The organism is Prosthecobacter sp. (genome assembly GCF_044227185.1).
GTDB lineage: Bacteria > Verrucomicrobiota > Verrucomicrobiia > Verrucomicrobiales > Verrucomicrobiaceae > Prosthecobacter.
Genome location: NZ_JBGAFO010000007.1, coordinates 1 through 56,731, shown reverse-complemented (window position 1 = coordinate 56,731; position 56,731 = coordinate 1). Strand labels below are relative to the sequence as shown.

The window sequence follows — 56,731 nt, the reverse complement described above, 5'->3', positions numbered from 1 at the left end:
GCCAGGCTGCTTGCCTGCTGGTCGGAGCCCGTGGAGAGCGGTTCCGGCCAGGTGCTGGGCGCGTTTGCCTGCTACCGGCGCGAGCCTTTTTCACCGGACCAGGGAGAGCTGCAGATGATCACCGCGGCAGCCCGGCTGGCGGCCCTGGCCATTGAAGGGGAAAAGCGCCGGCAGGAGCTGCAGGTCAGCGAGGAGCGCTACGCGCGCGCCATGCGTGCCACCACCGACGGCCTCTGGGAGTGGAACATTGTGACAGGGGAGACCTACCTCTCGCCGCGCTGGAAGGAAATGCTGGGTTTCGCCGAGGGAGACCATCTGGGCAGGGATCAGGAGTCCTTCCTTTCCCGCCTGCACCCGGATGACTGGCCGAGAGTAAAGACCGCGCGTGCGGCGCATTTCGAGAAGCGTGTCCCATATCAGGTGGAGCTCCGTCTCCGCACCAAGAGCGGCGAATACCGCTGGTTCCTCACCCGCGGCGAGGCCGACTGGAATGAATCCGGAGAGCCGGTGCGCATGACCGGCACCATCTCTGACATTTCCGACCGCAAGCAGGCGGAGCAGGCGCTGCAGGCCAGCGAGCAGCGCTTCCGCGCGGTGTTTGAGCAGGCCGCCGTCGGCGTGGCGGAGATGGAGACGTCCACGGGGCGTTTCCTCAGCGTGAATCAGCGCATCTGCGAGATCAACCAGCGCTCCCGTCAGGAGATGCTGCGGATGACCTTTAAGGACGTGACGCTTCCGGAGGACCTGCCGAATTCCCTGCGCCTCATGGAAGAGCTGAAGGCCGGCAAAATCCGCAGCTACAATCTGGAAAAACGCAACGTGCTCCATGACGGCTCCTTGAAGTGGGTCAACCTGACCGTCGCACCCATGTGGCTGCCCGGTGAGCCGCCCCTGCGCCATGTCGCCGTGGTCGAGGACATCACGGAGCGCAAACGCGTGGAGCAGGCCCTGCAGGAAAGCGAGCAGCGCTTCCGCGCCATCTTCGAACAGGCCGCCGTGGGTGTCGCGGTGATCGACACCCCCACCGGCCGCTATCTCAGCGTCAACCAGCGCATGTGCGAGATCAACCGGCGCAGCCGTGAGGAAATGCTGCGCCTCACCTTCATCGATGTGACCTGTCCTGACGATCTCCAGGATGAGTTGAATCAAATGGAGGAGCTCAAAGCCGGGCGCATCTCCAGTTTCAGGAGAGAAATGCGCAACATGGATCCTGCCGGGGAGCTGACCTGGATCAATCTGACCGTTTCACCCATGTGGCGGCCCGGCGAGCCGCCGCTGCGTCACATCGCGGTGGTGGAGGACATCACCGAACGCAAGCAGGCCGAGCTCAACTATCTCCGCGAGCTGGCCTACAATGAAGCTCTGGTGAGCCACACCTCCGCGTTCATTGTGGTGCTGGATTTGAACGGCCGTTTCGTCCATGCCAATGCCTCGTTCAACACCACCATGGGCTACACCAAAAAGCAGGTGATCGGCAAGACCCCCTGGGAGATCGGCCTCATGGATGCGGCGGAGACCGCGCGCTCCAGGGAGCGCTTCGCCCGCCTGCTGCGTGGAGAGACAAACCCACCCTCCGACTCGCGCCTCCGCACGAAAAGCGGCGAGTGGCGCAGCGTCGAGCTCCGCAGCACCGTCACCCGCAAGCCGGACGGCAGCCTCGACCGCATCGTGGTCACCGGGACAGACATGACCGAGCGCAACCGTCTCCAGCAGGAGGTGCTCCGTGTGGTCGAGCAGGAGCAGGCGCGCGTGGGGCATGACCTGCACGATGGCGTGGGCCAGACCATGACCGGCATTGTGTCGCTTCTGGAAGCCCTGGAGGGGGATCTGACGGGTGAGCCCAGGCAGCAGGCCCAGCGCATTCATGAGCTGCTGCGTCAGTCCGTCTCCGAGGTGCGCCGCATGTCCCATGGGCTTTCCCCCACCGGCGTGAAATACCGCGGCCTCGTCGGCGCCCTGCAGCTTCTGGCCGAAACGGTGCGCACCAATTTTCGCACCCCATGCCTCTGCGAGGTGGATCCCGCCATCGTCATTCATAGCAACGACATCGAGGCCCACCTCTTCCGCATCGCCCAGGAGGCGGTGAACAACGCCCTGCGCCACGGCAAGCCGTCCCAGGTGAAGCTCTCCCTGCAGCAGGTCAGCCCGAATGAATGCGAGCTGGTCATCGAGGACGACGGCGCAGGCCTGAAAAAATCCAAAGGCAGCCTGCACAACGGCATCGGCGTGCGAGTGATGGATTACCGCGCCAATCTCATCGGCGCGCGCCTGTCCATCAAGCCCAAGCCCCGTCGCGGTGTCATTGTCACCTGCCGCTTCCCCTACGATCCGGCCACGAAGAAGCGCAAGCGCTGAGGCTTATTCACGCGTGATGAATTCATCCATGTTCAGGATGATCCGCGTCGTGGCCGTCCACGCCGCAGTTTCGAGCTCGGGCGCACCAGGGGCGGCAGTGCTGCCAGCCGCGGCCTTCACGTCTTCGGCCGGGCCGTTTTGGTATGCATAGCGTGCTTCTTCGAGCAGCTTGCGCAGCGCCGCGAGTTCATCGGCTGCCGGCTCCCGTGAAACGCAGAGGCGGAATGCGCGGATGAGGCGTGCCGTGTCATCGTGGAGTGCGGCGTCGCTCAAAACACGTCTGGCCAGCGCCTGCGCGGCTTCGGCAAAGGCCTCGGCATTCAGGGTCGTCAGCGCCTGCAGCGGTGTGTTGGACACCGTGCGTTTGACGTTGGTCAGATTCGCATCGGGGCAGTCAAAGGTGGTCAGGTCGGGATGCGGGGCCGTGCGCTTGAAGAAGGTGTACATGCCGCGGCGGTAGCGCTCCTCTCCCTTGCTGGTGGCCCATTTGAAATTCCCTGCGTAGCTCAGCGCATCGATGCCGTCGGGAATCGGCGGAAAGGCGCTCGGCCCGCCGACTTTCGCGGAGAGCAGGCCACCGGCGGCTAGGTAGAGGTCACGCACGATCTCGCCATCCACGCGCAGCCGGTTTTGCCGCCACAGCAGGGTGTTCTTGGGGTCCAGCTCCATCACGTGCGCCGGCAGGTCGGCGGGAATCGCGCTGCTCTGGCGGTAGGTGGCGGACATCATGATCGTCTTGAGCATCTTCTTCCGGCTCCAGCCTCGTTTCATGAATTCATCGGCCAGCCAGTCCAGCAGTTCGGGGTGCGTAGGCGGCTCTCCCCGCACGCCAAAGTCCGCCACCGTGCGCACCAGCCCCGCGCCAAACAAACGGTCCCACAGGTGGTTCACGCTGACGCGTGGCGTGAGCGGATTGTTTTTGCTGACCAGCCAGCGCGCCAGATCGAGCCGCGTGCCGCCCTTCAGCGGTGGCAGTGTCGCCAGTGCCGCGGGCATCACTTCATCCGCGGGCTGGAGGAAGTCGCCACGATGCAGAAGATGCGTCTTGCGTGGGTTGTGCACGCGCTGGCCGATCACCCGCACATCCATCAGCGGCGGCTTGGGCAGCTTGGCCTCGGCATCACGCAGGGCGCGGTCGGCTGCCACGACCTCGGCATCCACCTTGGACATCCAGTCCCACAAGGGCTGGATCACCACGGGGTTGCGCCGCTTGGGTTCCTCACTCAGGATTTTGCGCACCGCTTCGGGCGCGATGCTTTCCAGCGTCTCCTCACCCGCCGCCAGCACGCGGAAGCAGCCGATGGTATGTCCCGGCTGCTTGTAGTTCTGGTCGAGCTGCAGGACCAGCGACTCCCCCGGCTTCAGCTCCACGGGGGCGCTGAGCTGCACGGTGAGCGTGTGTTTCTTGCCCGTGGCGCCAGAAACGGCCCAGCCGGTTTGCTCATCGGCATCCAGGGTCTTGTCGGCGGTGAAGGTCTTCTGTTCAAAGTCCGCCTGCGCGGAGTGCAGAAGGAGTTCATGCGAAATCTTGCCGTGTTTCAGCGTGGCGCTGAGGTGGGTGAGCACAAAGTTTCCGCCCTGATTGAAGCCCGGGCCCTTGCCCGGCAGTGAATCATCCGGCAGCACCTCAATCTGCAGCGCGGTGATGGGTCCGGCATGGTTGCTGATCTCCAGTGTGTAGCTGTCCGTTTTGGGAGCCTTGTTTTGCGCCAGGAATGCACCGTCCGCCCTGGGCTGCAGCTTGGCTGAAACGGCCTTCGCATTCATGTCGGCCAGCGGCTCAAACTTCTGCACCGCCTTTGCGGCGGCCGCTTTTGCGAGCCGCTGCTGCACGCCTTTCTCCCATTCAGGCAGTTTCTCCGGCAGCTCGGCTTTGGCGGCGTCCAGAGCCTTGCGCAGCGGCAGCAGCTTCTCCACCGCGCGGCCGTTTTTCTTCTCATACTCCTCCCACGCGGTCGGAGAGGTGGCCACCTGGCGGTTCACCTCGTCACCGTTGTTGAAGAAGGCAAAGAGCTGGTAGTACTCCTTCTGCGTGATCTGGTCGTACTTGTGCGTGTGGCAGCGCGCGCAGCCCACCGTCAGCCCCAGCCACACGGTGCCCAGCGTCTCGGTGCGGTCCATGCAGGCCTCGATGCGGAACTGCTCCTGGTCCGTGCCGCCTTCCGTGTTGGTCAGCGTCTGGCGGTTGAAGGCCGTGGCCACGATCTGCTCCGGTGTGGCATCCGGCAGCAGGTCGCCGGCCAGTTGCTGGATCGTGAACTGGTCAAACGGCATGTCATCGTTGATGGCACGGATCACCCAGTCGCGGAAGCGCCAGGCGTCGGGGCGCGGCCGGTCTTTTTCATAGCCGTCGCTGTCCGCATAGCGCGCCATGTCCAGCCAGTGGCGGCCCCAGCGCTCACCAAAGCGCTCGGAGGCCAGCGCGCGGTCCAGCATGGCTTCATAGGCTTTCGGTGATGCATCTTTCACAAACGCATCCACCTCCTCCAGCGTGGGCGGCAGGCCCAGCAGGTCATAGTGCACCCGGCGGATCAGCGTCACGCGGTCCGCCTCCGGCGAGAACGGCAGCCCCTTGGCCGTGAGCTTGGCGCGGATGAATTCATCGATGCCGCCGCCCTTCGGGCGCACCACTGGCTTGTAGGCCCAGTGCGCTTCAAACTTGGCCCCCTCCGCGATCCACTGCCGCAGCACTTCGATGTCATGGGATTTCAGCGGATGCTTCGCCCGGTGCTTCGGCGGCGGCATCTGCTCCTCGGGATCGTTCGAGGTGAGGCGGGCGATCAGTTCGCTCTCCTCCGGCTTCCCAGGGATGATGCCATGCGCCCCGCTTTTCAGCGTCTTGAGCGCCAGTTCACGGCTGGTCAGCACCAGCCCGCCCTTGGAGTCGTCGGGGCCGTGGCATTCCAGACAGTGCTCCGCAAAGAGGGGCTGCACGTCGCGGATGAAATCAGCAGGCGCGGCATGCAGGGACGCCGCGGTGAACAGGATGAGGCTGGTACGCAAAACAGGCACGCAGTCTAAACGCCGCGTGCCTGCCGGGTGTTGCTTGGGAGAGTTCGTCGGGATCAGTGCTTCAGCAGCCACTCCGTCGTGCGCGGGTTGAAGTCGCCCAGGCATTCCCAGTGGAAGGCATGGCCCGCATTGTCATACAGGTGCAGGTCCGCTCCGGGAATGGCGGCCGCCACCTCCTTGCTCATCCACTGCGGGGTGAAGGTGTCGTCCTTGCCGCCGATCACCAGCGTGGGGCACTTCACATTCTTGAGTTCGTTCAGCGTGTTGTGGGTCATGGCCGCGGCGCTCTGTGCTTCCGTGGCATGCACCGGCTGCGGGGCCGGATTCACGGCGGCGTCCTTGAGACCCTGCTGCATGTTGTTCCAGCAGTCATCGTTGTCGAACCACGGCTTGGTGAAGATCAGCATCTGGATCCACTGCATGAAGTCCTCCGGACGCATGCAGGCCTTCGCCTTGATCAGGTGCTGCCAGGTGTAGAGGCCGAAGCGGTCCTGCCGCGCCCAGGTGCACATCAGGATCATGCTTTTCACCTTCTCCGGGTGCCTCAGCGCCAGTTGCTGCGCAATCACGGAGCCCAGCGAGCAGCCCACCACGCGCGCCTGCTTGATGCCCAGCTTGTCCATCAGCCCGGCGTAGTCGTCCGCCATCATCGCCGTGGTGTAGGGTCCGGCGGGCTTGTCCGTCTCGCCCACGCCGCGGTTGTCTCCCAGGATGCAGCGGAAATGCTTTTCCCAGGCCTGCGCATGCGCGTCCCACACGCCGCCGGGTGCCGTCACACCCATGATGCAGACCAGCGGTTCGCCGCTGCCGCGTTCTTGGTAAAACATCTTGATTCCGTTGGTTTCGACGTGGGGCATAGGAGTGAGGTTCTCGGTTGGGTGGTTCGCTGTTCGCAGGCCGGGCCGCGAATCGCAGACTGTGAACAGAGATCGCTGAAAGCAACAAGCAAAAATCACCTGCCTCCGCGCGAACTTTGCGCGTAGTTTAGTCAAGCCATGCCTGATGCTTCAGCCGACACCCCTCAAACCGCCGCTCCTCCCTGGGAAGCAAAGGCCCCCGTCACGCGCCGCGGTTTGGTGCGAAAGGCGCTCTTCTGGGCGGTGGCTGCCGCACTGGTGCTCGCCGTCGTTTATGCCATGCAGCCGCGACCGGTGGAGGTCGAGACCGGCGCGGTGCATCAGGGCCCCCTGACCGTGTATGTGTCCGAGGAGGGCAAGACCCGCATCCGCAACCGCTACATGGTCGCCGCTCCAGTGGCGGGCAGCATGCAGCGCGTGGTTTTGAAACCGGGAGACGAAGTGAAGGCCGGCGAGACCGTGCTCACCCGCATCGAGCCCGCGCTCTCCCCCCTGCTGGACGCACGCGCGCGCTCCGAGGCCCAGGCTCGTGTCGATGCGGCCCTGGCCGCCCGCAGCCGCGCCAGTGAAAACATCGAGATGGCCCGCACCAGCCTCAAGTACGCCCAGGCCAACTGGGACCGGATCAAAAACAACACCGAGAAAGGCGTCATCAGCGACACCGACCGCGACACCTTTCAGCGCGAGGCCGAGATGAAAACACGCGAGGTGAAGTCCGCCGAGTTTGCGCTGCAGGTGGCGGATTTCGAACTCGCCCAGGCCCGCGCCGCATTGCAGCAGATCGACAAGCCCGCTCCTGGCGGAGCCTCCATCGAAGTCCGCGCCCCGGTCAGCGGCGTGGTGCTGCGGGTCCAGCAGGAGAGCTCCACCATTGTCACCCCGGGCACAGCCATTGTGGAGATCGGAGACCCCTCGGATCTCGAGATCGAGGCGGAAATCCTCTCCCGCGATGCCGTGACCATCAAGCCCGGGGACGCGGTCACCGTGGAGCAGTGGGGTGGCGACGCGCCCGCGAAAGCCCGCGTCCGCCGCGTGGAGCCCGCGGCGTTTACCAAAGTGTCCGCGCTCGGCGTCGAAGAACAGCGCGTGCTGGTGCTGAGCGACCTCGTGGACCAGACGCCCGCTCTCAAGGCCCTGGGAGACCGCTACCGCGTGGAGGTGCGCGTGGCCATTTGGCACAGCGATGACACGCTGCTCGTCCCGGCCGGCGCCTTGTTCCGCGAAGGCAGCGAGTGGAAGACCTTCCTCTACGACTCAGGAAAAGCCAGGTCCGTGGTGGTCAAAGCCGGACGTACCGACGGCAAGTTCACCCAGGTCCTGAGCGGCCTGAAAAACGGCGACGAGGTCCTGATGCATCCCCCCGACACCGTACGAGACGGCAGCCAGGTGGTGAAGCGCGCTGAGGCGAAACAATAAAAAAGGCGGCCTCTTCCGAGGCCGCCGCAACTCCATCATCAAGATGGAAACTTACACCACCCAGCCCGCACGGTAGTCGCGGGTCAGCCACTTGGCGTCGCCACCGCTGGTGTACTCGTGCTTCTCGGGGTTCCACTTCATCGAGCCGCCGTGGTAGTAGGCCTGGCTCATCAGGTGGCAGGAGATCGCCGTGCTCGCGCCGATGGCCACGTCGCAGATCGGCTTCTCGCGGGTCTTGATGGAGTTGAGCCAGTCTTCGTGGTGGTTCTTGGAGTTGTACAGCTTCACCTTGGCATCAGCCAGATATTCGCGCTCGGTCAGCACCACTTCACGGTCCAGGGAGGTGCCCTTGTCCGCCTCCTTGTCCCAGAACTTGTGAATCGTCTTGCCGCCGAGCACCAGCTCAAACTTGCCGCGGTTCACATGCACCTCGCCGTTGGAGCCGTAGAAGGAGACACCGCGGCCCTTGCCGTTGTGCAGCAGCGGAATGCCGCTGGCGTAGATGAGCTTGGCGCCGTCGGTGGCGTCCGCGTAGTTCGCCGGTGCAATGATCTCCACCGGGCCGTGCTCGTCTTCACCCAGGCCCCACTGCGCGATGTCGATGTGGTGTGCGCCCCAGTCGGTGATCATGCCGCCGCCAAATTCGCGCGTCATGCGCCATGCGGGGAAGTGGTTGTGCACACCGCGCGGGCTCAGCACGCTGCTGTAGGGCACCAGCGGCGCCGGGCCGCACCACATATCCCAGTCCAGGCCTGGCTCCATGGGCTCTTCCGGATTGGCATTGGGCTTGGCAGGAGCGCCGAAGGCCGTTTCCACGTGGTCGATCTTGCCGATGATGCCGTTGCGCACCAGTTCGCAGGCCACGCGGAATTCCTTGCTGGAGCGCTGCTGGGAGCCGGTCTGCAGGATGCGCTTGTTGCTGCGCACCGCGTCGATCAGCGTGAGGGCTTCGTGGATGTTGTGCGTGAGCGGCTTCTCACAATAGACGTCCTTGCCCGCCTTCAGTGCGGCGATGGCGATGAAGGCATGCCAGTGGTCAGGCGTGGCGATCACCACGGCGTCAATGTCTTTGCGCTCCAGCAGCTTGCGGAAGTCGCCGTAGGCTTCGCAGCCCTTGAAGCCGGCGTCCTTGTCCTTGGCATACCGTTCCTCCACGGTCTTCTTCGCGTTTTCGCGGCGGTTGGTGTCCACGTCGCACACGGCCACCACCTGCACCTCTTTCCGGCCCAGGAAGCTGTTAAGATGGCCGCTGTTCATTTTGCCCACGCCGATAAAGCCCAGCGTCAGGCGCTCGCTCGGGGCGGTGTCCGCGCTCCAGACGCGTGAGGGGAGGATGAAGGGCGCGGCCACCGAGGCGGCGGCCACTGTGACGAACTGACGGCGTGAAGATGCGGTTTGCATGGTTGATATGGGGTGGAAATTGGAGGGTGGAACAGTACTGCCGGTTTGCCAAGTCTCTTGCACTCCGTATCGCCATGGGTATTCGGCAGCATGGAATTCTCAAAACAGCGCCTCGGCCAGCTCATCGTCGTTTCCGGGCCCTCCGGCACCGGCAAGACCACGCTGGCACGGAAAGTGTGCGACCGGGGCGAGGCGGTCTTCTCCGTCTCCTGCACCACCCGCGCTCCCCGTCCCGGCGAGGTGGACGGCAAAGACTACTTTTTCCTGACCGAGGAGGACTTCCTGGCCCGCGTGGAGCGTGGGGAGCTCTTTGAGCACGCCCGCGTGCACGGCCGCCTCTACGGCACGCTGAAACACTACGTCTATGAAAACCTCGAACGCGGCATGGATGTCATCATGGACATTGACGTCCAGGGCGCCATGCAGGTCCGCGCCTGTGAGGACGAACTGGTGAAGCGCTGCCTCCTGGAAATCTTCGTCCTGCCGCCCAGCCTCGAGGAACTCCGCCGCCGCCTCTCCGGCCGCGCTACGGAGGACGCCGCCGCCTTTGAGCTCCGCATGCAAAACGCCGCCGCCGAGATGGAGCACTGGCGCAGGTACGACTACGTCCTCGTCAGCGGCGCCCGTGAGGACGACGCCCGCCGCTTCGACGCCATCCTGGCAGCCGGACGCATGCGCACCAGTCTGATGTGATCAGGAGGCCATGCCCGCGTCGCGGAGGGCAGGAAACTGGGCCCGCCAACCGCGCACCACGGCCGGGTCGATCTGAGCGCTCACCACTCGCTCCTGTTCCGCCGCGTCCGCGATCACGACGCCATGCGGGTCCACCACCAGGCTGCGCCCGGTGTATGTAAATTCAGGATCGCTCCCGCAGCGGTTCACCCCGATGGCATACGCCAGGTTTTCAATCGCCCGCGCCTGCAGCAGCGTGATCCAGTGCTGTATCCGTTTCGCCGGCCATGCGGCGATGTAGATCAGCACTTCAGCGCCGGCGCTCACCGCCCTGCGCGTCAGCTCGGGAAAACGCAGGTCGTAGCAGATCAGTGGAGCGATGCGCAGCCCCTGCCATTCAAACAGGCTCACCTCCGTGCCCGCCCGGTGTACCTCGCACTCTCCCCCCATGCTGAAGGGATGGTTCTTCGTGTAGCGTGCCAGGACGGTGCCGTCTGGCGCCAGTGCCAGCGCCTGGTTCATCCCACGGCCATCGGCTCCTTTCGTCACCACACCACCAATGACGCAGCTTTGGTGCTGCGCGGCCATCTCGCGCAGAAACTCCTCGGTGGCTCCCTGCTCAGGCTCGGCGGTCACGGCCAGATTCATGCTGAAGCCGGTGGAAAAAGTCTCCGGCAGAATGATGAGCGATCCCGGCTGCGGCTTCGCGTTCGCGATCAATTGCCGTGCCTTCGCATGATTCGCGGGCCGGTCTTCCCAGATCGAGTCTATTTGTACAAGGTGGATGTTCATAAATGTTCGCGGCGCGCACCCGGGCGCAGGCGGTCGGTGGATTCAGAATTGCTCCGTGCGCGGACGCCGATGAAGCAGCTCGCGGAAAGGATGGTTACGCCGCAGACAATGGCAAAGGTGTCGAACGACATCACCTTGATCATCGCAAACGCCAGGGAAGGGGCGATCAGGCCGCGCACCCCGGTGAGAAAGGTGTGCACGCTCATGTACTCGGCCACGGCGTGCTTGTCCGCCAGCTTGGTGACCCACAGCGCCCACGTCACGTTCCCCCCCGCGTTGGCCATGCCCCACAAGGCCATGCCAAAGGTCCACCAGAAAAGATTGTGACCCAGGAAAAAACACAGGATGCCCGCTGCAAAAAAAACATTCAGCACCGCCCGCACCGTGAAGAGATGAAAACGGTCATACACCAGCCCCCACGGATAGGAAAACACCACGCGCGCCAGCACCGGCACCACTCCCGTGATCCAGGCCACATTGAACTCGCTCAGGTTGATGCCGTGGCTCGGGTTGGCCAGATACTCCACGAACAGGCAGGCCGCCGCCAGGTTGCCAATGCCCATCATCATCCAGGAGATGAGCAGCGTGCGGAAATCACGGTCCTCCCGCACCCAGCGCATGGAGCTCCACAGGCTCGTGCTGGAATTTTCAGGCGCCTCCCACGCGGTCACCGGCAGACCATAGGTCCAGAAGCCTGAAATGAAGCCGCTGGCGGCAAAGGCCCACAGCAGCCACACATAGTTTCCGATGTCCCATCCGAGCAGCTTCCCGCCCAAAAAACCAAAGCACACCGCCGCGGCCGCCCGCGTGACTCCCGTGAACGCATAGAGCTTGCCGCGCTTGTCAGCGGGGTAGTTGATGCGGTAGATCTGCGTCATCAGCGGGATCTGCATCGTCAGGCAGAACAGGCCCAGGCTCAGTCCTCCGATGTAAAGCACCGCGCTGCCGGGAAACGCCGCTGACACCGCCATGCAGCCGCCGCCAAGAAGCTGCACCTTGGCCGCCGTGCGTGCGATGGTGCTTTTCGCCCGCAGCAGCAGCGGCACCACAAACAGGCTCGCGACCATGCCCCCGCTCGTCGCGCTCAGAAAGACGGACTTCGCCACGTCTCCCAGGTGAAACACCCGCACCGCGATGAGCATGCCAAAGGTCGCGGTCAGGTTGTCGATGACGCCGGACGGAATCGAGCGCCACAGTTCGTTGCGCAGGGTCCGGGAGGTGATGGCATCGGCTTCGTCCACCCGCGCTATTCGCATGAACAAAGATGCGCGTCCAGCACGGAGGCGGGACGCGCATCAAACGCGGAATCAATTCAGCGGGAGCCGGAAAATTCCGTTCCCGTGGATCAGGCGACTTTCTTCGCCTTCTTCGTTGCAGGAGCTTTGGCGGCAGGAGCGGCCTTGGCGGCAGGCTCCTTCACAGCCGGCTTCTTCACCAGCTTGGGTTCGGGCATCGGGACGACGGTCAGCCATTCCTGGTAGTGGACCCAGTTGTCGCTCCCTTCATCACGCAGGTAGTCGGCGGTGGAGAGGAGTCCACGCTTCTGGAAATCGATGATTTCCTTTTTGGCAAAGGGGCCAAATTCAACGTAGGAGCGGCTGAGATAGACGAGGTCTTTCATGGGGTAGGTTTGTATTGGGTTGTAGGTTTTAGGGGAGAGTGGCCGTAGCATCACATTGGCTGTGGAACAAGCAGCAATCTTGCCACAGTTCCACAATAAGTGGCCGCGCTTCGGAAAGAGGGAGATTTTTGTCTTTATGAAGGCATGTCCGCTTGCGGCCCTCCACAGAGGCCTCTAGTTTATATGACAATTAATGATTATTTGTCTCGAATCGTCCATCCTCGGCGGCTACCTCTCCAATGAAGTTCCTGGTTTGGTGACTGGCGTGCTGCATCTCGCTGGGCAAAACCAGCCCGTGCGCGTGGAACTGGTGGGCAATTTCCTGCGCGACATCGCCGGCTGCCGCGTGGATTTTCACAATCCGCTTCCAGACGCCAATGAACGCCATGTGGAGGCCATCGCCCCCATGCAGCACGGCTACAGCGGTCTCATGACCGCCTCCTCGCGCGTGGCCAAGCTCCCGCGCCGCAGATCGCAGTCGGGCGCCGTCATCACTTTGCCTGAACCTCCCGGCCTGAAAAACCTCCTGTTCTTCGAATGGTTCAATCAGGACCACCAGCGCATCCTCATCCAGTCCTGGCACCTGCAGCTCCGTGTGTCGCCACCACGCTGGCAGTTGACCAAGGATGAGGAGGCCGCCCTGCTGCGGCAAAACCGCGCCCGGCGCAAACACTTCCTCCTGGGGGCCAGCCGCAACGCCAGGTCCGCCGACGCTTTGCACAGCCCCGGCTTTGATGACCCCTTCCAGCCCGCCAGGCCGGGCGGCGATCCCTTCGGTGCGGTCAAACATGACTCCGCTCCCCGCCCGCCTCATAAATCACCGGCCAAGGCGCAGGAAAGCGCCAGCCTGGACCCCGTCGCGCGTTCCGCGGCGCTGGCAAAGGAACTGCGGCGCTTTCAGAGCCTCCTTGTCTTTAATGAGGAGGTCCGTACCCGTCCCGCCGTCCTGCGCCTGCTTTCCACAGTGGCGGACCTGGCCGCGCATCTCATCCACGTGCTCCGTCAGTTTGCCGGCGCGGAGAAAGACCAGTGGCAGTTTCTGGTGGTCGATCTCGAACAGAGCCTGCCTCTCTTTGCCGCCGCACTCAATGCCACGGACAAGCTCGTGCAGCAGCACCCCAGCGGCGCGGACATGGAGTGGCTCGCGGGTGTACAGGCCAGCCTTTTGAATATCGAGCTGCGCATGCGGGAGCTCCTGGGACTGCTGCGCTGACCTGTGACAGGAGGGTTGATCCCCGCGTGGCTTCGGTTTAGCATGCGGGATGCGTCTTTCCCACTATGCCCTGGCACTCACCATCATTCTCCTAGCCATCACCGGTTATCTGGCGTGGGAGGCCCAGGAGGAGGCCAAGGGCGCGCGCAAGGAACTGGAGCTCGTGCGCAAGCAGCAGGCGGCCCACGAAGCCGCCATGCCGCTGAAGCCCAGCACCGTGGCGGAGCTGCCGCCCCCGCCTGTCTCAGCCCTCCCTGCTGTGCCGCCCATGTCTGGCAGCGGCCTCATGCCCGGCGCCCCCGCCATGCCCTCGCCGCCCGCCGCCGCAGCCCCCCTGACCGAATTGCAAAAGCAGATCATTGGCATGCCGGCCATTGCCAAGGTGATCGAGTCGCACAACGACCAGGGTTTTGCCGTGATCGATGCCGGCAAAAACAAGGGCCTCACCCCCGGCACGAAATTTGACGTGCGTCGTGGCAACGGCCTGGTGGGCCGCGTCACCGTGGGGGAGACCATCGAGGCGGCGGAAGCGGTGGTGGACATCGACACCACCGTCGTGCTGCCTGGCGTCCGCATCGAAGCGGGAGACGAGCTCATCACCCAGGTGCGGAAATAACGTCCCCCCCCCAATGCCGCGTGAACGTCTTGATCTCGCCTTGGTGAAGCTCGGCATCGTGCCTTCGCGGGAGCAGGCCAAACGGCTCATCATGGCGGGAGAGGTCAGCATTCTGGGCAGGCGCATCACCCAGCCCGGCTGGCTCGTCACAGAGCGCGAGCAGATCGTCGTGCGCGAGCGCCCCAGGTTCGTCAGCCGGGGTGGCTTGAAACTCGAAGGCGCCCTGAAGCACTTTAGCCTCGATGTGACGGGCATGACCGCGCTGGATGTGGGAGCCTCCACCGGCGGCTTCACCGACTGCCTCCTGCAGCACGGCGCCGCCAAAGTCTTCGCCTTCGATGTGGGCACCAATCAGCTCGCCTGGAAAATCCGCAGCGATCCCCGCGTCGTCTCCCGCGAGCAGTTCAATCTCCGCCACATGCGCCCGGAAGATGTGGGGCAGGAGGTGGACATTCTGGTGGCGGACCTTTCCTTCATTTCACTCACGCTCGTGCTGCCTGCGGTGCTGCAGGTGCTGCGGCCGGGCGGTCAGGCCCTCGTCCTCATCAAACCCCAGTTTGAGCTCTCCCGCGAAGAGGTGGGGAAGGGGGGCATTGTGCGTGAGCCAGAGCTTCACGCCAAGGCCTGTACGCGCATCGAGGAGTTTGTACGCTCGCAGCCCAGTCTCGAATGGCGGGGGCTTACCGAGTCCCCCATTCAGGGGACGGATGGGAATCGCGAGTTTCTCGCTTGGTTTGGCCGGACGGCTTAAATGAGCTCAGGAATTGAAAATGAGTGGCTCACGGGCCCTAAATTCTCAATAATGACACTCTTCTTCGAACGATTTACGGAAATTTGACAAAATGTAGTTGCAGCTTTGCAATAATTATCATAAAATACCATTATTGATACAAGCAGCCATGAAAACTCTTGCTCATTTCCCCACACAACGTCGCTCCGGGTTCAGCCTCTTTGAGGTTTTGATGTTCATCGCCATTCTCGGCGTGATGGTCGGCATCGCAGTGCCGATGATGAGCCAGGACGATGCGGTCTATGCCGCTCGCGACCGCCGCAATGCCCAGGAGCTCTGCTCCACCTGCATGATGGCGCAGGCCGCTGATGTGAATTTTGTGCAGGACGACAGCGTGATCGACACAGTGCGTGCCATCGTGCGCGGCGGCATGTCGGTTCGCGGTGCCATGCGCGGCCGCGTCTTTGTGGTGCCCGGCCTCAGTGAAGAGGACATCCAGGGCGCCTCGAAGTACCTTCGTGTGCAGGACGGCCAGCTCACCTACACCTCCACCGCGGATTCCCCTCCCGGAGACCAGCGGTTGTAATCCATCAGCGCGAAGCCGTCCGGCCTGAAGCCGGCAAGGGGCCGCCCCGGGCAGGCGGCAGGGTGCCCTGGATTTACCGCGCGTTTTACCTTGCCTGAGGGCGGCGTTTCCACCAGCATGCGGCCGCATGAATTCTGCTTTCTTCAAAAAGAACTGGTACTTTTTCACCCCGGCGGTCATCCTCATCATCCCGGCGCTGATGGTGATGTATTGCACCCTCAACTACGGCTACTCCATTCCTGACTCGATCAATGCGGTCTTTCATGTGGGCTCCACCGGCACCCGGTACTCCATCGGGTTCTCAGAACGCAAGTTCAAGGCCGTGCAGATCGGCATGGATGGCCGGACCGTCTTCAACACGATCAAAAACCCCATGGAAGGCAACGACCCCGGCGCCGATGTGGCCAACTGGCGCTACAGCCTTCCCACCAGCGGCGCGGGCTACTATCACGAGCGCACCATCGTTCTGGCAAAGGACAAAAATGGCATCCCCCGGGTCAAACAGCTCATCAGCCGTTTTCATGCGGTGAATTGATTCGCCCGCGAAAGTGGTGCATCTTTCCGCATGAATCATTTCACGTCATTTCTGTCCAGGGCATGGCTGCTTGCTCCGCTGCTGCTGCTGGCTGCGTGTGAAACCTCCTCGCACATCAAGGGCCTGCCCAAAGACCTGCCCGTCATCAATCTGCGCGGCTCGCCTGAAACGCCCGCCCACAGCATGGGGCATGCGGACTACCCCTTCGCGGACAATGGCGACTACAAAAGCGACTGGGCGGCCGAAGGCGGCCAGAGCCCCGGCATGGACTATTCCTCCTGGCGCTCCTCCCATGGCGGCTCCTCCTCTCGCGGCTCTTCCAAGAAAAAATCGTCCTCCAAGTCCTCCAAGACTTCGTCCAAATCCGGCAAGACCTCCCGCAAAGGAGGGTCTTACACCATCAAAAGCGGGGACAGCCTCGGGGCCATTGCACGCAGGAACGGCACCACGGTGGCGAAGCTCAAGGCCGCAAACGGCCTTTCTTCTGATTTCATCCGCGCAGGGAAAACGCTCAAAATTCCCTAGCCTGCGTGCCTCTCCGCTTTTCACGCATCGCGGCTCTCTGCCTGGCGCTGGTCGTGGGCGGCGTCGCGGGGGCGGCCTGGGCGGAACCCCTGCGGTTTTCCACCGTGGTGATCGATGCGGGGCACGGCGGCAGGGACGGCGGCTCCGTCTGGAACGGCTTGATCGAGAAAAAGCTCTGCCTGGACGTCGCCAAACGTGTTGAGGCGGGGCTGAAATCCAAAGGCGTCAAAACCGTCATGACCCGCCGCACCGACACCTTTGTGGAGCTCGCGCAGCGCGCGCGCATGGCCAACCGGGCGCCCTCGTCAGTCTTCGTCAGCATTCATTTCAATGGCAGCCGCCAGACCGCCCTCGCCGGCAGGGAGGTGTACTATCGCAGCCCGCGGGGCCAGTCCCTCGCCGCGGCCATCTCCCGCTTCTTCAAGAGCCGGGTCCCGGGCGGCACGCGCGGCATTTTCCGCGGCAACTACAAGGTGCTCCGCGAAACCCGCATGCCTGCCGTGCTCGTCGAATGCGGTTATCTCAGCAACAAGCGCGAAGCCTCCCGCTGCGCGGATGCCGCCCACCGCCAGAAGATCGCAGACGCCATCGTCAGCGGCCTGCTGGCCGCCCGGGCGAAGTGACCGGCGCGCAGCTTTCATTTCTTTTGAAAGTTTGCATGTGCGAGGCTTCCGCGTGCCATTTGACGAAGCCCCCGCCGTGGTGGATGGAATAAGACAGCTTTCCATGTCAGCCCCCGCCCTCAGCGCCAGCAATCCTGTTTTTCCGTTTCATCTCGTTCGGACCGACCTGGAGCGCGTGGAAGCCGCCATCCTCGATCAGGCGCGTGCCTTTGACCCCGGCGTGGAAGGCTACGTCAGCTACGTCTGCAAAACCTCGGGCAAGCGCATCCGTCCCGCCCTCGCCGTGCTCGCCGGCGGCGCCACCGGCGGCACCAATGACGGCCACACCCGCCTCTCCGTCATTCTTGAGCTCGTCCACATCGCCTCCCTGGTGCACGATGACATCATGGACGGCGCGGACATCCGCCGCGCGCAGCCCACGGCCGTCGCCAAATGGGGCAGCAGTCTCAGCGTGCTTCTTGGCGACAGCCTCTTCGCCTACGCGCTTGAGCTCGCCACGGAGTTTGAAGACACCCATGTCTGCCGCACCATCGCCCGTGCCTCGCGCGATGTCTGCACCGGCGAGATCCTCCAAACCCAGCGCCGCTTCGACTTTAATCTCTCCATCGCCGATTATCTCAAGATGATCGAGATGAAGACCGCCGCGCTTTTTGCCGCCGCCAGCGAGCTCGGCGCCCGTCTCAATCAGCAGCCCGACTCCGTGCAGGCCGCCTTGAAGGACTACGGCCTCAAGCTCGGCACCGCCTACCAGATCTACGACGACTGCCTCGACATTGTCGGCGACGAAAAAACCGTCGGCAAGACCCTCCGCACCGATCTCGCCCGCGGCAAGCTCACGCTCCCCGTCCTCTACCTCCTCGAAGGAGCCACCGACGCTCAGAAGCAGAAGCTCAACCGCATGCTGCTCAAAGGCGAGCCCATGGACACCACCATCCTCGCCGGCATCGCCGACTACGAGGGCGCCGTGGATCGCGCCGTCAAATTCGCGCAAAACATGCTGCTCGAAGCCCGCGCGGATCTGGTCTGCCTGAAGGACTCTTCCCACAAGCAGGCTCTCGAAGACATCGTCGGCTATCTCCACAGCCTGCTGGACCAGTGCCGGGCCATCCATTGATGCCTCAGCATCAATAATCGTCCTCGTCCTCGTTCTCCTACTCGTCCTCGATTCTTCAGCTCCGTTACGACCAGTAGCATTCGAGCCTCCTGACGGTCCCGCTCAGACGAAACCCGATTGCCCTGTTTTCATTACCGCGCTTTGATCAACCGCGAACCGAGAACCGAGAACCGCGAACAGAGAACCGAGAACAGCGAACCGAGAACAGCCTCATGAGCCGCATCCACGACATCCCGGAAAACGACCGCCCGCGTGAGCGCCTCCTCCGCCTCGGCCCGCAGGCGCTTTCAGATGCCGAGCTCCTCGCCCTCTTCATCAACACCGGAACCAAAGGCGAAAACGCCCTGCAGATCGGCCAGCGCATCCTGCGCGACTACAAATCCCTTCGTGACCTCTCCCGTCTCGAACCCGCCATTCTTCGCAAGATCAAAGCCCTCGGCCCCGCGAAAACGGCCCTGCTCGCCGCCGCCTTTGAACTCGGCCGCCGCTCCGCGCAGGAGCCCTCGCATGCCGAAGTCATCCTGGACCGCCCGCAGCGCATCTACGACTACATCGGTGCGGAGATGCAGGCCCTCGGCCACGAATCCGTCCGCATCATCCTGGTGAACACCAAGTTCGCCGTCATCCGCAGCGAGGAAGTTTTCCGCGGCAGCCTCAACCAGTGCGTCGCCGAACCGCGCGACCTCCTGCGGAAGGTCATCATCCACAACGCCTTCGGCTACATCCTCGTCCACAACCATCCCTCCGGTGATCCCGCCTCCAGCGAAGCCGACCGCAGCCTCACCCGTCGTCTCCGCGATGCCTCCTCCGCCATCGGCAGTCCCCTCCTGGACCACGTCATCATCGGCACCCCCTCACCCTCCCGCGAGCAGCCCTACTTCAGCTTCAAGGAGCACGGGATGCTGTAGCACAGTGGATGGATCCGCCTTGCACGGTTGATTTGATGTAACCTGCCGCCCGTACTCTCCAAGGAACAGGCATGACCCCCATCCCATCGCACCTCTGCCCGCAGTGCGGCACGTCCATCCCTGAGGAGTCCGCCCACGGACTGTGCCCGCGCTGCGTCTATGCCAGGGCGCTGGCTCCCACGGTTGAGGGGGCTTTCGTTTCCTATGTGCCGCCGGCTTTGGATTCCGTGCGTGCCGCCTTTCCCCACCTTGAGATCATTGCCCTCATTGGAAGTGGCGGCATGGGCGCCGTCTTCAAGGCCCGTCAGCCACAGCTCGACCGCTTTGTGGCGCTGAAAATTCTTCCCTCTGAGCTTGCCGGCCGGCCTGGTTTCTCCGAGCGGTTTCAGCGGGAGGCGCAGGCGCTCGCCCGCCTCAGCCATCCGCACATCGTCACCGTGCATGACTTTGGCCTGGCCGGAGATTTCTATTTCCTGCTCATGGAGTTCATCGATGGCGTGAACCTCCGCCAGCTCCTGCAGGCAAAGCGCCTCACGCCCCAGGAAGCGCTCAGCATCGTGCCGCCCGTCTGCGAGGCCCTGCAATGCGCGCACGATCACGGCATCGTCCATCGTGACATCAAGCCCGAGAACCTGCTCATCGACAAGGCGGGCACCGTGAAGATCGCCGACTTTGGCATCGCGAAGATCGTCAATGATGGCGCGGAGCTGTGCCGCGACTCTGATGCGGAAGCTTCTGAATCCACACACGGGAAGCACGCCGCAGCCAGCATGCCCTTGGGCACTCCTGACTATGCCGCCCCAGAGCAGGCCAGCGGAGCCGCCGATCACCGTGCGGACATCTACTCCCTCGGCGTCGTTCTCTACGAAATGCTCACCGGCGAGCGACCCACCGCCAGACTTGAAGCACCCTCGAAACGCGTGCAGGTGGACATCCGCATCGACGAGATCGTGCTGCGCGCCCTGGAAAAATCTCCCGAGCTGCGCTTCGCCACGGCTGCGGAGTTTCGCACGCAGGTGGAGAATCTGAATCATCAACCCGTGCGTGCCAGATACAGTTCTCGCCGCAGGGGCAGCCTGTGGCTGCTGAGCGGCGGCGTCTTCTTGGCGCTGCTCGCTTTACTGTTGTTCGTGCTCGCGTCTCTTGACCACAAGTCACCGCTCGGAACCAACGAACTCCTGATCCTTTTCGGTCTGAGCCTGGGAATTGCCTGGTGGATGCATCATCATCGAAACAAAGACATTTCGCCACCTCTTGAACCGCTCAATCACCCTCCAGTCACAGCAGCCTGGCCGCTGCCGGTGGCTGTCCTTGTTCTGCTGGGCGCTGGCGGAATTCTGATGGGTCTCGGAGTGTACGGTTCACAATATTGGGGCTGGACCGGTAAAAGTGGAGCCATGATCGCGGGGGCGGTCCTGCCGCTGGTGGCGGGAGGCATTTCCGGATGGCGCCTTCTCCGCGAAAGATCTTCCGGCGTTCTCGGTCCTGTTCCGAGAGCGGTATTCACCGTCGTAGCCAGCCTCGGGATCATTGCGCTCATGCGGCTTCCGATGACCTTTTGGCTCTATGTCGCCCAAAGAAAACTGGGCTCGTCCTTCACCACCGTCATGGCCATGCACGGGGCTTTTGCACAAGTCGCCTGGGTCTTGCAGGTGGGCGCGGCCTTCAGCCTCTACCTGTGGACGCAACGGCGCATGCACGGGGCCTCAACGAAGATGGCGGCGCGGGCTGCCATAGCATGCTTCATGCTCCTTCTCCTTCACGGCATCGCTCCCTGGATCGTGGTGGCCGCGGGGAAGATGACAGAGCTGCAAAAAGCGCCGATCCACCGCGCAACGACGCAGGCTGAAAAGAATAGCGGCGGCTCCTCCGGGGCAGCAAACGTCAAATCTTCGACTGCGGGCAATGACGCACCGCGTGACACTCCCCAGGAAAGCCGCGTGGCCCTCAAATACCTCGAAGCCACCGCCGCACTTGACCGGGTCAAAGCAGAACATCCCGAACTGGTGGCCGCTTTCAGGTACGTGGAGACGGGAAGCAATTCAATGGTGCTCGATGCCACCAAGCCCTCTGTCGAGCCTCTCCAGAAGTTCCTGGCAAAGATCGATCAGCGTCCCGAGGCGGTCGTGCTGTCAGGAATCATGACCGAGTCTCCGCCCCATTCACCCCCCGGCTCCGGCAAGGTCATTTCCACGCCCGTGGTTTATACACACCTGGGTAAGGCCGCGAGTTTCCGCACGCTGGCTAAAGACGGTCTGCAGATCGAGTTTTCCATCAAGGCAGGCAGGCAGACGAAAGTCGCGACGGAAGCCGGTGGTGCCTCCAAATTTAACCCGGCAGCGGAACGCGAAATGTTTGTGCTGGAAGGAACAGTCATGGAGTCGGCACGCGCTGCGTCTGAGGATGCCAGGAAGGTTTTTCTGCTGCCCACCCTGCACGTGCAGCAGGGTGGTCTGGCAACGTTCACCCATCGCCTGCAGGACGGTCGGGACGTGGAGCTGTCCCTCAGACTCTCTTATCAATCTCAGCCTCCGCTTTCGAAGGGGGCAAATGCTCCAGCTCCGCCACCTGTCAAACCACCAGCTGCACCACCGCCCAATGAGATCCCATTCAAAGGCGAACCCAAACTGCGCTACATCGCCTGGATGCCCGAGACTGAGGATGGCTGGCAGCTCTGCACGCCGGGCGGAGAGACGGTGAAGGTGCCGGGCGACATCCCGGTGGAAGACTGGGAGTGGTGGAAAGGTGGCCTGTTGAAAAACGGTGCGGCGGCCAAGATCAACGCCACGTCAGGCTGGCTGATGATGTTCTATTCGCATCCGGCCATTGATGAACGCAGCGAAATTCATTTGAGCCTCTTCACTCCGACGGGCGAGGAGATCAAAGTAAACCAACGCACTGCCTGCCCTCGGGAGCCGAAGGTGCTTCAAGCCGATGGATGGCTTGTCACAGGCTGCCGGGTGCCTTATGCCTCTGTGAAAGGACAGGTGAAGGCCCGCCTCACGCTCACGGCCGGTGCCTGGTGGAACGATGACATTGTGCCGGCTGGCAGGACCAACAACTCTGGCGGTGGCGAGTTCCTGACCAACTCTGGCGAAGACGCCAATCGTCAGGCCTTTGTGACCGTGATTACGCAGGATGAAGACAAATTTCCCCACAATCAATGGGAGGTGCTGGGCCGTCTGCATGATGGCTCGGATGTGCGCAACCAGGGCAGCACGGCGATGAATGTGCAGGACCAGTATGTGCATACCATCTTCTTCGCGCAGCCGCTCTCATCGTTTGCGGGATTCATCATGCGCAGCCGCGAAAGGAAAAAATTCACCAGCGACGGTGTACGGGTTCCCCCGGCTCTCGTGGCGGCTTCAGAGGCTGCTTCCAAGGCTGCTTTGCAGATGCGCTGGGTGCATGAAACTCCTTCAGCGGAGACGGAGCCCATGCTGTTCGCCGGAGGGGAGAAGAGCGAGACGCTCAACGTCGGGAAGGCTGTATTGCTTGATGAGTCCGCCCTGACGTTTGTGGAAGCCGCTCACTGGTCCGGGTGTCAGCGCATTGCTCTGCGGTTCACCGAGAGCGGCAGGCAGAGCTTTGCCCAGATGACGCGAGAAGGGAATGGGCGCAGGCTGGCAATTGTCATCGATGGCAAGGTTCGCGCGGCACCCATGATCTCGGCGGAAATCGGCGAGGATCTGGTGGAGATCGACAGCAATTTGACCTATGAGGAGGGCGATGATCTGGCCGCCAGGCTGAACACCGCCATGCCGAATCACGGTGCGCCGGCCGATGAGTCATCCAAGACGCTTTCCAGATCCCGGCTGCCGGCGCCACAGGTGGAGATCATCCAGCTCGAAGCGACCGCGGAGGAAATCGCCAGCGCCTTGCCCGCGACCCCGAAGCGGCCGGCGATCAAAGCGGGCGAGAAAAGTGTGGAGGCCATCAAGGAGGGGCGTGCACTTTTCACCGACGCGCTGAGGCAGGACGATGCGAACACCCTTCTGGCGGCGCTCAGAAACAAAGCTCGCTTCCATGTGGCGCTCTCCGACAGCCCGCTTTCTAACATCACAGTGCGAAATCCGGCCGACAGCCACATTCATCTGGGTTACGCCTTCAAGGGCGTGCCGACCAGGCTGACCGTGAGGGAGCATCAGGCCGCGATCATCGCGGTGCCTGATGCCTCCAGTCCGGCACAGGTGTGCTTTTACTTGCTGCGGCTTGAGTAACTCTGAGAAAAAGCAAGGCTTGTGGCAGCATCGGGCGCGAGTGCGCTCACCACTTGTTCGCCTGAATCACATCCTTCTCTCCTTTGAGATAGTTCACCAGATTCAACGTCGCCCGCATCGCCTGCCTCGGCACGCTCTCATACGTGCGGGAGCCGATGTGCGGCGTGATCAGCGCCTTGGGGTGCTTGAGCAGCGGATGGTCGGCGGGCGGCGGTTCTTCATCCAGCACATCCGTGGCGTAGCCACCCACCGTGCCGGCATCCAGAGCGGCGATGATGTCAGCCATGTGCACCAGCTCGGCACGCGAGGTGTTCACCACCAGCAGCTCAGGCTTTGCCAGCTTCAGCCGCTCGGCGTTGATCAGGTGCCGGGTGCTTTCGCTCAGGTTCGCGTGCAGGCTCAGCACATCCAGATGCGGCAGCATGGTTTCGATCTTCTCGTGCTGGGTGATGCTGAACTCATCCGCGAAGGCCTTGGGCCAGTACTGCGGCAGGTCCATGGCGTGGATCTTCATGCCAAAGGCCGCGGCCCGGCGCGCCACCTCCTGGCCGATGCGGCCCAGGCCCACGATACCGATGGTCTTGTTCCAGATTTCATGCCCCGTCACCCGCTTCCACTGGCCGTTGCGCACGGAATTGGCGGAATCCACCAGATTGCGCACCAGCGCCAGCAGCAGGCAGAAGGTATGCTCGGCCACGGTGGTGTGATTGACGCCAGGGGTGAAGAGGACAGGGAGCTTCTTCTCGGTGCAGGCCGCCACGTCGATCTTGTCCAGCCCGATGCCGTATTTGGAGATCACGCGCAGGCGGGGCAGGGACTTGTCCAAAACCGCACGGGTGATCTCGTCGTCGCCGCAGAGAAAGGCGTCAAAGTCACCGGCCAGCTCCAGCATGCGGCTTTCAGGCAGCGGCCCGCGCTCGCGGTGTACATCGTAGCCCTGGGCGGCGAGCAGTGCATGGTGGTCGCCGGGGGTGTCCTGATAGCTGGTGGTGGTGAGGAGAATGCGCATGGCTGGAATTCAGATTGCAGAGGTCGGTTTGCGGAATGAGAAGGTGACCATGGGACAAGACGAAATCGAGCGCAACATGGGCGTGCAGCCTCTGGACGGCATCATGGCCGGGCATGAACTGGGAAATCACGACCTGGTCACGGCCAGCACCGAGCCCATGACCCACAAAGCCGTCCAGCGCGCCCGCAAAGGCCGCCGCCTCACCAAGCACATGAAGCAGCGCATGGCCGACGCCCTGAATCTGCTCCTGAAACAGAAAGGCGTGGAACTGGAGCGCCCGTTTGGGGTCAAGGATCTGTTCACCTACTGAGGAAATGGAGCAAAACGGATAGCCGCAGGTGCATCGCCCGGCTTGCCGGGGAAATTCAGGTGCGCTAGCATCCCCCACCATGTCCGACGCCATCGCCAGCCGCCGCTTCGTCACCGCCGCCGAAAAAATCGACTTCCTCTCCCCCTGGACGCTGGAGGAATGGATCTGCCGCGGCGACATCGTGAACAACGAGCACCTCATGATGGTCCGCGCCAATATGGAACCCGGGCGCAGCCATCCCTTCCATTCGCACCCCACGCGGGAGGAGCTCATCTACGTCATCTCCGGCAAGGCCGAGCAGTGGGTGGGCCGGCAGAAAAAAATCCTCGGTCCTGGAGACACGGCGTTCATCCCCATGGGCGAGGTTCACGGCACCTGGAATGTGGGGGATGAAAAGCTCGTGTTCCTCGCCATCCTTTCCCCGGCCCAGGCGGACGAGCCCGGTCTGGTGGACCACAGCCAGGAAGAGCCCTGGAAATCTCTGCGGCAGTAGCGGCCTACTTCGCCCGCAGCTCCTTGCGCAGATCAGTGATGCCATCCCGGATGGCAAAAAGCTCGGCACGGAAGCTGTCCAGCACTTCCTGGCGGTCCCGCCACTCGGGCGCTTCCGTCAGCTCGTTCAAGGCGGCCAGCGCCTCGTTGGCCCAGTTCAGGCAGCGGCGCAAAATGGCGAGCGTGTGGCCCGTGTGGGATGAGCCGGCAAAGTCATGCGTGCCTAGCGCCCCCGCCAGCTTGCCGCTGATGTTCATTGAGTTTCGGATGAACCGGTCCAGCGCGGTGTTGCCATCACTCTCCTCGGCATTCTCGCACCGCTCGTCCTGGATCTCGGTCAGCAGCCGCAGCACGAAGTCATGCGCCAGGGTTTGCAGCGGATGGGCTTCACGCTCCTCCCGGAAGTCGTCGAACTCGCCTTCATCCGGTTCGTTCTCCACCTCCACCCATTCTGGCAGCACCTCCTCGCCCTCCTTCCATGCCTCACCCTCGGCATCGCCGCCATCATCGGGGGCGCCTTCGGGGCCGCCGCGCAGCATGTGGTCCCAGCCCATCACAAAGGCGATGCGGTCATCATGCAGGCCGTCCGCACCGTATTTTTCGATCGCCTCCATGTGCGCGTCGCTGAGCCGGTCGGACTGCTTCAGCGAGTCTTCCCACGCCTCCTCGCTGTCATCGAATTCTTCTTCTTCCTCCTCCTCTTCCTCATCCTCGGCGCCCGCCTTCGGCTCTGGCCGCTGGATGATGCCCGCCAGCCACTCGCGCATGGCATTGAGGTTGGCCATCTTTTGCGCCTCCTCCTGCGCCTCGTCCATTTCCCAAACCCACGCCGAGATGCTCACTTCAAAATCCGTGCCCTCGATGAACACACGCCCGCTCTCCTCGGAGAACCACTCAATGTAGAGCCCATGAGGCCGTCCCGCGGAGGCCTCATCTCCCTCGCCTTCTTCGCCTGCTTCGCGCTCCGCCTCCGCAGCATCATCCAGCACCTTGCGGGAGGCGGTGATGTCGCCCACATGGCCCCGCTGCTTTGCCTGCAAGGGCGCGGCGGGCCGGGGCGAAGGCTTGGGATTGGTGAAGGTCACTTTGCAGCCCGCGACATCACGCCATGCATTGCCTCTCAAATCCAGCATGACCGGCTCATCACGGCCCACCAGCCACAGTTTGCCACGAACGTTGTCGCGGGTGGTGTTGTCGATTTCGCCACGGAGGACGGCGGGGTCGAGACGCAGGGCCATGCCTGCATCAGAGCGTGTGCATGGCGGAAGTGTCAAGCAAGATGCGCCGGACCTTCCGGGACTCTAACTGCGTTCCCCGGCTTGACTCTCCCCTCGGGCTCGCTTGAGATTGCCCGTCCGCCCCATGGAACTGATCTCGATCGTCGAAGCCCTTCTTTTTGCCTCCCAGGAGCCCCTGGGGGTGCCGCAGATGTGTGCCGCCGTCAAAGAGACGGCCAAAGACATTCTGGACGCTGCTGCCGAGCCCCTGGCTGAGAGCAGCCCCCCGCAAATCCCCGAGTGGGTCGCCCCGCTGGCGGAAACCACCGAGGAGCAGGTGCGTGCCATTTTGGATGAACTCATCGCCCGCTATGCCGCGGAAAAGCACGCCTTCACCCTGGTGGAGCGCGCCAATGGCTGGCGCATCGCCGCCCGCGGCGAGTACGCCGAGTGGTGCCGCGCGCTCTACCCCGGTAAAAAAGTCCAGCGCCTCAGCCAGCCCGCGCTGGAGACCCTCGCCATCGTCGCCTACCGCCAGCCGATCACCAAGGCCGGCATCGAAGCCGTGCGCGGCGTTTCGGTCGATGCCATGGTGCAGCAGCTCATCGACCGCGGCCTGATGAAAATCGAAGGCCGTGCAGATCTCCCAGGCCGCCCGCTCCTCTACGGCACCACCGAAGCCTTCCTCGATCATTTCGGTGTGCGCAGCCTCGACGACATGCCCAACGCCTCCGAACTGCGCCGCGTGAAACTGCCCACCGCTGAAGAGAGCACCTCTGGCTCCGAGCAGCCCCAGGAGCACCAGCTCTCCCTCGCTCCCGTCACACCCGCGGCGGCCGGGGAGTCTTAACCCTTTCTCCTGCGGCCAATGTCCCTCGAAGAAGTCCGCAACAAGATCGACAGCATCGATCAGCAGCTCCTCCGCCTGCTCAATGAACGCGCGGAGCTCGTGCATGCCGTCGGTGAGATCAAGCGCAAGGACGACCTGGACATCTATGTCCCCGGCCGCGAAGACAAGCTCCTGCGCAAGCTGGCGGAGATCAACCGTGTGCAAAACGGCCGCCTCACCGAGCGCGCCATCCGCGCCATCTACCGCGAGATCATGAGCGCCGCGCTCGCCCTGGAGGACAGCCTCAAAATCGCCTATCTCGGCCCCACGGGATCATGGACGCATCAGGCGGCCGTGAACAAATTCGGCCACTGCGTCGAATACCTCGCCGAGGCCAGCACGGAAGGCGTCTTTGGCCGCGTGGCCGCGCAGACTGCAGACTACGGCGTGCTCCCCATCGAGCACTCCACCGAGGGCGCGGTGCATCACACCCTGGATCATCTGGCAGACAGCACCCTCCAAATCTACGCCGAGATTCTCTGGAAGGCGGACGCCGCCGTCATGGCCCAGGGTCCGAACAGCACCATCACCGAGATCCATGGCCGGGCGCAGATGCTCGCTCACTGCCGTCCCTGGCTCATGCAGAGCTTCCCCGGCGCGAAACTTGTGGAATCCGCCAGCTCCAGCGCGGCGGCCACGCTCGCCGCGCAGAACCCCGCCGTGGCCGCTCTGGGCACCCCCCTGAGCGCCGAACTGCACGACCTCCGCGTCATCGCCACCTCTCCGCGCGAGTACGCCACGCAGACCCGCTTCATCATTCTCGGCCGGCGCTCCGGCCCGCCTTCAGGCAATGACAACACCATGCTCATGATCCACTCCAAGGATCGCGTGGGCGCGCTGATGGAAGTCCTGCAGGTCTTCGCCGCCCGCAATGTCAACGTCCGCCAGATCGAGAACCGCCCCACCACCAGCGGCAGCGAGGCGCGCTTCTTCCTCGAAATCAGCGGCCACCATTCCGATGACACCCTCAAGCAGGCCATCGCCGCCCTCGAAATCGAAGGCATCGCCGTTCAGGTGAAAATCCTCGGCAGCTACCCCGCGCCCGGCTGGGTGGAGGAGCGGTAACCCCTTTTCCGCCATGCTGCGCCTGCTCTTGCTGCTGCTGCTCTTTCTCGCAGGGCCGTTGGGCGCTGAGGAGCCGGCAAAAAAGCCTGTGGCACAGGAGCCCTGGACCACCGCGGACTACGAGCTCCACACCCTCGCGACCTTTCGCGCCTATCCCCCCGCGCTTCGGGTGCTGGACCGCGCCACGCTGGACACCGGCCTGCTCAGCGCGGCGATTTTCTTCGCCACCAATGCCGAGCGCGAGAAGCACAAGCTCCCGCTGTTTCGCACCTCGCGCGCCTTGATGGCCTGCGCCTACGAGCACTCACGGGACATGGCCACGGAGAACTTCTTCTCCCACGAGAACCCGCATGATCCCGCGAAACGCACCGCCTGGCAGCGCCTGGAGGCCAAGGGCCTGAAAAGCGGCGAGCTCGCTGAAAACATCGCCATGCGCACCTCAAACGGCCTCACCTACCTCGCCTTTGCGGATGAGATGGTGAAGCTCTGGATGAACTCCCCAGGCCACCGCGCAAACATTCTCAATCCCCGGCTCCTCTTCCTGGGCTGCGGCACGCATGCCTGCAACTGCGCAAAGTTTCACATCTACGCCACGCAGAACTTCGCCTCCGTGGCGCCTTGAAGCCCCGCATCACTTGCCCAGGGCAGCCAGCACCTTCGCCACCGTGTTCTCCACGCTCAGGCCGTGCTTCTTGCGCAGAATCGACGGCGTGCCATGCTCCACAAACTGATCCGGCCAGCCAATGCGGACCACCGGGGTGTGAATGCCCAGATCGCTGAGCTCTTCGATCACACCGGCGCCGAAGCCATTCCTCAGCACATGGTCTTCCAGCGTGCAGACCACCTTCACCTTTTTGGCGAAGGAGGAGATGCAGTCCATGTCGAGCGGCTTGATCCAGCGCGGATTGATCAGCGCCACGGAGAGCCCCTTGGCTTCCAGCTCTTTCTTCGCCGCTTCAGCGATGGGGAACATGTCTCCCAGGCCGATGAGGGCCACATCGTTGCCGTCGTCGATGACTTCAGCCTTGCCGATTTCAAGACGAACGGGCTTGCCCTTCGGCAGGATGCCGGGGCCGTTGCCACGCGGGTAGCGGATGGCGATCGGGCCGCCCTCGTAGTGGGCCATCGTCCACAGCATGTCCACAAACTCATCCTCATTGCGCGGCTGCATGTGCACGATGCCCGGAATGCCGCGCAGGTACGCGATGTCAAACAGGCCGTGGTGCGTGGGGCCGTCATCTCCGCTGAGGCCGCCGCGGTCCATGCACAGGCGCACCGGCAGATTCTGGATCGCCATGTCATGCACGATCATGTCAAACGCCCGCTGCATGAAGGTGGAGTAAATCGTCAGGAAGGGCTTCAGCCCACGCGTGGCCAGACCACAGGCAAACAGCGCGGCGTGCTCCTCGGCGATCCCCACGTCAAAGTAACGCTCAGGGATCTCCTTCTTGAAGACGCTCAGGCCGGTGCCCCCGGGCATGGCGCCCGTGATGGCCACAATCTTCGGGTCTGTCTTGGCAAAGTCAGTCACGCTCCGGGCAAACACCTGCGAGTAGGTCGGCTTGTCGCTCGCGGCGGTTTCCCCGGTTTCGACGGTGTACTTGCCCAGGCCGTGAAATTTGCCCGGGTCGTTCAGGGCAGGGGTGTAGCCGCGGCCCTTTTCGGTGATGATGTGCAGGATCACCGGCTCGTCCTGGGTCTTGAGGAACTCAAACGTCTGAATCAGCAGCGGGATGTTGTGGCCGTCGATGGGGCCGTAGTAGCGGATGCCGAACTCGTCGAAAAGCGAGCTGCGGTTGGACGGCGTCTGGCTCTGCGGAAGGAGGATGTTTTTGGCGTGATCCTCCACTTTCTTGGCAATCCGGCGGGCGTCCTCGCCCAGCATGAATTCGAGCAGCTTGGCCGCCTTCTGGTGCAGGTTCGCGTAGGCCGGGTGGGTGGCGATGGTGTTGAAGTACTTGGCGATGGCGCCCACGTTGCGGTCGATGGACCACTCATTGTCGTTGAGCACACAGATGAGGCGCTTGGTGTGGGAGGCGACGTTGTTCATCGCTTCAAACACCGGGCCGCAGGTGAAGGCGGCGTCACCGGCGACGCAGATCACGTTTTCATCCGTACCGCAGAGATCGCGACCGGTGGCCATGCCCAGGGCGGCGGAGAGGGCGGTGCCCGCGTGGCCCGCGCCGTAGCAGTCGTGCTCGCTTTCCGTGCGCAGCAGGAAGCCGTTCAGTCCGTCATGCTGGCGGATGGTGTGGATCTTGTCCCAGCGGCCGGTGAGCATTTTGTGCACGTAGCCCTGATGCGCCACGTCGAAGACAAAGCGGTCCTTCGGCGTGTCAAAGACGCGGTGCAGGGCGATGGTGAGCTCCACCACGCCCAGATTCGGGCCCAGGTGTCCCCCCGTCTGGCTGAGGGTCTCGATGAGCGTCCGGCGGATTTTCTCCGCGAGTTCGGGCAGTTTCTCCAGCGGCAGGGCTTTGAGGTCGGCGGGGGAGTTGATGGCAGGCAGTTGGTTGTCCACAGGTAGTCTAAAAAAGTCGAATTTCCCCGCCTTCAGGCTCGGCGGGTTTGCGGCGGCGGGCCGGAGTACGGGGCTTTTCGGTGTCTTCGGCGCTCTCGTCGTTATCAGCCGCATCGTCAAATGAAGTGAGCGAGGCTTTGCCGCCCTCCAGGTCCGCGCTGATGAGGTCCACGCGCCGGCGGGCCCCTTCAATGCGCTGCCGGCAGAGCTTCAGCAGGCGCACGCCGTCTTCATAGCTGGAGATCATTTCCTCCAGCGAAAGCTGGCCGTCCTCCATCCCCGCCACGATCTCATCCAGGCGCTGCATCGCGTCTTCAAAGCTGGGTTCGTCGGGCTGTGGGCTGGGCTGGCTCATGGGGGTAAAAACGTGCCCGGGAAGGCACGAAGGGGCGGCCATTATCCGGGCTTCACCGGGAGCCGCAAGCACGAAAAGGCGGCTGTGAACTGCCTCAGAAAACTGGAATCTCTCCTCTATGGTATAATTCAATAATTATTGAATTTATATTCAGGCGGTCTAAGCTTAGCTTTACCCCGTGAAAAGCAGCGCCGCCAGATTTTGCCTCCAGGCCTGTGTGTGGGGAGCCGTCCTGTGCTCCCCACCCGCACAGGCCTACCTGGGCGGTTTTGAGGAGCAGGACGGCTACCGCGTTCCCCTCAATGGCGACATTTTGTCCGCGGGCTACGCTGGAGACGCCCAGTTTTACCTCAACAACAACCCCGCCAATGGCTACACCGGCGTTGTCCCCTGGTCGGCCTACCCCAACAACTTCAGCGACGGCACCAACGGCCCGGACGTCACGCGCTACAATGCCGGCCAGTTTGGCACCAGCAGTGGCGGCCCCGGCGGATCGCCCGTGGACATCCCTGACAACTCCGGCCTCTGGAAGGTGCTCGCCGGCGGCAGGCTGAACGAAGACGCCGACGCCCCCTACTACTACGGCAGCCAGTGGGCGCGGGATTCGATCGTGGCATACCGCAACACCATGCCGCACGCGGGATCCCAGACGCTGAATCTGATGGCGATGGATCAAAGCCTGAGCTACCGGTACAGTCTGGACTCCCGCGATTTGGGCGGGATCGACCCCGCCATCACGCTGGGAGCGCAGATTCAAATGTCTTTCTGGGTGAAGCCCACGGACTGGGATGATCCGGACACCGGGGGCAACATCCTGGGCCTTTCGCTGCTGGATGCGGCGAACCAGCCCATGTTCGAGATCGGATACACCGCGGACAACCTGCTGCAGTACAGGCTGACGGGCGGCGCCTGGCAGACGACGGCGTACCAAATGGGCAGCGCGGGGTATTCTGAAATCAGCGTGACGCTGGACACTCTGGCCAACACCGCGAGCCTGAACATCAACGCCTACAATGACAACAGCTCCCTTCTGGGAGGCGACACCAGCGTGCTGAGCCATCAGGCCCTGGGGGTGGTGAGCGGCGCGCTGACGGGGCTGCAGTGGGATCTGCGGGGCGGCTCGCTGGACAATGGCGCGGTGAGCTACATTCACAGCTTTGACGACTTTAGTTTTAATGTCAGCAACCTCACCCCCGTGCCCGAGCCGGGGAGCGCGGTACTGCTGGTGATGGCCGTGGCGTTGATGCACGTTTCACGGCACCGGAAGAGAGCATAAAAAAACACCCGGTCTCGCGACCGGGTGCTCTCGATGCTCGAAGGAACGAATCCCGCGGCAGTTTACGCGAAGATGTCCAGGACTGGCACGCCCTTGTCGCCGACCGTGAACGGACGGTTGGAGGGGGACATCACCACTTCGTCCACAGGCAGGCCCATGGCGTGGCCGATGGTGGCCTGGAAGTCCTGCGGTGTGCACTGCTTGTCCGTCACGCGCTTGCCATCCTTGTCGGTGGAGCCATAGACGAAGCCGCCCTTGACGCCGCCGCCCGCGAAGACGGTGGAGTAGGCCAGCGGGTAGTGGTCGCGGCCGTCGTTTTCGTTGATGTCCGGCGTGCGGCCGAACTCGGAACCCATGACGATCAGCGTGGAAGACAGCAGCCCGTGGGACTCAAGGTCTTCGATCAGAGTGGCGAAGACATTGTCCATCGTGGCGCCGGTGTTGCTCAACGCAGTGTCGATGGTGTTGTGCATGTCCCAGCCGCCCGACTGCACTTCCACGAAGCGCACGCCGGCCTGGACCAGGCGGCGGGCAAGCAGCGCGCCCTGGCCGAAGTTGTTGCGGCCATACTTCGCGCGAAGATCCGCCGGCTCCTGGGAGAGGTCGAAGGCCTTGAGGTCTTCGCTCTTCATGAGCTTCACGGTTTCGTCGTAGAATTCGGAGTAGGACTTCACATCGTCCGACTGGAACTTCTTGCGGAAGGACATGTCGAACTCGTCGGTCAGCGAGAGGCGCTTCTTGAACTGGTCGTCAGAAGTCGTCGGCTTGATGTTCTGCAGGCCGGACTCCGGATTGGAGATCGGGATGGGGCTCATCGTGGTGGGGAAGAAGCCCGCGCCCGGGAAGGCGTTGCCGCTGTTGACGACCACGCTGTCCGGAAGGGTGGGTCCCTTGATGCGGCCCAGGAAGTGGGAGGCCCAGGCGCCGATGCAAGGATGCACAATCGTGCCGCGGGGCTCATAGCCGGTCTTCATGACGTACGTGCCCTGATCATGCACGCCAGTCTTGGAGCTCATGGAGCGGATGATGGAGAACTTGTTCGCCACCTTGGCCATCTTCACCATCGTGCCGCCCAGGCGGTCCAGGTTGCCGGAACCGGAGTTCGCCTTGATGGGGTCAGTCGGGCCCTTGGTGGCGCCGTCCTTGGGATCCCAGGTGTCGATGTGGGTCATGCCGCCACCCATCCACAGGAAGATGACGTTTTTGGCCTTGCCGAAGCCGGGCGTGCCTGCGCCGCTCGTGCCGGCGGCCGCCAGGTTCAGGGCAGGCATGACGGTCACGCCGAGGGCTGCCTGGGCGGTGCGCATCATGAAGTCACGACGGGCGATGGGATTGAGCTTGTTGAGTTCTGATTTCATAAGTGAGATTAGCGCGTTTTGGTTAAGTGAGTTGTGTCGTGATTTCGTGATTATTGGATGAAGATGAACTCGCGGGTGTTGATGAGAGCCCAGATCATGTTGGCATAGCCTTCATCGCCGCCGGAAAGCGCGCGCTTGGCGATGTCCTTTTCAGCCAGCGTCGGGCGGCGGTTGAGCACCGAGATGAAGAGCGCCTCCACCTTCTCAGGCGGCGACTTCACCTTCTCCATGGTGCGGAAGATCAGCGAATCCGGGCTGGTCAGCATCTGCTGCGCCTTGCCGTTCATCATCATCAGCACCTGCGGCACCGAGCCCGTCTTCACGCTGCCGTCGATCAGGGCGCGCGGGGACTGGCCGAAGTCGATCAGGAAGTGGCCGTTCGGGGCGGGCTGCTCCAGGGTGGAGGCACGGCGCAGGATCATGCCATTGTACGTCAGGGTGGCGTTCTCCATCATGTCCCCGGCGGGTTTGGCCTCGGCCTTGCCTTTGCCCTTGCCCTTGGTTTCCATCATCATGTCGTCACCACCGGCGTCGGCCAGGGTGCCGCCGTTCAGGGCGCGCTCTTTCTCGGCCATCTTGCGGAAAGCGTCATACTTGATGAGCACGGTCTGGGCGTCCAGCTTGGGATTGCTCAGGTCCAGGTCGATCGAGCGGCTGTAGAGGTCTTCCAGCGGCTTCGCATACTTGTCCGGGTCGCCCAGCACCAGGGTCATGTAGGAGTCCCAGGCCTGTTCGGCGGTCATGCGGCGAAGCAGCGGGCCCTGGAAGTAGTAGGGCTCGCCCATCGCGATCTTTTCAGAGGTCGCTTCAGACTGGTAGGCGCGGGTGTTGTAGATGATGCGCATGAAGGCCTTGATGTCGAACTTCACACGTTTCATTTCCTCGGCCAGGTGGATCAGCAGCTCCGGATTCACGGACTGCTTCGGATCGTCGATGTTGGTCACCGGCTCGGAGACGCCCTGGCCAAAGGCGCGCTTCCACATGCGGTTGGCGATGGCCATGGCGAAGCGGGGATTGGAAGGATCGGTGGCCCAGTGGGCGAAGGCGGGACGAAGCTCTTCAGCGGACTTCATCTTCTGCTTGTAGGCTGGAAGATTCTTGTCGTTTTTGGTCCAGGTGATGAACTTGGGCTCCACCATGTCGCCAGGCTTGGCATCCGGATACTTGTAGTCATGCGGCAGCTTCATGCTGTTGGTTTCCGTGTCACCCACGATGAAACGGTTGGCGCCCATGTAGTTGCGGATGCCGTTGCGCAGGCGCTTGATGTCGCCGCCGCTCTTGGTCACCATTTCCTCGATCTTGGGCATCAGGTCATTCATGGCGTTCATCGCCGTCATGCCGGATTCCTTGCTCTTGCGGTTTTCCTTGGCGCGCATGTTCGTGGTGGTGGCGCCGAAGAACGAGGCCATCTCATAGAACTGGTGCTGGGTCCAGTCGGAGAAGGGGTGGTCATGGCACTGGGCGCAGGCCACGTCCGTGCCGAGGAAGACGGCAAGGGTGTTGGCCAGGTTGTCCAGCGGCATGCCGGCGTCACGCAGCAGGTAGCCGGCGGCGCCGTCCTGCCACATCTTGCCCTTCGCCGTCAGCATTTCATACACCATCTTGTCCCACGTCACGTTCTTCTCGATCTGGTGCTGCATCCAGTTGATGTAGGGGACGCCGCGCAGGTTGTCCTGCTCCAGCCGGTCCTTCACACGCAGCATCTCGGCGAAGTAGTTGAACGTCGCGCTGTTGTAGCCCGGGCTGTCCAGCAGCATGTCGATCAGCTTGGCGCGCTTGTTCGGATTGGAGTCCTGGATGAACTGCGTCGTCTCCGCGTAGTTCGGGATGCGGCCCACGATGTCCAGGTAAACACGGCGCACGAACTGCTCGTCGTTCGCCATCGGGTTGAACCCCGTGATCGGCTTCTTGCCACCCTTCGCACGCTCCGGGTTCGCACGCACCAGGCCGTTGGCCACGAGGCGGTCAATGGCCGCGGAGGCCTGCGCCACCGTCGCGTTTGCCAGCATCACCGGCTGGTCAGAAGGCTTCATGTTCTTGGCCAGCGCCTGATCTTCCGCCGACAGCCTGGTCAGCGGGAACTTGTGCGTGGCGCCGTCTGCGGTTTGCAGGATGATGTTCTCACCATCGAGGCCGATGAATGAGGCGGTGACTTGGCGGCCGGAGGTGTCCGTCCAGGTGCGAACTTCCGCGATGGCGGAGGACGCAACAAGTGCGGAAACAAGCAGGCTGCTGAGCAGTTTCGTGGTTTGTTTCATGGTGGAGTGTGGAATAAACGGAAAAGACTTCCAGGGGCACGAACGTGCCGGGAGGCCCTTCAATTAGAATAATTTGCCGTTTTTTTCCGATTTCAGCAAGCCCCTGGAAGGGAAATACCCTATTTGGGGGCCCCAAAACGGGCTTTTTGCAGCGCCTCCGCCATGCTCTGGGCCCGGTCTGCCTGCGTTTTGGCGAGGTTTTGCTTCTCCCCGAGGTCGCTGGAGAGGTCATAGAGCTGGGGACCGGGGGCATTGCCGGTTTCACTGTTGGTGTTCTTGCTTTTGGCCGGACCGGCGGCGGAGGGAATGAACTTCCACGCCCCCTGCCGCAGGCTCACTGGGCCGCCCTGCTCCACCAGTTCCGCCCGGCCGCTGGCGTCCTCGCCCAGCAGGGCAGGCAGCACATTCTGGCTGTCCACCGCGCTGGCGGGCGTCGGCTGGCCGGTCAAAGCGGCGAAGCTGGCGGGGAAATCCACCTGGCAGACGAGGGCCGCGCTCACCCCGGGCTTCACCTTCCCGGGCCAGCGCACGATGAACGGCACGCGCGTGCCGCCCTCAAACGCGCTGTATTTGCCACCCCGCAGCGGGCCGGCGGGCTTGTGCTCGCCCAGCTTCGCCACCGCCTCGTCCTGATAACCATCATCCACCACGGGCCCGTTGTCGCTGCTGAGCACGACCAGGGTGTTCTCCCGCAGGCCCAGCCGGTCCAGCGCCGCCAGGATCGTGCCCACGCAGTCGTCGAACTGCAAAATGGCATCTCCACGGGGCCCCATCCCGCTTTTGCCGACAAAGCGCGGGTGCGGCACCCGCGGCACATGGGGGTCGTGCCCGGCAAAGTAGAGAAAGAAGGGCCCGCCCTTGTTCTCCTCGATGAATTTCACCGCCTGGCCGGTGAAGGTGTCCGCCATGTCCTCGTCCTTCCACAGGGCGGCTTTGCCTCCCTTCATATAACCAATGCGGCTGATGCCGTTGATCAGCGCCATGTCATGCCCATGGCTGGGGTGCATCTTGAGCTGTTCGGGATTGCCCTTCCCGGTGGGCTCGCCGGGGAAGGGCTGCTTGTAGCTGACCTGGATGGGGTCCGCCGGGTCCAGCCCCACGATGCGGTGATCCTTCACATAGACGCAGGGCACGCGGTCGCCGGTGGCGGCCATGATGAAGCAGTGGTCAAAGCCGATCTCCTGCGGCCCGGGCTTGATCTCACCATTCCAGTCCAGCCCCTCATTGCCCAGGCCCAGATGCCATTTCCCCACCACGCCGGTCTGGTAGCCCGCTCCTTTAAAGACGGAGGCCAGCGTGGCCCTGCCTGGAGGAATGATCATCTTCGCATCGCCCGGCAGCACGCCCGTGCCCTTCTGCCGGAAGGCGTACTCGCCCGTGAGCATGGCAAAGCGGGAGGGCGTGCACGTTGCGGCCGCGCTGTGGCCGTCGGTAAACCGCAGCCCCTCGGCGGCCAGCTTGTCGATGTTCGGGGTGGCGATGGTCTTTGCGCCGTAGCAGGACACATCCCCGTAGCCTAGGTCGTCCGCATACAAGATCACCACATTGGGCTTCTCCGTGGCGAAGGCTGCGGAGACGGCCAGACTGAGAAAGAGCGCTGTTTTCATGCCGGGTGGTTATTTCAGGGCCTTGGCGATGAATGCGGCGATGTCCGCGTGCATTTTCTCCATGTCCGGGCGGTTCGTGTACATCATGTGGCCGGCCTCGTATTCGGCAAATTCGATGTTCCCGCGCAGCTCCTCCGGCAGGCTCATCTGCCGCACGCTCAGCAGCATGTTGTCCGGCGGCGTCACCAGATCCCGCCAGCCCACCAGCGCCAGCACCCGGAGATGGGGGTTTTGCAGGATCGCACTGGCAAGCTGCCCGCTCACGCTGGTGTAGCTGTTGCCCTTGCCATGGTTCCAGTTGTGCAGCGGCGCCAGCACTTCATACGGCAGGTCCTTTTCATAATGCAGCTCTTCGCGCAGGTACGCGTTCATGGACGCCGCGGCGATGCTGCCCACCACGCGCATGAACGGCTCGATCTGCGGATGATTCTGGGACTCGTCGCCGTCCCGCCCCGTCACGCGCGCATCGTAGGCGCCGAGCACCAGCTTCTCCTTGCGCAGCAGCATTTCACGGAACAGCCCGCTGTCGATGCGCAGCTCATGCTCGTCGATGAGCTTGGCCTCCAGTCCGGTGAGCCGTGCCAGCTTCTTCGCCACCACCTCGCGTTCCGCCGGCGTCAGATCGTTCCCTTTCAGCAGCGCCACCGAGTAGTCGCCAAAGGCAAACGCGCGCGCCTCCGCCACCGCCTTCTTGAAGTCCGCCTGCAAGTCCGGCGGCAGTTTCTTGTGATAATGCGCCGTCGCCGTCATCGCGGGCAGTCCCACCAGATACGGGATTTCATTGAGCGGGCCCGGGATCAGCGTGGCGTAGTCCAGCAGGCCGGACACAATGATGACGCCGTTCAGGTACATGCGGTGCCGCTCCTGCAGATGCTGCGCCAGACCGCCGCCGCGAATACCGCCGTAGCTTTCCCCCGCGACAAACTTCGGCGAGCGCCAGCGCTCTTCCCGCGTGACCCACAGCCGCATGAACTCCCCCACGCTCGCGATGTCCTCCTGCACGCCCAGGAATTCGCCCACGTTCTTCGGATCTTCCGCGCGGCTGAAGCCCGTGCTCACAGGATCGATGAAAACCAGATCCGTCACGTCCAGCAGGGAGAATTCGTTGTTCACCAGCCCGCCAGGCGGCGTCGGCGGTGTCAGGCCGTCCGCAGGCAGGTTCACACGCTTCGGGCCAAAGGCGCCCAGGTGCAGCCACACCGAGCTGCTGCCGGGGCCGCCATTGAAGCAGAAGGTCACCGGGCGCGTGGCCGCGTCCTTCACATCCTTCAGCGTGTAGGAGGTGTAAAACACCTGCGCCGACACCTTGCCGTCCGGCTTCAAGATCGGCAGCGTGCCCGCCTTCGCCTCATACGCGATCTCTTTTCCGCCGATGGTCGCCTTGCCTTGCGTCACCACCGGCTTGTCGCCGTCCGGCTTCTTGTCCTCTTTCTTCTCATCCTTCTTGCCCTCCTTTTTCTCCGCCGGCGGTGCGTCAGGCTTGGCGGGTTTTTCTTCTTCAGCGGTCAGATAAACCGGCAGCGCCAGGGCCAGCACGGAGGTGAAAAGGGTGGGTCGGATACGCATGGTGCGGGACGTTGGTGGGTGTGGCTCTCATTGCAAGGCTCAAGGCAGCGCCTTGATACGAATGTTCCGAAATTCGGCCCTGCCTTTGGAGTAGTCGTCGCCGCCACGGAACTGCAGCACATCCACCGCTCCCTCGATCTTCGGTCCGTCGCAGACATGCGCGCCGTCCACCAGCAGCTCGGTCTTGTCCGCCAGCGCCTTCACCGTGATGTGGTAAAGCTTGTTCCTCTCGTAGCTGAAGAGCGCCGCGCCCTTGGCCTGCGGGTACAGGCCAAAGGTGGTCTTGTAGCCCTCATTGGCAAACTTCACCTTGCCCAGCACCAGGCGCGGGCGCATCCCATCCCGCACGGTGATGTCAAAGTCGATCTGGAAGGGCGGCGCGCGGTTGAAGTCGTAGCACATCGTGCTCTCGCCGCCGCCCGTGAGCACTCCTTCCTGAAGCTTCCAGTCCCCGCTCATCCTCTCCCATTTCACCAGGTTTCCCGCCGCCAGCGGTTCCTCCTCAGGTGCGGGGGCCACCGGCTGCCCCGCCCGCGCGAGCCGCGCATAAACGCTCTGCCGGTACCCGCGCAGCAGGCTGTGCAGAATGCGCTCGTCCAAAGTCACGGGCGGCAGCGGCACGGGCGTGGCGCCAGCGGCCTGCACCGCTTGGCCAAACGCCGCGATCTTTTCGGCCTCCGCCGTTTGGTTTTCGCGCCGGGCTTCAGCCAGCCGGTCGGCGATCTCCCATGACATCAGTTGATGGAGGCCCGCGACATCCGTGCCCGGCGCCTTTTCTTCAGCCTGCAGCCGGCGGATCTCCAGGCCGCGGATGCTCGTCGTGGTACCGAGCGCAAGGAAGTGCGAGCAGAAGCCGATGAGCCCGCTTTCCGGCATTTCAAACACTTCCCCCTCCTTGTTTTTGTCCAGGTAATCCATCAGCACATCGTGATGATTGAGCCGGAAGGTGACGCGCCCGTCTTTGCAAAAAATGTGAAAGCGCCAGGTGCGGTCATCGCCCCGCATGATGAGCCGCGGCGCGCGCGTCTGCGCAAAGTCACGCAGCAGGGTCACGATGCTGCCGTCGTTCCCATGGTCCCACTGCGAGCACGCGATGAAGCTCTCCCTTCCATCGCGGTGGTAGCCCAGCATGAGGCTGAGCCCCTGATACGGTTCGCGGCCTTCCACCGTGTAGCTGCCGCGCAGCTCAAAGTCCTTCCCCACCCGGCCGTTGTGCAGCACGTAGGCCTGCGCATCCTGCCCGGCGATCTGCAAAGCGCCCTCCTTCGTCCCCGCCCACGGTCCGCTGAGGTGGTGCCACTCCGCCATGTCAGGCAGGGCCTGGATTTTCGTCCATTCACCTTTCGCAAAGGCGGTTTCAAATTGGCACGCCGCCATCCGCTCCAGCAGCATGCCGGGCGGCTGCTCCTGAAAACGTGCCGCGATGTCCTGGCAGGTCTGCAGCGCCTGCGAGATCTTCCCCTCCGCATACGCAGTTTCCACCGCCTCCCACTCCGGCTCCATGCCGATGGCAAAGATGGCTGCCTGCCCGCGCACGTCCATCTCATTGACGCCGGATTTGATCTTCCTCCGCGTCTGGCGCGGGAAGGGCACCGGCACCTGGCGCAGAATGTCATCCGCCTGCGCATACTCGCCCGCCTTCCACAAAAACACACCCAGGTCAGCGAAGCGCCACGGACGCTCCCAGATGCGTGAAGGCTCCTCCGCCATGCGGCGCGCCGTGTGCAGCACGGCCTGTTTGAGGGACGGCGTTTGCAGCACGTCGCGCTCGTCTGCAGCATTGCTGTCGCTTCGGATGAAGCCCACCAGATTGAGCACCACCTGGGAGATCTCCGTGTCGGGCCGGTCCACCAGTGCGCAGGCCAGCAGCATGCAGCGCAGCGCAGTCACGCTGCCTCCCCAGCGCGGGCGCAGCGCCCACACGTAGTCAAAGTACGCGGAGGTTATGTCAAACTGCGCCGCCACCGCCCGGTCAAACCACTCGCGGAGGGATTCCCCCTTTTCGCCGAAACCGGTTTTGAGAATGTCGATCATCTGCTCCGCTGCATCGGCGCGCTCCGGGTGCAGCTCCCACGCCTTGCGGAAGTGCACCGCCGCCAGCGGCAGTTGCCTGGCAAATTCCCTGAACCCTTCGTTCGTCACGGTGTTGGCATAGCCGGTGCCGCGGCTGTGCCAGCCCAGGGCGCTGTGCAGCCTGCCCTGCATCATTTCCTGCACCCACGGTGTGAAGCCCGGCGCCTGCGCCAGCGCTTCCATGTCGCCCTTGTGCTTCCCCACATCTCGCGAGTAGAACAAATGGCGGATGTCATGCCAGAGAATTTCATCATCCGCGGCGGCATAGCTGGCGGCATCTTTGGCGGCCCGCAGTCCCGCCTTGTAATACTCCTCCAAATGCGCCGGCTCGTCATCGTTGCGGTCCTGCATGATGTCGTAAACCAGCTTGCGCATCATGAGCGGAACCGCCGCCGGGTAGTCCTTCAGCGCTTTGTGCCGCAGCGCCTGGTGCAGTTTCGCCAGCGCATCCCCATAGCCTTCACGCCATTCCCATGCCGCCCACGCCGTGGCCCAGAGCACCAGCGGCTCGTCCGCCCCTGCCTTGTACAGGTCCAGTCCTTCCTGCTCCAGCTTCTCAGGCGTGCGCGTGCGGTCCACATCCGGGTGCTTGATCGCCGCCTGCAGCACCTGCTTCACATAGCTGCGCACCTGCTCTGCTTTGGCGGGCCACTTTTCCACATGCTTTTCCAGCACCGGCAGCATCACGCGCTCCTGCCACTGAAACCGCTCCCGGCTCAGGTCGGCCTGAAATCGCGTGCCGGGCTTGATCTCGATCGGCGCAAAATCATGCTCTTTCAGATACTGCCGCGCCGCCGGCCGCCAGTCGTCTTCCGCCGCGGCCGGCAGAACCCCCAGCACCAGCAGCCATGACCAAAAAATCTTTTTCATGGCCGAAAATCACAGCAGGAACTCGCCCGCGAGTCCAGACCGATCTTTCGGTCACTCGGCCTGCTTGCAGGCCTTGATCGTATTCGCCATCAGCATCGCGATCGTCATCGGGCCAACACCTCCAGGCACGGGCGTAATCGCGCGACATCTCGGGGCGACTTCATCGTAGGCCACGTCCCCCACGAGCTTGTAGCCTTTTTCGCTGGTGGCATCATCCACGCGGTTGATCCCCACATCGATCACCACCGCGCCTTCCTTCACGTGCTCCGCCTTGATGAAGTGCGGGCGGCCAATCGCCGCGATGATGATGTCCGCCGTGCGCGTGATCGCGGCGAGATCCTTCGTGCGCGAATGCGTCACCGTCACCGTGGCGTCCCCGCCTTGGCCTTTCGCCATAAGTAGCAGCGCCATCGGCTTGCCCACGATCATGCTGCGGCCCACCACCACCGCATGCGCGCCGCTGGTTTCAATGCCCGCATCAATCAGCAGGCGCTGGCAGCCCAGCGGCGTGCAGGGCACAAACCCCGTGGGATCTTCCAGCGCCAGCTTCGCCACATTCACAGGATGGAATCCATCCACGTCCTTCGCCGGATCAATCGCGCGCACGATGGCGGCTTCGTCGATGTGCTTCGGCGGCGGGCTTTGCACCAGAATGCCATGAATGGCGGGGTCGTTGTTCAGCGCCTGCACATGCGCCAGAAGTTCCTCCTGCGTGGTCGTGGCCGGAAGTTCCAGCTTCACCGAGTGCAGTCCCAGGTCGCGGCACTTTTTATCCTTGGAGCGCACGTAGGCGCGGGACGCGGGGTCATCACCCACCAGCACCACGGCGAGTCCGGGCTTGCGCCCTTGCGCCGCCAGCGTGGCGATGTCGCGGCGGCATTCTTCGAGGACTTTTTCAGCGACGGCGGTTCCGGAGATGATCTGCATCTTTTCTGGTGCTGCAGGCGCGGCAGGGAGTCAACCGCCGAGGGCAAAAAGCGCGCCCCGATTTTTTTTATGTAACCGCCCCCCGGGTGCCCGGCATTCGGATCAGTGTGCGGCGCATCTGCCGCCACGGATTCATATGCAAGCTCAAAACACATCATGATGAAGGATGGAGGACGCTCACAACGGGATCGAAGCCCTGGTGCAGCGCGCCCTCGCCTCCGCGCTGCGCTGACGGCTCCTCTCCCACCGCAGCGGGGCGCGCTCCGCCTCGTTGCCATTCTCCGTTTTGCCATTACCTGCGTCATCCCGCTGTGACCACCGCCGCCGCTCAACCCGAACGCCCCGTGGACGATGATCTCGCCCTGGTGCTGGCGGCGCAGGCGGGAGACTTGGACGCCTTTGACCAGATCATCACCCGCCATCAGTCCACCATGACCGCCATGCTGCATCGCTTTGCCACCAGTCGCGCCGATTTGGAGGACATGGTGCAGGAGACGTTTGTCCGCGCCTGGCGCGCGCTGCCCCGGTGGCGGCCGGACAGGCCCTTTCTGCACTGGCTCAAGCGCATCGCGGCAAACATCGGCCTGGAGTTCTGCCGCCGCCATCAGCGCTCGCCCTTTTCACGCCTCGTGCAGCCCTCGGAGGATTCCCATCCGCTGGATCTCATCGCCGGCGAGGAGCACGCCAGTGCCGGCGACTCCCTCGCCGGTGCGCAGTTCATTCTCTCCCACCTTCCGCCGGATGACCGCGCGCTCCTCACCCTGCTGCATCTCGAGCAGATGCCGCTGGATGAAATCGCCGCGCATTTTGGCTGGAGCAAAGTCAAGGCGAAGGTGAAAGCCTTCCGCGCACGGCAGCGACTTAAAACCATCCTTACACGCCATGGATACACCCTCTCATAAATCCACATCCTGGGACCAGCTCGTCCGCAGCGCGCGCTCGGCGCCCGCCCCGGCAGAGATCGACATGCGCTCCGCCATCCGCGCTGAGATCAGCGCGCTTCCTCAGCCGCGCCCGGTCTCGTTGCTGGAGGATGTGCTCAGCCTCTGGCGCTCGCGCTGGCTGCGCACCGGCTTTGCCGCCGTCGCCCTCGCCGCGGTGCTGGCCTGCCGCGAAAGTGCGGATGTGCTGAACGAACTCGCCTGGATCTGGCAGCTGCAGGGGCCGGTGGTCGCGGGCATTTGATATTTCCATGAACCCTTCACCCACCTCCACTTCTTCATCCCGCTGGAAGGCCGTTCTCCTGCTGCTGCTGGTCTTTGCCCTGGGCGCAGGCTGCGGCATCGGCGGCGGGCTGCTGCTGCTGCGCCGTGCCGTTCAGCATGCCATCGCTCATCCAGACGGTGCCCACGCGCCCGTGGATCGCCTGATGGCAAAGGTGGAGTCTCTCATGGTGACCGATCTAAACCTCACCGAGGCGGAGCGCAGCGCCGTGCATGCGGAACTCGCGCAGACGGCGGCGGACTTCAAGGCCCTGCGTCGCGAAGTCTGGCAAAAGGCGGAGGCCACCGTGACAGGCTCGCTCGACCGCATCTGCAAACATCTGCCAGCAGAAAAGCAGGCCGCCCTCCGCAAAAAAGCCGCCGAGCGCCTCGGCCCCTGGGGCCTGCTGAGTGGCCCGCCATGATTTACTTTTTGCCCGCCACTCCCTTGGCAAAGAGCCACGTGTGCATCTCCTCCTCCTCAAACACCTTGCCCACGATGCCATGGCCGCCGGTGGGGTACTCCGTGTACTTGCAGTCCTTGTCCCGCTTCAGCGCCTCCGCCAGCGCGCGTGAGTAATCCACCTTCACATTCGCGTCGTCCGCCGCGTGAAACAGCCACAGCGGCACCTTTTTAAAAGTGTCCGCCGTTTCGGGCCCGCTGCACCCGGCCACCGCCACACCGGCGGCGAACAGCCGCGGCTCGGCATTGATGAGATGGCACGTGCCGAAGCCGCCCATCGAGTAACCCACGCAATACACGCGGTCCTTGTCGATCGGCAGCGCCTTGAGCAGTTCCTTCACCAGGGCCACGGCCTCCACGCCTGGTTTGTCGCCCCATCCCGAGCCAGTGATGCCGAAGGGCTGATAGCACAGCGGGGCGACCACGATGCAGGGGTTTTTGGCGTAGCGGCCCTGCGTGGTGAAGCTCTTGGTCCAGCCGCCGATCTGCTTGCCGTTCTCATCGTTCGGGCTCTTCCCATGCAGCACGAGGACGAGCGGGTATTTCTTGGCCGCATCCAGCTCCGTCGCGCCATACAGCGCGAAAGGCAGGTCCTTGAATTTCGACAAAGCCCAGTCGCCCGTGATCAGCGACCCATAGGCGCCTTCGATGGGTTTGCCCGCGCCGGCGGCAGGTTTGCCCGCCTGCTCCTTCACCCACGCCTGATCTCCCGCCGAGAGGCGTGAGAGCGGAATGCGCACGTCTTTGCCCGCCATTTTCACGGTCACGTCCGTCGCGGAGGCGGACACAAAGTCCCCCTGAATCTTCCGCCCGTCGCTGGAGGTCCATTCACGGGCCTGGCAGGGCAGGGTGGCAGTCAGCAGAAGGGAGAGGCAGAAAAAGAGCGGGCGGTGCATGGTTGGGCAGGATTCGGAATGATCAACGTCGCATGACGTAGATACCTTGGACTTCTCACCTAACAAGTTACACCAAACCTTTCCCGCCTCAGACCGCGATCAGTTGAAAAGATGTCCTTTTCTTCATCCCCCGAAGGTATGGCCCAGGAGTATCGCGTGTCCTCCGTAGCTGCGCAGAGCGAGGGAGGAGCCTAAGCGAGCTCCCTCTTTGTAGCCCTCATCTCGCCACATGGCAGTGCATGCGTCAAAGCGAATCCCCTCTCCCCCTCGAAGCCATCCTGCATCGCTCAAAACATACTTGGGGGAGAGGCTGGGGTGAGGGGGGGAGCCCAGGTTGCCGAAGACAGCGCTTTCTTCGCGCACCGCGTTCCCCTCGCCACTCCGTCCGCTCTTTGCTCAGTCAGGCGTGAAATAATACCACCCCCCGTTACATACAGGTCCATTCTCCTCGCACAAGCCGCCTCAAACCCACACCAGCCCCACACCAGCCCCAAAGGGGCGGCGGACTCAGCCCCGGGCGCCGCGAGGCACGAGCAAGCCCTGGGTCCACCCACGCAAAAAACAAAATTCGGTAAAGCAAACCCACCACTCCGCCACGTCACGCCGGGTACCAGCAGCGTCCGGCACGCGTCCCGCCACGCCTCCGCCTCTCAAGCATCCACCGCCCTCATCTCAGAGTTCGTTGTCCCAAAAAGCTCCGTCACCCATGCCCGACCCCCGCTAACCTTCTTCGCCCACCGCGTTTACCAGCGGCGTTACCTCACCATCCCGTTCGCTCTTCGCTCAGTGGCTCACGCCGCCGCCAGCAGCTTCCGCTTCCCGCCTTCCGCCAGCAGCGCGGCCAGCTCCGGCATGTAACGCGTGATCTCATGCGAGAGCATGGAAAGCCGTGTCTCGGACTTCCAGCTTCCCTTTTTGCCGCGGTCCATGTCGGTCATGGTCACTTCCACGAGAGCGGAGAAGACGGCGGAATCAGCCTGAAGATCGTGTTGCAGTGTCATGAGGAGAGGGAAGGTTGATCCGGCGTCAGAAGGACGAGTTGTCCGTCCTTGAGAGTCCATTTGCGTCTGTCCAAAGCTCCCGAGTTCAACATGGCATCGATCCCATTGCTCAGAAGCATCCTCGCCGCTTCGGCGGGGCTGCTCCCAAACGTCCCCTTCAAGGTCATGTCCTCAAGGTACTGCTTGATCTGCGGGGTGATCGCGATCGTCAGTGACAATGAGTCGAAGGTGTTAGAAGGGCGGGCCATCCAATAAAAACCGGGTAATAACCCCATTTTAATTCCAACCTGACTCAATGGTCAAGGTTGGCTTCGATTTATTTGGGGTTTTTACCCCATAAAAACCCTGGAATTATTTAAGGTTTCTTAAACATCTGGTGGTTTCCGATGGAAACCGCCGACGAAATGCGTTCAAAGCCGCCCCAATCACTTATGAAACGCTACCTTACCGTTACACTTCCCGTCGTCCTTCTGACCGCTGCCTTGCTCAATCTCCATGCCGCCCCCGAGGGTGAAGGCTGGCAGAACTGGTTTGCCGATGGCTCCCTGCAAGGCGGCCAGATCATCAGCGGCAAAGCCACCTACAAGGTGGAAAACGGCGTGCTCACCGGCACCACCACCGAAGGCAGCCCCAACACCTTCCTCGCCATCGGCCCCTTCAAGGACTTCGAGCTCGAGTTTGAAGTGAACGTGGACGACGCCCTCAATTCCGGCGTCCAGGTGCGCAGCCACATCGCCAAGGAGGGCGACCCGGTGCCGGAGGGCGCCAAAGGCAAGCTGCCTGCGGGACGCCTTTACGGGCCGCAGTGCGAGATCGCCATCAACGGCACGGCAGGGGATTTCTATGACGAAGCCCGCCGCGGCACCTGGTGGAGCATCCTCACGAAGACCGAAGCTGTGCGCACGGACGCCGCCAAGGCCGCCTTCAAAAAGGGAGAATGGAACCACTACCGCATCGTGGTGAAGGGAGATCACTACCAGAGCTTCGTCAACGGCGTGCCCGCCGCTGATTTCACCCAGCCCAATGACCCCGAAGGCTACATCGGCTTCCAGGTCCACGGCATCAAAGCCGGCACCGGCCCCTACAGCGTCCGCTGGCGCAACGTGAAGTTCCGCGAGACGAAGTAACGCCGTGTTTCCTTGAAAACAGGTCTCCACTTCGTCCACTCACGAGACTTTGCCCGCGCGAGCAGCTTGCGAACATTCCAAGGCGGCGAACGCATCTCTCCCTCTCCCCGCCCCTGAAAAACGCAAAAAACCAATCGATGCTTCGGGGAGAGGGCCGGGGTGAGGGGACACTATTCCCGCCTGCGCCGGCCAGTCGGATCAATCGCACCGCGCGGCCCCTGCACCCATACAACGGGCCCGTTTTCGACGCCTCGCCGCATAACCTCCAATCAACACCACCCCGCCCGCTCCCGCAGCCCCCACCCTCCAATCCCGCCACCACGGTGGCAGTTGGATGGGTATGGCGCGGGACCGGTCTCCCGCCTGCAGGATCATCCACTTCGGCTCTGCGTTGGGATGCTCCGCGTCCAGAGTCCACAGCAGCACATTGTGGATTTTGTCCTGCGGCATCTCAAACACCACCTCAGGCTCCGTGCTGCGCCAGCGCCAGGCGGCCGTGAGCAGCGAATGCCCCCCGTCGTCACCCTCGTCCGAAGTCGGGTAAACGGAAGGCGCATTCTCGTCCCACTTCTGCCGCCGTGAGATGCTGGCAGTGCCGAGTGGCACCAGCACATTCTTCTGCCGCACCCGCACCGGATCTGCCAGCGCCTCACGCGCGGCCGCCTCATCCGAAATCATCGGGTTGCTGCCATAGTCGGCCGTCACTTCCAGCAGCACCTCGGCATCCGGCAGCAGCGTGAGCTTCGCGCTCAGAAACTCGCTGCCATGCCCCAAAGCACACAGGGGGGCCAGAACGGCTCCCCCTGCGGCGAGAATGAGGATGATGGATCGCGCCAGGCGCATCATTCGTTGCTTGCTTACTTCTTCACGTTCCACTTCAGCACACGGCCCCACTTGTTCCACTCCGCTTCCAGGATGTTGCCGTCGTTGTCAAAGGTGATCCCGTGCGGGCTGGTCACCACGCCCTGCTGCCAGTCCTTGGGCTCGATGCCGGGCGTGTTGGTGAAGTTCGGATTCACACCGAGTTCCGCCACCAGCTTGTTGTCCTTGTCCCACACGCTCACACGTCCGGCGATCTCCGCCACGCACATCAGATCACCGTGGAAGCTCGCGCTGCTGGGATTGCGCACGGCGTGCGGAGGTGGCGGCGCCCCCTTGGCCAGCCCCGGGCTGCTGGCGATGGTGCCGATGATCGTGCCGTCCAGTCCCAGGTGCAGCATGCGGTTGTTGCCGCGGTCCAGCGCCACGATGCGCTCGGGCGTGTAGCGATGATCAATGAAGATCTTGTGCGTGTTCTTGAAGTTCCAGGGGGCTTCAGGACCGCCAAACACCGTCTTGAACTTGCCCGCGCGGTCAAACACGAAGATCCAGCTCTTGCCGTAGCCATCCACGATGTAGATGTCGCCGTTGCTCGCCACGTCGCAGTTCGTCAGCTTGAGCGCGCCTTTGTCCGCGGGGAAGGCCGTCTTGGGGATCTCCAGCACCACCTTGCCGTCCAGGTCGCATTTGATGAAGCGGTTTTCGCCCAGCACCGCCGCGAAGATGTACTCCTTGCCTTCGTCCTTGCGGATCACAAAGCCGTGCAGGGAAGGGGGAAGCGGCAGGGTTTTGATGAACTTGCCGTCCTTGCCATACACCTGGATGCCAGCGTTGGCGTCCTGGACGCTCACATAGACGTTGCCGGCGGAGTCCACGGCGATCTCGCCATGGCAGTTGCCGATGTTTTCCTTGCCGGTGGGCGCGGTGATGAAGTTCGGGGCGAATTCATAGGCGACGTCGGCGGCGGCGGCGCTGCCGGCGAGGGCCATGACGGACAGGAGGGAGAGGATGCGGTTGCTCATCAGGCGGATTCAAACGGAGCGGGGTGGGGGCGTCAATCGTACAACGGTGATTTTGCTGGATGATCCTGTCATACGGCAGGAAACTTCAGGTCACACAGCGTGTTCCCATGCAACTTCCCATGAAAAAGGCTCTCTCCATCCTTCTCGGCAGCGCCGCCCTCGCCGGTTCCGTCGTCGCTCTGCGGGCGCAGTCACAGCAGGCTGAATTCGATGAAAAATTCAAGGCCTTCGACCAAAACAGCGACGGCATCATCAGCGGTGAGGAAATGAGCGCCGCGAACTACCTGCCCCGCCTGGACCTGAACAAAGATGGCAAACTGACGCGCGAGGAGGCTCTCGAAGCCGTGCAGAAGATGCGCAAGCTCGCGGGCAATGTGTCCGCCGCAGCCGACGCCCTCTCCGAAGGCGTCTTCCGCCGCATGGACAAGAACAGCGACGGCAAACTGACGCCGGACGAACTGCCCAATAAGAAGTGGTTCAACAACCTCGACACCAACAAAGACGGCTCCGTGACTCTCGATGAGGCCGAAAAAGCGATCGCCAGCCTGCGCAAAAACGGCGGCATCGGCTCTCCCGCCACCCAGAGCCCCGTCAAGCCCGCCTCCGAAGATCCCTCCTTCAAGGAAGCGCCGGAGTTCCTCAAAGGCTCTGACCATGGCGTGGGCCGCATGGTGGCGGACACCGCGCTGAAAACCCTGAAAGGCGGTGAAATCAAGCTCAGCAGCGCCATGGGCAAAAACGGCCTCGTCATCGTCCTGTTCAGCGCGAGCTGCCCCATCAGCGGCAAGCTCGCCCCCGAGATCGCCCGCCTGGAGCAGGACATGAAAGAGCTGGGCGTCGGCATTCTGCTGGTGAATGCGCCGCCCGGGCAGAAAGCCGAGGAAGCCGCCAGGTTCATCGCAGAACACAAGCTCGTCTCCCCCGTCGCCAGCGACGCCGCTGCCACTCTCTCGCAGCAGCTTGCCGCCACCACCACCACCGAAGTCTTCCTGCTCGATGCCGCCCGCACCCTGGTCTATCGCGGCGCTCTGAATGACCAGTACGGACTCGGCTACACCAAGGACAAGCCGCAGCACCATTACCTGCGCGATGCCGTCGCCTCCATGATGAAAGGCGAGCCGCCCGAAGTCGTGGCCACCAGCGCCCCCGGCTGCGCCCTCGATCTCCCCAAGGAAAAAGCCGTGGCCGCCACCGCCGCGACCTATCACCGCGACATCGCCCGCATCCTCCAGGCGAACTGCGTGGAGTGTCATCACAAAGGCGGCGTCGGCCCCTTCGCCCTCGACACTTATGAAGACGTGATCGAGCACGCCGGCATGATCCGCAAGCAGGTGGAGCGCGGCGCCATGCCCCCGTGGTTTGCCGCACCGCTGGAGGGCCTCTCCCACTCGCCCTGGCTGAATGACCGCTCACTCTCCGGGCGTGATCGCGCCGAACTCCTGGCCTGGCTCAATTCCGACCGCGCCAAAGGCGACCTGGCCGATGCGCCCAGGCCCCGCGTCTTCCCCGGCGAGTGGAGCATTGGCAAACCGGACGCCATCATCGCCGCCGCGCGGCCCGTCTCCGTCAAGGCCGAAGGCACCATGCCCTACCAGCACGTCACCGTCACCACGGACTTCCCGGAAGACCGCTGGGTACGCGGCTATGAGATCCTCCCCAGCGCCCGCGAGGTGGTGCATCATGTCATCGTCAGCGTGCATGAAAAAGGCAGCAAGGTGCGCGGCGGCGGGGATGAAGGCTCGCAGGGCTACTGGGCCGCCTACGTCCCCGGCAACACCAGCCAGGTCTATCCCGAAGGCTTCGCCCGCAAACTGCCCGCCGGCGCCACCGTGAGCTTCCAGATTCACTACACGCCAAACGGCAAGGCCGTGGAGGACACCATGCGCATGGGCCTGCTGTTTTCCAAAACGCCCCCGAAGTACGTCATCCACACCACCGGCCTTGCCAACCACCGCATCAGCATCCCTCCGGGCAAGGCCGACCACGTCGAGGTGGCCCAGCGCACCCTCCCCGTGGACGTGAACGTCATGGCCTGGATGGCCCACATGCACGTGCGCGGCAAGGCCTTCAAATTTGAAGTCACCCTCCCCGGCGGCAAGACCGAGACCCTTCTAGACATCCCCAAATACGACTTCAACTGGCAGCTCCGCTACGACTACGCCATGCCCCGCTTCCTGCCCCGCGGCAGCACCATCAAGATCACCGCCATCTACGACAACAGCAGCGCCAACCCCGCCAACCCCGACCCCGCCAAAACCGTCCGCTGGGGCCAGCAGACCTTCGACGAAATGATGATCGGCTACATGGAACACTACACCCCCCTCACCCCCGAAGTAGCCACCAAATAATCCCCTCTTACCACTTGCCCGGGGATTCCAGGGACACACACAGCGCATTCATGCCCCCCCCTCGCGAGCGTGCCGCCGGGCTGGTAGGGAACCGCTGCGTCGGGTCCGTAGTTATGGGTCAATGACGCCGCAGGCCTTCAAAAAGGTGCGCCGTCCTTAAGGTCTGGAAAGCCGGGCGCTGCAACGCACCTGCGCGATGCCACCATCAAGACTTCTTTTCAACCACACCAGGTCCCACCGACCCATCGACCCACTGGCTCACTGACTCGCCGACTCACTGACCCACTGACCCACTGACCCACTGACCCACTGACGCCCCGTCGTCCCTCATTCGCCATTCAGGCTTCGTCATTCCGTCCGCTTCACCCCCCCGCCGTGATCTGCACCACCTCGATCACATCCCCCTCGCTCACGCTCGCCCCCTCAATCTCCCTCGGCAGCAGCGCCACCTGGTTCTGCTCCACCACCACCGGCTTGCCACCCAGCCCGATGCTCTCCAGCAGCGCCTTCACCGTCAGCGGCCCCGCCACCTCACGCTTCTCTCCATTCAAAGTAATCTTCATGGCCGCTTGATTCATCATTCGTCATTCTGGTTTCGTCATTCAACTCTTACGCGCCCATCGTCGCCGCCAAAATCGCCGCATCCCAGTCCTTCCACACCGGGTCCAGCCCCTGCTTCCTCAGCATCTCCGCCACACTCTGTGGCGACCTCTGATCCGCGATTCCAAACTGCCCCTCGGCACGGTTCGTCTCCGCCTTCTCCGCCACCTCCACGCGCTTGCCTTTCACCGTCAGGTGCAGGTCCTCATTCCCCGCGCCCGTGTAGCCGCCCGGCTCCGTGTGGCTCCCCGCGCTCATCACCGTCACCCCCAGCGGTGCCAGCGCATCCCGCAGCGGCGCCGGCTCACGCGTGCTCAAAATGATGCCCACTTCCGGAAACGTAATCCGAAACGCGCAGATCGTCTGCACCAGCGCCCAGTCCGGAAAATCCGTCATCGGCGTAAACCCTCCAGCCGCCGGCCGCAGCCGCGGAAACGCCACCGTGAAGGTCGATTTCCAGCAGTGCTTGTACAAATGCTCCAGGTGCGCCGCCAGCCGCAGCGCCTCCAGCCTCCAGTCGCTCAGGCCAAACAGCGCCCCGACTCCGATGCGCCGAAACCCGCCCGCATACCCGCGCTCCGGGCACGCCAGCCGCCAGTCAAAATCCTTCTTCGGCCCCGCCGTGTGCATGTCCTTGTAGATCTCGCGGTCATACGTCTCCTGGTACACCACCAGTCCCTCCGCGCCCGCCTTCACCATCCGCTCATACTCCGGCGCCTCCATCGGCCCCACCTCGATCCCGATCGTCGGCACAAAATCCCGGATCGCCCGGATGCACTCCTCCAGATACCCCTCGCTCACAAAGCGCGGATGCTCCCCCGCCACCAGCAGGATGTTTCGAAACCCCTGCGCCACCAGATGCCTCGCCTCCCTCACCACCTGCTCCACCGTCAGCGTCACCCGCAAAATCGAGTTATTGTCCCGTGAAAATCCGCAGTAGCTGCAGTTGTTCACGCATTCGTTCGAGACATACAGCGGCGCAAACAGCCTCATCGTCCTCCCAAAATTCCGCCGCGTCATCATCCGCGACTCCCGCGCCATCGCCTCGATCTGCCCCGGCCCCTTCGCCTCCAGCAGTCCCGCAAACCTCTCCATCAGCGCCGTCTTGCGGGCGGGAAGAGCATCAAGCGTGGGAATGAAGGAAGTAAGCATCTGGGGGCAGTCCATATAATACGTCACTCGCGAGATGCAACGGCCAGGGAATGACGAAACCAGAATGGCGAGCCGAGGGAAACGAGACAGACGACCATCGGGAGCCCGAAGGGTGAGCGCAGCGAATCAATGACGAATGAATAACGAAGTTCGAAGCTCCAAGGTGTTCCTTTGAAGCATTGGGGCTTCATTCGTCATTCCTCATTCTGGTTTCGTCATTTTATCCGACGTACTGCGTCATAAACACCTCGTTCCCTTCCGCATCCCGGTACACCCCCAGCAAAATCGGCTCCCCCTCCCGCTGCTGGGGCGACTGCAAAATCTTCGCTCCCCCCGCCGCGATCTTCTCCGCCATCACCAGCACATCCTCATACTGAAACGTCAGCCCCGTCGGATTGCGCGACCCATCATGCCCCCCGTGCAACGCCACGATCGCATCCCCAAACCGCAGCTCCGTCCAAAAATCACTCACAAACACCTCCTCCAGCCCGATCACATCCCGGTAAAATCTCACCGCCCGCTTCATATCCACCGCCATCAGCATAAACTTCACTTTCTCCAGTTTCATCCCCCCAACCTGCCCATCTCCCCCCAAACCGCAAGCAGCACCCACGCCCCTCTCATGTGGCTCCGCACCACCGCCTCCGGCTCTCCCTCTCCCCGCCCCCTCACACACGCCAGCCCACCCATGCCCTTGACGGGAAATGAGTGACCCATCGCGGCTCCGCTTCGTTTCAAAGAGACCCAGCGCGAATCCCCTCTCCCCGCCCCCTCACACACGCCAGCCCACTCATGCCCTTGACGGGAAATGAGTGACGCGTTGCGACTCCGCTTCGTCTCAAAGAGACCCAGCGCGAATCCCCTCTCCCCGCCCCAGTCACCGCAGCTCTGAGCGCACTTCGGGGAGAGGCCGGGTGAGGGGCCACCCCACACCGCCAACCGCGCCCATCACTCCGTCATCCCCGCAGCTCCATCACCAGCCACCGTAAACTCTCCCCATCCCCTCCATTTCCTTCCCCGCCCGCTCCAAAACCACGCTAAACTCCCTCCCATGTGGAAAAACCTCCTCATCCTCCTGCTCGCCTCCGCACTCACCGGCCTGCTCCTCCTCCGCCATCACGCAGCGCCGCAGCCTTCCCCCGCGCCCATCGCCCAGGTCCCCCCCACCATTCCCGCTCCAGTCCCTCCCACACCTCCAGCCATCGTCGCCCCCGCTCCTCCCCAGGCACCCACGCCGACGCCATCACCATCACCGCCTCCTGCGCCGCCTCCCGCACCTCCCCCAAACCCCATCACCACCCTCCTCCACGAAGCCCGCTCCAACCCCGCACTCGCCGGCACCGCCATCGGCTTCTCCCTCCTCGATGCCAAAGGCGAGGTCGTCCTCGATGAAAACGCCACCACCGCCTTCATCCCCGCCTCCAGCTTCAAGACCCTCACCACCGCCACCGCCCTCGAAATCCTCGGCCCCGACTTCCTCTTCTCCACCGAGCTCCGCTCCACCGCCCCCATCCAAAGTGGCATCCTCAGAGGCGACCTCCTCATCCTCGGCGGCGGCGATCCCATGCTCAAGCTCGACGACCTCAAAGCCTGGGCCGCCGAACTCAAAAAACGCGGCCTCATCCGCGTCACCGGTGGCATCCGCACAGACTCCAGCCTCTTCACCGGCAGCCTCTACGGCGACTTCTGGAACTGGGGAGACATCGGCAATGGCTACGGCAGCGGCGTCGCCGGCCTGAATCTCAATCACAACCGCTACATCCTCCTCTTCCGCGCCGGCCCCATGGAAGGCACCCCCGCGGAGCTCCTCGGCATCAATCTCGAAATCCCCGGCGCCATCTGGAAAAACGAAGTCACCACCGGCCCCGCAGACTCCGGAGACAATGTCGTCATCCACGGCGGTGAGCACACCCACGCCATCCACCTCCGCGGCACCATCCCCCTCGGCGCCGAGAAGTTCCAGGTCAAAGGCGCCGTGCCAGACCCCGCCCGCTTCACCGCCCATCACTTCCGCGCCGCCCTCATCGCCGCAGGCATTCACGTCGGCGAAAAAGCAGGCGCCGCCCTCGCCACCCATTCTCTCCTCAAGCACCACTCCCCCCCGCTCCTCGCCATCGTCAAAAGCATCCACGCCACTTCCGACAATCACGAGACCGAATGCCTCTTCCGCATGCTCGGCGTCAAGGCCGCCAAACCTCCCGTCGATGTCGTCCGCGAGCACTGGCACACCCGCGGCCTCGACTTCATCGGCCTCCGCATGGAAGACGGCAGCGGCCTCTCCCGTGCAGACTTCATCCGCCCGCTCGATCTCGCCCGCCTCCAGCACTACGCCGCCACCGGCCCCCAGGGCCCCGCCTACAAAGCCTCCCTCCTCTCCAAAGACGGCCTCTTTTGGAAAGGCGGCGCCATGTCCGGCATCCGCTCCTACACCGGCTGCGTCAAAGCCAGGTCCGGCGCCGAATTCTCCTACGCCCTCATGATCAATCACTTCACCGACCCCACCCCCGTCTCCACCCTCAGCCACTCCATCATGGACGCCATGCAGGACCTGTAGCCCCCTCAAACGCCCAGCCCCCCCAGGAGCGCGGGCCTCCGAGCCCGCAGCACCCCGCAAACACCACCCGCCCCGCGACACCCGCCCCCCAGGAGCGCGGGCCTCCGAGCCCGCAGCCCCCCGCAAACACCACCCGCCCCGCGTCACCCTCTCCCCAGGAGCGCGGGCCCTCCGAGCCCGCAGCACCCCGCAAACACCACCGCCCCGCGACACCCGCTCCCCAGGAGCGCGGGCCCTCCGAGCCCGCAGCACCCCGCAAACACCACCGCCCCGCGACACCCGCCCCCCAAGGAGCGCGGGCCTCCGAGCCCGCAGCACCCCGCAAACACCACCGCCCCGCGACACCCGCCCCCAGGAGCGCGGGCCTCCGAGCCCGCAGCACCCCGCAAACACCACCCGCCCCGCGTCACCCTCTCCCCAGGAGCGCGGGCCTCCGAGCTGATCTTTACCCATAAGTTTGCCGGGGCCGAAGCCTGCGCCAGACATCGGTGATCATGTCGAGCTTGTTGAGTCCCTGCCATAGCACCTGAGCTCCTGGGTGGCCGTCGCCCTTGCGTC

The 56,731-nt window shown here is 63.3% G+C and carries 49 protein-coding genes (1 of these 49 cut by a window edge); 25 read left to right on the top strand and 24 right to left on the bottom strand.

Annotated elements, in window-relative coordinates; genetic code table 11:
• Window positions 1-2,355, top strand: partial view of a PAS domain S-box protein gene (locus ACILSQ_RS17215; protein ID WP_395744897.1) — the 3' portion only. It extends 1,134 nt beyond the left edge of the window; the window shows 2,355 of its 3,489 coding nt (coding positions 1,135-3,489); its start codon lies beyond the left edge, outside the window; it ends in the stop codon at window positions 2,353-2,355.
• Between the two features lie 3 nt (window positions 2,356-2,358).
• Here ACILSQ_RS17215 and ACILSQ_RS17210 read toward each other — a convergent pair whose 3' ends face one another.
• Together ACILSQ_RS17210 and ACILSQ_RS17205 are read right to left on the bottom strand one after the other, a co-directional pair.
• Window positions 2,359-5,367: a PSD1 and planctomycete cytochrome C domain-containing protein gene (locus ACILSQ_RS17210; protein ID WP_395744896.1), complete on the bottom strand. Its 3,009-nt coding sequence runs from the start codon at window positions 5,365-5,367 to the stop codon at window positions 2,359-2,361.
• Between the two features lie 53 nt (window positions 5,368-5,420).
• Window positions 5,421-6,224, bottom strand: a complete 804-nt coding sequence (locus ACILSQ_RS17205; protein WP_395744895.1) for an alpha/beta fold hydrolase — start codon at window positions 6,222-6,224, stop codon at window positions 5,421-5,423.
• A 138-nt stretch (window positions 6,225-6,362) separates the two neighbouring features.
• Between ACILSQ_RS17205 and ACILSQ_RS17200 the strand changes: the two genes are divergently transcribed.
• Complete coding sequence (locus ACILSQ_RS17200; RefSeq protein WP_395744894.1) at window positions 6,363-7,640, top strand: efflux RND transporter periplasmic adaptor subunit; 1,278 nt, start codon at window positions 6,363-6,365, stop codon at window positions 7,638-7,640.
• A gap of 51 nt (window positions 7,641-7,691) precedes the next feature.
• On the opposite strand, the gene ACILSQ_RS17195 is transcribed toward ACILSQ_RS17200, so the two are convergent.
• Window positions 7,692-9,041, bottom strand: coding sequence for a Gfo/Idh/MocA family protein (locus ACILSQ_RS17195; protein WP_395744893.1), 1,350 nt, complete (start codon window positions 9,039-9,041; stop codon window positions 7,692-7,694).
• 90 nt (window positions 9,042-9,131) lie between these two features.
• Here ACILSQ_RS17195 and gmk point away from each other — a divergent pair, with 90 nt between their 5' ends.
• Window positions 9,132-9,734, top strand: coding sequence for a guanylate kinase (gmk, locus tag ACILSQ_RS17190; protein WP_395744892.1), 603 nt, complete (start codon window positions 9,132-9,134; stop codon window positions 9,732-9,734).
• On the opposite strand, the gene ACILSQ_RS17185 is transcribed toward gmk, so the two are convergent.
• From ACILSQ_RS17185 to ACILSQ_RS17175, 3 genes are all read right to left on the bottom strand, one after another.
• Window positions 9,735-10,505: a carbon-nitrogen family hydrolase gene (locus tag ACILSQ_RS17185; protein WP_395744891.1), complete on the bottom strand. Its 771-nt coding sequence runs from the start codon at window positions 10,503-10,505 to the stop codon at window positions 9,735-9,737. It lies immediately after the preceding gene.
• On the bottom strand, window positions 10,502-11,761 hold the full coding sequence (locus ACILSQ_RS17180; RefSeq protein ID WP_395744890.1) for an MFS transporter: 1,260 nt from the start codon (window positions 11,759-11,761) through the stop codon (window positions 10,502-10,504). The genes ACILSQ_RS17185 and ACILSQ_RS17180 overlap by 4 nt, the downstream gene beginning before the upstream one ends.
• An 89-nt stretch (window positions 11,762-11,850) precedes the next feature.
• Window positions 11,851-12,126: a hypothetical protein gene (locus ACILSQ_RS17175; RefSeq protein ID WP_395744889.1), complete on the bottom strand. Its 276-nt coding sequence runs from the start codon at window positions 12,124-12,126 to the stop codon at window positions 11,851-11,853.
• Between the two features lie 193 nt (window positions 12,127-12,319).
• Between ACILSQ_RS17175 and ACILSQ_RS17170 the strand changes: the two genes are divergently transcribed.
• From ACILSQ_RS17170 to ACILSQ_RS17125, 10 genes are all read left to right on the top strand, one after another.
• Entirely contained in the window at window positions 12,320-13,339 is a 1,020-nt protein-coding gene (locus ACILSQ_RS17170) for a hypothetical protein (RefSeq protein WP_395744888.1), read from the top strand.
• Between the two features lie 49 nt (window positions 13,340-13,388).
• Window positions 13,389-13,955, top strand: a complete 567-nt coding sequence (locus ACILSQ_RS17165) for a hypothetical protein (RefSeq protein ID WP_395744887.1) — start codon at window positions 13,389-13,391, stop codon at window positions 13,953-13,955.
• Window positions 13,956-13,968: 13 nt separating this feature from the next.
• The gene (locus ACILSQ_RS17160) at window positions 13,969-14,706 is read left to right on the top strand and encodes a TlyA family RNA methyltransferase (RefSeq protein ID WP_395744886.1); all 738 of its coding nucleotides are present in this window, start codon (window positions 13,969-13,971) and stop codon (window positions 14,704-14,706) included.
• 148 nt (window positions 14,707-14,854) lie between these two features.
• A complete protein-coding gene (locus ACILSQ_RS17155) occupies window positions 14,855-15,271 on the top strand; it encodes a type II secretion system protein (RefSeq protein WP_395744885.1) in 417 nt (138 codons plus the stop codon).
• A 127-nt stretch (window positions 15,272-15,398) separates the two neighbouring features.
• Complete coding sequence (locus tag ACILSQ_RS17150; protein WP_395744884.1) at window positions 15,399-15,806, top strand: hypothetical protein; 408 nt, start codon at window positions 15,399-15,401, stop codon at window positions 15,804-15,806.
• Between the two features lie 30 nt (window positions 15,807-15,836).
• Window positions 15,837-16,331: a LysM peptidoglycan-binding domain-containing protein gene (locus ACILSQ_RS17145; RefSeq protein WP_395744883.1), complete on the top strand. Its 495-nt coding sequence runs from the start codon at window positions 15,837-15,839 to the stop codon at window positions 16,329-16,331.
• A 5-nt stretch (window positions 16,332-16,336) separates the two neighbouring features.
• Complete coding sequence (locus ACILSQ_RS17140) at window positions 16,337-16,954, top strand: N-acetylmuramoyl-L-alanine amidase (protein WP_395744882.1); 618 nt, start codon at window positions 16,337-16,339, stop codon at window positions 16,952-16,954.
• A 103-nt stretch (window positions 16,955-17,057) separates the two neighbouring features.
• Window positions 17,058-18,068 carry a polyprenyl synthetase family protein gene (locus ACILSQ_RS17135; protein ID WP_395744881.1) on the top strand — a complete coding sequence of 337 codons (1,011 nt, stop codon included), beginning with the start codon at window positions 17,058-17,060 and terminating at the stop codon, window positions 18,066-18,068.
• Between the two features lie 212 nt (window positions 18,069-18,280).
• A complete protein-coding gene (gene radC, locus ACILSQ_RS17130) occupies window positions 18,281-18,976 on the top strand; it encodes a RadC family protein (protein WP_395744880.1) in 696 nt (231 codons plus the stop codon).
• Window positions 18,977-19,047: 71 nt separating this feature from the next.
• Entirely contained in the window at window positions 19,048-23,196 is a 4,149-nt protein-coding gene (locus ACILSQ_RS17125) for a protein kinase domain-containing protein (protein ID WP_395744879.1), read from the top strand.
• A gap of 46 nt (window positions 23,197-23,242) precedes the next feature.
• On the opposite strand, the gene ACILSQ_RS17120 is transcribed toward ACILSQ_RS17125, so the two are convergent.
• Window positions 23,243-24,205: a phosphoglycerate dehydrogenase gene (locus ACILSQ_RS17120; RefSeq protein WP_395744878.1), complete on the bottom strand. Its 963-nt coding sequence runs from the start codon at window positions 24,203-24,205 to the stop codon at window positions 23,243-23,245.
• Window positions 24,206-24,254: 49 nt separating this feature from the next.
• Between ACILSQ_RS17120 and ACILSQ_RS17115 the strand changes: the two genes are divergently transcribed.
• A complete protein-coding gene (locus ACILSQ_RS17115; RefSeq protein WP_395744877.1) occupies window positions 24,255-24,515 on the top strand; it encodes a hypothetical protein in 261 nt (86 codons plus the stop codon).
• Between the two features lie 79 nt (window positions 24,516-24,594).
• Window positions 24,595-25,008 carry a cupin domain-containing protein gene (locus tag ACILSQ_RS17110; RefSeq protein WP_395744876.1) on the top strand — a complete coding sequence of 138 codons (414 nt, stop codon included), beginning with the start codon at window positions 24,595-24,597 and terminating at the stop codon, window positions 25,006-25,008.
• Between the two features lie 4 nt (window positions 25,009-25,012).
• On the opposite strand, the gene ACILSQ_RS17105 is transcribed toward ACILSQ_RS17110, so the two are convergent.
• Window positions 25,013-26,245: a hypothetical protein gene (locus ACILSQ_RS17105; RefSeq protein ID WP_395744875.1), complete on the bottom strand. Its 1,233-nt coding sequence runs from the start codon at window positions 26,243-26,245 to the stop codon at window positions 25,013-25,015.
• A gap of 124 nt (window positions 26,246-26,369) precedes the next feature.
• Between ACILSQ_RS17105 and scpB the strand changes: the two genes are divergently transcribed.
• The 3 genes from scpB to ACILSQ_RS17090 are packed head-to-tail and all read left to right on the top strand — an operon-like array spanning window position 26,370 to window position 28,800.
• Window positions 26,370-27,074 (top strand): SMC-Scp complex subunit ScpB, encoded by a 705-nt coding sequence (gene scpB, locus ACILSQ_RS17100; RefSeq protein ID WP_395744874.1) that lies wholly within the window; start codon window positions 26,370-26,372, stop codon window positions 27,072-27,074.
• 18 nt (window positions 27,075-27,092) lie between these two features.
• Complete coding sequence (gene pheA, locus ACILSQ_RS17095) at window positions 27,093-28,178, top strand: chorismate mutase (RefSeq protein WP_395744873.1); 1,086 nt, start codon at window positions 27,093-27,095, stop codon at window positions 28,176-28,178.
• Between the two features lie 13 nt (window positions 28,179-28,191).
• Complete coding sequence (locus ACILSQ_RS17090) at window positions 28,192-28,800, top strand: CAP domain-containing protein (protein WP_395744872.1); 609 nt, start codon at window positions 28,192-28,194, stop codon at window positions 28,798-28,800.
• Between the two features lie 9 nt (window positions 28,801-28,809).
• Here ACILSQ_RS17090 and dxs read toward each other — a convergent pair whose 3' ends face one another.
• Complete coding sequence (gene dxs / locus ACILSQ_RS17085; RefSeq protein ID WP_395744871.1) at window positions 28,810-30,699, bottom strand: 1-deoxy-D-xylulose-5-phosphate synthase; 1,890 nt, start codon at window positions 30,697-30,699, stop codon at window positions 28,810-28,812.
• A gap of 7 nt (window positions 30,700-30,706) precedes the next feature.
• Window positions 30,707-31,054 carry an exodeoxyribonuclease VII small subunit gene (gene xseB / locus ACILSQ_RS17080; RefSeq protein WP_395744870.1) on the bottom strand — a complete coding sequence of 116 codons (348 nt, stop codon included), beginning with the start codon at window positions 31,052-31,054 and terminating at the stop codon, window positions 30,707-30,709.
• Between the two features lie 178 nt (window positions 31,055-31,232).
• Here xseB and ACILSQ_RS17075 point away from each other — a divergent pair, with 178 nt between their 5' ends.
• Window positions 31,233-32,330: a hypothetical protein gene (locus tag ACILSQ_RS17075; protein WP_395744869.1), complete on the top strand. Its 1,098-nt coding sequence runs from the start codon at window positions 31,233-31,235 to the stop codon at window positions 32,328-32,330.
• Window positions 32,331-32,392: 62 nt separating this feature from the next.
• Here the strand turns inward: ACILSQ_RS17075 and ACILSQ_RS17070 are convergent, their stop codons facing one another.
• The 6 genes from ACILSQ_RS17070 to folD form a co-directional block, all read right to left on the bottom strand.
• Window positions 32,393-33,688 (bottom strand): DUF1501 domain-containing protein, encoded by a 1,296-nt coding sequence (locus tag ACILSQ_RS17070; protein WP_395744868.1) that lies wholly within the window; start codon window positions 33,686-33,688, stop codon window positions 32,393-32,395.
• Window positions 33,689-33,738: 50 nt separating this feature from the next.
• A complete protein-coding gene (locus tag ACILSQ_RS17065) occupies window positions 33,739-35,946 on the bottom strand; it encodes a DUF1549 domain-containing protein (RefSeq protein WP_395744867.1) in 2,208 nt (735 codons plus the stop codon).
• A gap of 119 nt (window positions 35,947-36,065) precedes the next feature.
• Complete coding sequence (locus tag ACILSQ_RS17060) at window positions 36,066-37,553, bottom strand: arylsulfatase (protein WP_395744866.1); 1,488 nt, start codon at window positions 37,551-37,553, stop codon at window positions 36,066-36,068.
• Between the two features lie 9 nt (window positions 37,554-37,562).
• On the bottom strand, window positions 37,563-39,119 hold the full coding sequence (locus tag ACILSQ_RS17055) for a S10 family peptidase (protein ID WP_395744865.1): 1,557 nt from the start codon (window positions 39,117-39,119) through the stop codon (window positions 37,563-37,565).
• A gap of 39 nt (window positions 39,120-39,158) precedes the next feature.
• On the bottom strand, window positions 39,159-42,062 hold the full coding sequence (locus ACILSQ_RS17050) for a hypothetical protein (protein ID WP_395744864.1): 2,904 nt from the start codon (window positions 42,060-42,062) through the stop codon (window positions 39,159-39,161).
• Between the two features lie 51 nt (window positions 42,063-42,113).
• Entirely contained in the window at window positions 42,114-42,989 is an 876-nt protein-coding gene (folD, locus tag ACILSQ_RS17045; RefSeq protein ID WP_395744863.1) for a bifunctional methylenetetrahydrofolate dehydrogenase/methenyltetrahydrofolate cyclohydrolase FolD, read from the bottom strand.
• A gap of 311 nt (window positions 42,990-43,300) precedes the next feature.
• On the opposite strand from folD, the gene ACILSQ_RS17040 reads away from it, so the two are divergent.
• Genes ACILSQ_RS17040 through ACILSQ_RS17030 form a run of 3 tightly spaced genes read left to right on the top strand, consistent with a single transcriptional unit; the run spans window position 43,301 to window position 44,616 of the window.
• Window positions 43,301-43,891, top strand: coding sequence for an RNA polymerase sigma factor (locus ACILSQ_RS17040; protein WP_395744862.1), 591 nt, complete (start codon window positions 43,301-43,303; stop codon window positions 43,889-43,891).
• Window positions 43,872-44,174 (top strand): hypothetical protein, encoded by a 303-nt coding sequence (locus ACILSQ_RS17035; protein ID WP_395744861.1) that lies wholly within the window; start codon window positions 43,872-43,874, stop codon window positions 44,172-44,174. The genes ACILSQ_RS17040 and ACILSQ_RS17035 overlap by 20 nt, the downstream gene beginning before the upstream one ends.
• Before the next feature lie 7 nt (window positions 44,175-44,181).
• Complete coding sequence (locus tag ACILSQ_RS17030) at window positions 44,182-44,616, top strand: hypothetical protein (RefSeq protein WP_395744860.1); 435 nt, start codon at window positions 44,182-44,184, stop codon at window positions 44,614-44,616.
• A 1-nt stretch (window position 44,617) separates the two neighbouring features.
• Here the strand turns inward: ACILSQ_RS17030 and ACILSQ_RS17025 are convergent, their stop codons facing one another.
• From ACILSQ_RS17025 to ACILSQ_RS17015, 3 genes are all read right to left on the bottom strand, one after another.
• Window positions 44,618-45,550: a prolyl oligopeptidase family serine peptidase gene (locus ACILSQ_RS17025; protein WP_395744859.1), complete on the bottom strand. Its 933-nt coding sequence runs from the start codon at window positions 45,548-45,550 to the stop codon at window positions 44,618-44,620.
• Between the two features lie 791 nt (window positions 45,551-46,341).
• Window positions 46,342-46,551, bottom strand: coding sequence for a hypothetical protein (locus ACILSQ_RS17020; protein WP_395744858.1), 210 nt, complete (start codon window positions 46,549-46,551; stop codon window positions 46,342-46,344).
• Complete coding sequence (locus tag ACILSQ_RS17015) at window positions 46,548-46,799, bottom strand: hypothetical protein (protein ID WP_184341943.1); 252 nt, start codon at window positions 46,797-46,799, stop codon at window positions 46,548-46,550. Before ACILSQ_RS17015 ends, ACILSQ_RS17020 begins: the two co-directional genes overlap by 4 nt.
• 183 nt (window positions 46,800-46,982) lie before the next feature.
• Here ACILSQ_RS17015 and ACILSQ_RS17010 point away from each other — a divergent pair, with 183 nt between their 5' ends.
• Window positions 46,983-47,678: a DUF1080 domain-containing protein gene (locus tag ACILSQ_RS17010; RefSeq protein ID WP_395744857.1), complete on the top strand. Its 696-nt coding sequence runs from the start codon at window positions 46,983-46,985 to the stop codon at window positions 47,676-47,678.
• Window positions 47,679-47,876: 198 nt separating this feature from the next.
• Here ACILSQ_RS17010 and ACILSQ_RS17005 read toward each other — a convergent pair whose 3' ends face one another.
• Window positions 47,877-48,521 carry a hypothetical protein gene (locus tag ACILSQ_RS17005; RefSeq protein WP_395744856.1) on the bottom strand — a complete coding sequence of 215 codons (645 nt, stop codon included), beginning with the start codon at window positions 48,519-48,521 and terminating at the stop codon, window positions 47,877-47,879.
• 14 nt (window positions 48,522-48,535) lie between these two features.
• Window positions 48,536-49,519, bottom strand: coding sequence for a 6-bladed beta-propeller (locus tag ACILSQ_RS17000; RefSeq protein WP_395744855.1), 984 nt, complete (start codon window positions 49,517-49,519; stop codon window positions 48,536-48,538).
• A 119-nt stretch (window positions 49,520-49,638) separates the two neighbouring features.
• On the opposite strand from ACILSQ_RS17000, the gene ACILSQ_RS16995 reads away from it, so the two are divergent.
• Entirely contained in the window at window positions 49,639-51,867 is a 2,229-nt protein-coding gene (locus ACILSQ_RS16995; protein WP_395744854.1) for a redoxin domain-containing protein, read from the top strand.
• Between the two features lie 362 nt (window positions 51,868-52,229).
• Here the strand turns inward: ACILSQ_RS16995 and thiS are convergent, their stop codons facing one another.
• The 3 genes from thiS to ACILSQ_RS16980 form a co-directional block, all read right to left on the bottom strand.
• On the bottom strand, window positions 52,230-52,430 hold the full coding sequence (gene thiS / locus ACILSQ_RS16990) for a sulfur carrier protein ThiS (protein WP_395744853.1): 201 nt from the start codon (window positions 52,428-52,430) through the stop codon (window positions 52,230-52,232).
• A 46-nt stretch (window positions 52,431-52,476) separates the two neighbouring features.
• Window positions 52,477-53,619 carry a radical SAM protein gene (locus ACILSQ_RS16985; protein ID WP_395744852.1) on the bottom strand — a complete coding sequence of 381 codons (1,143 nt, stop codon included), beginning with the start codon at window positions 53,617-53,619 and terminating at the stop codon, window positions 52,477-52,479.
• A gap of 220 nt (window positions 53,620-53,839) precedes the next feature.
• Window positions 53,840-54,187 (bottom strand): VOC family protein, encoded by a 348-nt coding sequence (locus ACILSQ_RS16980; RefSeq protein WP_395744851.1) that lies wholly within the window; start codon window positions 54,185-54,187, stop codon window positions 53,840-53,842.
• A gap of 483 nt (window positions 54,188-54,670) precedes the next feature.
• Here ACILSQ_RS16980 and dacB point away from each other — a divergent pair, with 483 nt between their 5' ends.
• Window positions 54,671-56,173, top strand: coding sequence for a D-alanyl-D-alanine carboxypeptidase/D-alanyl-D-alanine-endopeptidase (gene dacB / locus ACILSQ_RS16975; RefSeq protein ID WP_395744850.1), 1,503 nt, complete (start codon window positions 54,671-54,673; stop codon window positions 56,171-56,173).
• Window positions 56,174-56,731 lie beyond the last annotated feature (558 nt).

What these genes read in the sequence shown, in the direction of transcription:
- ACILSQ_RS17205 (WP_395744895.1), bottom strand. Translation starts at nt 6,224, where the DNA reads ATGCCCCACGTCGAAACCAACGGAATCAAGATGTTTTACCAAGAACGC.
- ACILSQ_RS17200 (WP_395744894.1), top strand. Translation starts at nt 6,363, where the DNA reads ATGCCTGATGCTTCAGCCGACACCCCTCAAACCGCCGCTCCTCCCTGG.
- ACILSQ_RS17195 (WP_395744893.1), bottom strand. Translation starts at nt 9,041, where the DNA reads ATGCAAACCGCATCTTCACGCCGTCAGTTCGTCACAGTGGCCGCCGCC.
- gmk (WP_395744892.1), top strand. Translation starts at nt 9,132, where the DNA reads ATGGAATTCTCAAAACAGCGCCTCGGCCAGCTCATCGTCGTTTCCGGG.
- ACILSQ_RS17185 (WP_395744891.1), bottom strand. Translation starts at nt 10,505, where the DNA reads ATGAACATCCACCTTGTACAAATAGACTCGATCTGGGAAGACCGGCCC.
- ACILSQ_RS17180 (WP_395744890.1), bottom strand. Translation starts at nt 11,761, where the DNA reads ATGCGAATAGCGCGGGTGGACGAAGCCGATGCCATCACCTCCCGGACC.
- ACILSQ_RS17175 (WP_395744889.1), bottom strand. Translation starts at nt 12,126, where the DNA reads ATGAAAGACCTCGTCTATCTCAGCCGCTCCTACGTTGAATTTGGCCCC.
- ACILSQ_RS17170 (WP_395744888.1), top strand. Translation starts at nt 12,320, where the DNA reads ATGATTATTTGTCTCGAATCGTCCATCCTCGGCGGCTACCTCTCCAAT.
- ACILSQ_RS17165 (WP_395744887.1), top strand. Translation starts at nt 13,389, where the DNA reads ATGCGTCTTTCCCACTATGCCCTGGCACTCACCATCATTCTCCTAGCC.
- ACILSQ_RS17160 (WP_395744886.1), top strand. Translation starts at nt 13,969, where the DNA reads ATGCCGCGTGAACGTCTTGATCTCGCCTTGGTGAAGCTCGGCATCGTG.
- ACILSQ_RS17155 (WP_395744885.1), top strand. Translation starts at nt 14,855, where the DNA reads ATGAAAACTCTTGCTCATTTCCCCACACAACGTCGCTCCGGGTTCAGC.
- ACILSQ_RS17150 (WP_395744884.1), top strand. Translation starts at nt 15,399, where the DNA reads ATGAATTCTGCTTTCTTCAAAAAGAACTGGTACTTTTTCACCCCGGCG.
- ACILSQ_RS17145 (WP_395744883.1), top strand. Translation starts at nt 15,837, where the DNA reads ATGAATCATTTCACGTCATTTCTGTCCAGGGCATGGCTGCTTGCTCCG.
- ACILSQ_RS17135 (WP_395744881.1), top strand. Translation starts at nt 17,058, where the DNA reads ATGTCAGCCCCCGCCCTCAGCGCCAGCAATCCTGTTTTTCCGTTTCAT.
- radC (WP_395744880.1), top strand. Translation starts at nt 18,281, where the DNA reads ATGAGCCGCATCCACGACATCCCGGAAAACGACCGCCCGCGTGAGCGC.
- ACILSQ_RS17125 (WP_395744879.1), top strand. Translation starts at nt 19,048, where the DNA reads ATGACCCCCATCCCATCGCACCTCTGCCCGCAGTGCGGCACGTCCATC.
- ACILSQ_RS17120 (WP_395744878.1), bottom strand. Translation starts at nt 24,205, where the DNA reads ATGCGCATTCTCCTCACCACCACCAGCTATCAGGACACCCCCGGCGAC.
- ACILSQ_RS17115 (WP_395744877.1), top strand. Translation starts at nt 24,255, where the DNA reads ATGGGACAAGACGAAATCGAGCGCAACATGGGCGTGCAGCCTCTGGAC.
- ACILSQ_RS17110 (WP_395744876.1), top strand. Translation starts at nt 24,595, where the DNA reads ATGTCCGACGCCATCGCCAGCCGCCGCTTCGTCACCGCCGCCGAAAAA.
- ACILSQ_RS17105 (WP_395744875.1), bottom strand. Translation starts at nt 26,245, where the DNA reads ATGGCCCTGCGTCTCGACCCCGCCGTCCTCCGTGGCGAAATCGACAAC.
- scpB (WP_395744874.1), top strand. Translation starts at nt 26,370, where the DNA reads ATGGAACTGATCTCGATCGTCGAAGCCCTTCTTTTTGCCTCCCAGGAG.
- pheA (WP_395744873.1), top strand. Translation starts at nt 27,093, where the DNA reads ATGTCCCTCGAAGAAGTCCGCAACAAGATCGACAGCATCGATCAGCAG.
- ACILSQ_RS17090 (WP_395744872.1), top strand. Translation starts at nt 28,192, where the DNA reads ATGCTGCGCCTGCTCTTGCTGCTGCTGCTCTTTCTCGCAGGGCCGTTG.
- xseB (WP_395744870.1), bottom strand. Translation starts at nt 31,054, where the DNA reads ATGAGCCAGCCCAGCCCACAGCCCGACGAACCCAGCTTTGAAGACGCG.
- ACILSQ_RS17070 (WP_395744868.1), bottom strand. Translation starts at nt 33,688, where the DNA reads ATGAAATCAGAACTCAACAAGCTCAATCCCATCGCCCGTCGTGACTTC.
- ACILSQ_RS17065 (WP_395744867.1), bottom strand. Translation starts at nt 35,946, where the DNA reads ATGAAACAAACCACGAAACTGCTCAGCAGCCTGCTTGTTTCCGCACTT.
- ACILSQ_RS17060 (WP_395744866.1), bottom strand. Translation starts at nt 37,553, where the DNA reads ATGAAAACAGCGCTCTTTCTCAGTCTGGCCGTCTCCGCAGCCTTCGCC.
- ACILSQ_RS17055 (WP_395744865.1), bottom strand. Translation starts at nt 39,119, where the DNA reads ATGCGTATCCGACCCACCCTTTTCACCTCCGTGCTGGCCCTGGCGCTG.
- ACILSQ_RS17050 (WP_395744864.1), bottom strand. Translation starts at nt 42,062, where the DNA reads ATGAAAAAGATTTTTTGGTCATGGCTGCTGGTGCTGGGGGTTCTGCCG.
- folD (WP_395744863.1), bottom strand. Translation starts at nt 42,989, where the DNA reads ATGCAGATCATCTCCGGAACCGCCGTCGCTGAAAAAGTCCTCGAAGAA.
- ACILSQ_RS17035 (WP_395744861.1), top strand. Translation starts at nt 43,872, where the DNA reads ATGGATACACCCTCTCATAAATCCACATCCTGGGACCAGCTCGTCCGC.
- ACILSQ_RS17030 (WP_395744860.1), top strand. Translation starts at nt 44,182, where the DNA reads ATGAACCCTTCACCCACCTCCACTTCTTCATCCCGCTGGAAGGCCGTT.
- ACILSQ_RS17025 (WP_395744859.1), bottom strand. Translation starts at nt 45,550, where the DNA reads ATGCACCGCCCGCTCTTTTTCTGCCTCTCCCTTCTGCTGACTGCCACC.
- ACILSQ_RS17020 (WP_395744858.1), bottom strand. Translation starts at nt 46,551, where the DNA reads ATGACACTGCAACACGATCTTCAGGCTGATTCCGCCGTCTTCTCCGCT.
- ACILSQ_RS17015 (WP_184341943.1), bottom strand. Translation starts at nt 46,799, where the DNA reads ATGGCCCGCCCTTCTAACACCTTCGACTCATTGTCACTGACGATCGCG.
- ACILSQ_RS17010 (WP_395744857.1), top strand. Translation starts at nt 46,983, where the DNA reads ATGAAACGCTACCTTACCGTTACACTTCCCGTCGTCCTTCTGACCGCT.
- ACILSQ_RS17005 (WP_395744856.1), bottom strand. Translation starts at nt 48,521, where the DNA reads ATGCGCCTGGCGCGATCCATCATCCTCATTCTCGCCGCAGGGGGAGCC.
- ACILSQ_RS17000 (WP_395744855.1), bottom strand. Translation starts at nt 49,519, where the DNA reads ATGAGCAACCGCATCCTCTCCCTCCTGTCCGTCATGGCCCTCGCCGGC.
- ACILSQ_RS16995 (WP_395744854.1), top strand. Translation starts at nt 49,639, where the DNA reads ATGAAAAAGGCTCTCTCCATCCTTCTCGGCAGCGCCGCCCTCGCCGGT.
- thiS (WP_395744853.1), bottom strand. Translation starts at nt 52,430, where the DNA reads ATGAAGATTACTTTGAATGGAGAGAAGCGTGAGGTGGCGGGGCCGCTG.
- ACILSQ_RS16985 (WP_395744852.1), bottom strand. Translation starts at nt 53,619, where the DNA reads ATGCTTACTTCCTTCATTCCCACGCTTGATGCTCTTCCCGCCCGCAAG.
- ACILSQ_RS16980 (WP_395744851.1), bottom strand. Translation starts at nt 54,187, where the DNA reads ATGAAACTGGAGAAAGTGAAGTTTATGCTGATGGCGGTGGATATGAAG.
- dacB (WP_395744850.1), top strand. Translation starts at nt 54,671, where the DNA reads ATGTGGAAAAACCTCCTCATCCTCCTGCTCGCCTCCGCACTCACCGGC.